The organism is Morganella psychrotolerans (assembly GCF_965118875.1).
Classification (GTDB): Bacteria; Pseudomonadota; Gammaproteobacteria; order Enterobacterales; family Enterobacteriaceae; genus Morganella; species Morganella psychrotolerans_C.
Map to the genome: position 1 here is coordinate 1 of NZ_CBCPJD010000021.1, position 57,671 is coordinate 57,671.

Annotated in this window: 53 protein-coding genes, 3 tRNA genes and 1 pseudogene; 36 read left to right on the top strand and 21 right to left on the bottom strand. The window is 48.3% G+C overall.

What is annotated here, in order from left to right:
• From ACMHKJ_RS17130 to ACMHKJ_RS17160, 7 genes and pseudogenes are all read left to right on the top strand, one after another.
• Positions 1–298: pseudogene (locus ACMHKJ_RS17130) on the top strand (phospholipase D-like domain-containing protein); the annotation flags it as partial.
• An 87-nt stretch (positions 299–385) separates the two neighbouring features.
• On the top strand, positions 386–1,264 hold the full coding sequence (locus ACMHKJ_RS17135) for an SEL1-like repeat protein (RefSeq protein ID WP_413495813.1): 879 nt from the start codon (positions 386–388) through the stop codon (positions 1,262–1,264).
• Between the two features lie 5 nt (positions 1,265–1,269).
• Positions 1,270–1,716 (top strand): SEL1-like repeat protein, encoded by a 447-nt coding sequence (locus ACMHKJ_RS17140; protein ID WP_413495815.1) that lies wholly within the window; start codon positions 1,270–1,272, stop codon positions 1,714–1,716.
• Entirely contained in the window at positions 1,717–2,271 is a 555-nt protein-coding gene (locus ACMHKJ_RS17145) for an SEL1-like repeat protein (protein WP_413495817.1), read from the top strand.
• 5 nt (positions 2,272–2,276) lie between these two features.
• Positions 2,277–3,275 carry an SEL1-like repeat protein gene (locus ACMHKJ_RS17150; protein ID WP_413495819.1) on the top strand — a complete coding sequence of 333 codons (999 nt, stop codon included), beginning with the start codon at positions 2,277–2,279 and terminating at the stop codon, positions 3,273–3,275.
• Positions 3,276–3,280: 5 nt separating this feature from the next.
• Positions 3,281–4,282, top strand: coding sequence for an SEL1-like repeat protein (locus ACMHKJ_RS17155; protein WP_413495821.1), 1,002 nt, complete (start codon positions 3,281–3,283; stop codon positions 4,280–4,282).
• A 5-nt stretch (positions 4,283–4,287) separates the two neighbouring features.
• Positions 4,288–5,286 carry an SEL1-like repeat protein gene (locus ACMHKJ_RS17160; RefSeq protein WP_413495823.1) on the top strand — a complete coding sequence of 333 codons (999 nt, stop codon included), beginning with the start codon at positions 4,288–4,290 and terminating at the stop codon, positions 5,284–5,286.
• Positions 5,287–5,396: 110 nt separating this feature from the next.
• Here ACMHKJ_RS17160 and ACMHKJ_RS17165 read toward each other — a convergent pair whose 3' ends face one another.
• A complete protein-coding gene (locus tag ACMHKJ_RS17165; RefSeq protein ID WP_413495824.1) occupies positions 5,397–5,783 on the bottom strand; it encodes a YkgJ family cysteine cluster protein in 387 nt (128 codons plus the stop codon).
• Between the two features lie 389 nt (positions 5,784–6,172).
• On the opposite strand from ACMHKJ_RS17165, the gene ACMHKJ_RS17170 reads away from it, so the two are divergent.
• The 22 genes from ACMHKJ_RS17170 (at position 6,173) to ACMHKJ_RS17275 (ending at position 29,894) form a co-directional block, all read left to right on the top strand.
• Complete coding sequence (locus ACMHKJ_RS17170; protein ID WP_413495826.1) at positions 6,173–7,381, top strand: hypothetical protein; 1,209 nt, start codon at positions 6,173–6,175, stop codon at positions 7,379–7,381.
• Positions 7,382–7,405: 24 nt separating this feature from the next.
• Complete coding sequence (locus tag ACMHKJ_RS17175; protein WP_413495828.1) at positions 7,406–7,924, top strand: Hcp family type VI secretion system effector; 519 nt, start codon at positions 7,406–7,408, stop codon at positions 7,922–7,924.
• Between the two features lie 57 nt (positions 7,925–7,981).
• Complete coding sequence (gene tssB, locus ACMHKJ_RS17180) at positions 7,982–8,491, top strand: type VI secretion system contractile sheath small subunit (protein ID WP_413495830.1); 510 nt, start codon at positions 7,982–7,984, stop codon at positions 8,489–8,491.
• The gene (gene tssC / locus ACMHKJ_RS17185) at positions 8,484–9,965 is read left to right on the top strand and encodes a type VI secretion system contractile sheath large subunit (protein WP_413495832.1); all 1,482 of its coding nucleotides are present in this window, start codon (positions 8,484–8,486) and stop codon (positions 9,963–9,965) included. Before tssB ends, tssC begins: the two co-directional genes overlap by 8 nt.
• 50 nt (positions 9,966–10,015) lie before the next feature.
• Complete coding sequence (locus ACMHKJ_RS17190) at positions 10,016–11,344, top strand: type VI secretion system contractile sheath domain-containing protein (RefSeq protein WP_413495834.1); 1,329 nt, start codon at positions 10,016–10,018, stop codon at positions 11,342–11,344.
• A complete protein-coding gene (locus tag ACMHKJ_RS17195; protein WP_413495835.1) occupies positions 11,341–11,766 on the top strand; it encodes a hypothetical protein in 426 nt (141 codons plus the stop codon). The genes ACMHKJ_RS17190 and ACMHKJ_RS17195 overlap by 4 nt, the downstream gene beginning before the upstream one ends.
• Positions 11,759–13,507: a type VI secretion system baseplate subunit TssF gene (locus ACMHKJ_RS17200; RefSeq protein ID WP_413495836.1), complete on the top strand. Its 1,749-nt coding sequence runs from the start codon at positions 11,759–11,761 to the stop codon at positions 13,505–13,507. The genes ACMHKJ_RS17195 and ACMHKJ_RS17200 overlap by 8 nt, the downstream gene beginning before the upstream one ends.
• Positions 13,504–14,169, top strand: a complete 666-nt coding sequence (locus tag ACMHKJ_RS17205) for a type VI secretion system baseplate subunit TssG (RefSeq protein WP_413495839.1) — start codon at positions 13,504–13,506, stop codon at positions 14,167–14,169. Before ACMHKJ_RS17200 ends, ACMHKJ_RS17205 begins: the two co-directional genes overlap by 4 nt.
• Before the next feature lie 12 nt (positions 14,170–14,181).
• Positions 14,182–16,443, top strand: coding sequence for an AAA family ATPase (locus ACMHKJ_RS17210; protein WP_413495841.1), 2,262 nt, complete (start codon positions 14,182–14,184; stop codon positions 16,441–16,443).
• Positions 16,444–16,459: 16 nt separating this feature from the next.
• Complete coding sequence (locus ACMHKJ_RS17215; protein ID WP_413495843.1) at positions 16,460–17,374, top strand: FHA domain-containing protein; 915 nt, start codon at positions 16,460–16,462, stop codon at positions 17,372–17,374.
• A complete protein-coding gene (gene tssJ / locus ACMHKJ_RS17220; protein ID WP_413495845.1) occupies positions 17,371–17,853 on the top strand; it encodes a type VI secretion system lipoprotein TssJ in 483 nt (160 codons plus the stop codon). Before ACMHKJ_RS17215 ends, tssJ begins: the two co-directional genes overlap by 4 nt.
• Positions 17,846–19,147: a type VI secretion system baseplate subunit TssK gene (gene tssK / locus ACMHKJ_RS17225; protein WP_413495847.1), complete on the top strand. Its 1,302-nt coding sequence runs from the start codon at positions 17,846–17,848 to the stop codon at positions 19,145–19,147. Before tssJ ends, tssK begins: the two co-directional genes overlap by 8 nt.
• A gap of 6 nt (positions 19,148–19,153) precedes the next feature.
• On the top strand, positions 19,154–19,867 hold the full coding sequence (icmH, locus tag ACMHKJ_RS17230) for a type IVB secretion system protein IcmH/DotU (RefSeq protein WP_413495849.1): 714 nt from the start codon (positions 19,154–19,156) through the stop codon (positions 19,865–19,867).
• A 14-nt stretch (positions 19,868–19,881) separates the two neighbouring features.
• Entirely contained in the window at positions 19,882–23,088 is a 3,207-nt protein-coding gene (locus tag ACMHKJ_RS17235; protein WP_413495851.1) for an ImcF-related family protein, read from the top strand.
• Between the two features lie 68 nt (positions 23,089–23,156).
• Positions 23,157–25,085 carry a type VI secretion system Vgr family protein gene (locus ACMHKJ_RS17240; protein WP_413495853.1) on the top strand — a complete coding sequence of 643 codons (1,929 nt, stop codon included), beginning with the start codon at positions 23,157–23,159 and terminating at the stop codon, positions 25,083–25,085.
• A 9-nt stretch (positions 25,086–25,094) separates the two neighbouring features.
• The gene (locus tag ACMHKJ_RS17245; RefSeq protein WP_413495855.1) at positions 25,095–25,649 is read left to right on the top strand and encodes a DUF6931 family protein; all 555 of its coding nucleotides are present in this window, start codon (positions 25,095–25,097) and stop codon (positions 25,647–25,649) included.
• Positions 25,646–25,939, top strand: coding sequence for a PAAR domain-containing protein (locus ACMHKJ_RS17250; protein ID WP_413495857.1), 294 nt, complete (start codon positions 25,646–25,648; stop codon positions 25,937–25,939). The genes ACMHKJ_RS17245 and ACMHKJ_RS17250 overlap by 4 nt, the downstream gene beginning before the upstream one ends.
• 30 nt (positions 25,940–25,969) lie before the next feature.
• Complete coding sequence (locus ACMHKJ_RS17255; RefSeq protein WP_413495859.1) at positions 25,970–26,899, top strand: hypothetical protein; 930 nt, start codon at positions 25,970–25,972, stop codon at positions 26,897–26,899.
• Positions 26,900–27,105: 206 nt separating this feature from the next.
• Complete coding sequence (locus ACMHKJ_RS17260; RefSeq protein WP_413495861.1) at positions 27,106–27,543, top strand: DUF5675 family protein; 438 nt, start codon at positions 27,106–27,108, stop codon at positions 27,541–27,543.
• A gap of 2 nt (positions 27,544–27,545) precedes the next feature.
• Entirely contained in the window at positions 27,546–28,208 is a 663-nt protein-coding gene (locus ACMHKJ_RS17265; protein ID WP_413495863.1) for a hypothetical protein, read from the top strand.
• Positions 28,209–28,292: 84 nt separating this feature from the next.
• Positions 28,293–29,192 (top strand): AraC family transcriptional regulator, encoded by a 900-nt coding sequence (locus tag ACMHKJ_RS17270; protein WP_413495865.1) that lies wholly within the window; start codon positions 28,293–28,295, stop codon positions 29,190–29,192.
• 117 nt (positions 29,193–29,309) lie between these two features.
• Positions 29,310–29,894 carry an NAD(P)H-dependent oxidoreductase gene (locus ACMHKJ_RS17275; RefSeq protein WP_413495867.1) on the top strand — a complete coding sequence of 195 codons (585 nt, stop codon included), beginning with the start codon at positions 29,310–29,312 and terminating at the stop codon, positions 29,892–29,894.
• A 4-nt stretch (positions 29,895–29,898) separates the two neighbouring features.
• Here the strand turns inward: ACMHKJ_RS17275 and ACMHKJ_RS17280 are convergent, their stop codons facing one another.
• A complete protein-coding gene (locus tag ACMHKJ_RS17280; protein WP_413495868.1) occupies positions 29,899–30,543 on the bottom strand; it encodes a LysE family translocator in 645 nt (214 codons plus the stop codon).
• A gap of 742 nt (positions 30,544–31,285) precedes the next feature.
• Here ACMHKJ_RS17280 and ACMHKJ_RS17285 point away from each other — a divergent pair.
• From ACMHKJ_RS17285 to ACMHKJ_RS17295, 3 genes are all read left to right on the top strand, one after another.
• Entirely contained in the window at positions 31,286–32,023 is a 738-nt protein-coding gene (locus ACMHKJ_RS17285) for a FecR domain-containing protein (protein WP_413495870.1), read from the top strand.
• 116 nt (positions 32,024–32,139) lie between these two features.
• Complete coding sequence (locus ACMHKJ_RS17290; RefSeq protein ID WP_413495872.1) at positions 32,140–32,481, top strand: tRNA-binding protein; 342 nt, start codon at positions 32,140–32,142, stop codon at positions 32,479–32,481.
• A 70-nt stretch (positions 32,482–32,551) separates the two neighbouring features.
• Complete coding sequence (locus ACMHKJ_RS17295; protein WP_413495874.1) at positions 32,552–32,707, top strand: hypothetical protein; 156 nt, start codon at positions 32,552–32,554, stop codon at positions 32,705–32,707.
• A 136-nt stretch (positions 32,708–32,843) separates the two neighbouring features.
• Here ACMHKJ_RS17295 and ACMHKJ_RS17300 read toward each other — a convergent pair whose 3' ends face one another.
• From ACMHKJ_RS17300 to ttrS, 5 genes are all read right to left on the bottom strand, one after another.
• Complete coding sequence (locus ACMHKJ_RS17300; RefSeq protein ID WP_413495876.1) at positions 32,844–34,367, bottom strand: peptide MFS transporter; 1,524 nt, start codon at positions 34,365–34,367, stop codon at positions 32,844–32,846.
• 412 nt (positions 34,368–34,779) lie between these two features.
• A complete protein-coding gene (gene mdtG / locus ACMHKJ_RS17305) occupies positions 34,780–35,994 on the bottom strand; it encodes a multidrug efflux MFS transporter MdtG (RefSeq protein ID WP_413495878.1) in 1,215 nt (404 codons plus the stop codon).
• Positions 35,995–36,252: 258 nt separating this feature from the next.
• The gene (locus ACMHKJ_RS17310) at positions 36,253–37,194 is read right to left on the bottom strand and encodes a Kdo(2)-lipid IV(A) acyltransferase (RefSeq protein ID WP_413495879.1); all 942 of its coding nucleotides are present in this window, start codon (positions 37,192–37,194) and stop codon (positions 36,253–36,255) included.
• 83 nt (positions 37,195–37,277) lie between these two features.
• Positions 37,278–37,889, bottom strand: coding sequence for a tetrathionate respiration response regulator TtrR (gene ttrR / locus ACMHKJ_RS17315; protein WP_413495881.1), 612 nt, complete (start codon positions 37,887–37,889; stop codon positions 37,278–37,280).
• Complete coding sequence (gene ttrS / locus ACMHKJ_RS17320; protein ID WP_413495882.1) at positions 37,880–39,628, bottom strand: tetrathionate respiration histidine kinase TtrS; 1,749 nt, start codon at positions 39,626–39,628, stop codon at positions 37,880–37,882. Before ttrS ends, ttrR begins: the two co-directional genes overlap by 10 nt.
• A gap of 212 nt (positions 39,629–39,840) precedes the next feature.
• On the opposite strand from ttrS, the gene ttrB reads away from it, so the two are divergent.
• The 3 genes from ttrB to ttrA are packed head-to-tail and all read left to right on the top strand — an operon-like array spanning position 39,841 to position 44,718.
• Entirely contained in the window at positions 39,841–40,581 is a 741-nt protein-coding gene (gene ttrB, locus ACMHKJ_RS17325) for a tetrathionate reductase subunit TtrB (RefSeq protein WP_413495884.1), read from the top strand.
• Complete coding sequence (gene ttrC, locus ACMHKJ_RS17330) at positions 40,581–41,645, top strand: tetrathionate reductase subunit TtrC (RefSeq protein WP_413495886.1); 1,065 nt, start codon at positions 40,581–40,583, stop codon at positions 41,643–41,645. The genes ttrB and ttrC overlap by 1 nt, the downstream gene beginning before the upstream one ends.
• On the top strand, positions 41,638–44,718 hold the full coding sequence (gene ttrA / locus ACMHKJ_RS17335) for a tetrathionate reductase subunit TtrA (protein WP_413495888.1): 3,081 nt from the start codon (positions 41,638–41,640) through the stop codon (positions 44,716–44,718). The genes ttrC and ttrA overlap by 8 nt, the downstream gene beginning before the upstream one ends.
• 149 nt (positions 44,719–44,867) lie before the next feature.
• Here the strand turns inward: ttrA and bssS are convergent, their stop codons facing one another.
• On the bottom strand, positions 44,868–45,125 hold the full coding sequence (gene bssS / locus ACMHKJ_RS17340; RefSeq protein WP_413495890.1) for a biofilm formation regulator BssS: 258 nt from the start codon (positions 45,123–45,125) through the stop codon (positions 44,868–44,870).
• 232 nt (positions 45,126–45,357) lie between these two features.
• Entirely contained in the window at positions 45,358–46,410 is a 1,053-nt protein-coding gene (pyrC, locus tag ACMHKJ_RS17345) for a dihydroorotase (protein WP_413495892.1), read from the bottom strand.
• A 394-nt stretch (positions 46,411–46,804) separates the two neighbouring features.
• On the opposite strand from pyrC, the gene ACMHKJ_RS17350 reads away from it, so the two are divergent.
• Positions 46,805–47,107, top strand: coding sequence for a helix-turn-helix domain-containing protein (locus tag ACMHKJ_RS17350; protein WP_413495894.1), 303 nt, complete (start codon positions 46,805–46,807; stop codon positions 47,105–47,107).
• A gap of 109 nt (positions 47,108–47,216) precedes the next feature.
• Here the strand turns inward: ACMHKJ_RS17350 and ACMHKJ_RS17355 are convergent.
• The 12 genes from ACMHKJ_RS17355 to ACMHKJ_RS17410 all read right to left on the bottom strand — a co-directional run bounded on the left by ACMHKJ_RS17355 (position 47,217) and on the right by ACMHKJ_RS17410 (position 57,668).
• Positions 47,217–47,292: transfer RNA gene (locus tag ACMHKJ_RS17355), tRNA-Asn, on the bottom strand.
• 245 nt (positions 47,293–47,537) lie between these two features.
• A tRNA-Asn gene (locus tag ACMHKJ_RS17360) sits at positions 47,538–47,613 on the bottom strand.
• A gap of 283 nt (positions 47,614–47,896) precedes the next feature.
• Positions 47,897–49,141: an O-antigen ligase family protein gene (locus ACMHKJ_RS17365; RefSeq protein ID WP_413495896.1), complete on the bottom strand. Its 1,245-nt coding sequence runs from the start codon at positions 49,139–49,141 to the stop codon at positions 47,897–47,899.
• 226 nt (positions 49,142–49,367) lie between these two features.
• Positions 49,368–50,435 carry an adhesin gene (locus tag ACMHKJ_RS17370; protein WP_413495898.1) on the bottom strand — a complete coding sequence of 356 codons (1,068 nt, stop codon included), beginning with the start codon at positions 50,433–50,435 and terminating at the stop codon, positions 49,368–49,370.
• Positions 50,436–50,448: 13 nt separating this feature from the next.
• On the bottom strand, positions 50,449–50,955 hold the full coding sequence (locus ACMHKJ_RS17375; RefSeq protein WP_413495900.1) for a fimbrial protein: 507 nt from the start codon (positions 50,953–50,955) through the stop codon (positions 50,449–50,451).
• 11 nt (positions 50,956–50,966) lie between these two features.
• On the bottom strand, positions 50,967–51,497 hold the full coding sequence (locus ACMHKJ_RS17380; protein ID WP_413495902.1) for a fimbrial protein: 531 nt from the start codon (positions 51,495–51,497) through the stop codon (positions 50,967–50,969).
• Positions 51,498–51,521: 24 nt separating this feature from the next.
• Positions 51,522–52,250, bottom strand: a complete 729-nt coding sequence (locus tag ACMHKJ_RS17385; protein WP_413495904.1) for a fimbria/pilus periplasmic chaperone — start codon at positions 52,248–52,250, stop codon at positions 51,522–51,524.
• A 14-nt stretch (positions 52,251–52,264) separates the two neighbouring features.
• The gene (locus tag ACMHKJ_RS17390) at positions 52,265–54,751 is read right to left on the bottom strand and encodes a fimbria/pilus outer membrane usher protein (protein WP_413495905.1); all 2,487 of its coding nucleotides are present in this window, start codon (positions 54,749–54,751) and stop codon (positions 52,265–52,267) included.
• Positions 54,752–54,923: 172 nt separating this feature from the next.
• Positions 54,924–55,481 carry a fimbrial protein gene (locus ACMHKJ_RS17395; RefSeq protein ID WP_413495907.1) on the bottom strand — a complete coding sequence of 186 codons (558 nt, stop codon included), beginning with the start codon at positions 55,479–55,481 and terminating at the stop codon, positions 54,924–54,926.
• Positions 55,482–55,921: 440 nt separating this feature from the next.
• Positions 55,922–56,281 carry a hypothetical protein gene (locus ACMHKJ_RS17400; protein WP_413495909.1) on the bottom strand — a complete coding sequence of 120 codons (360 nt, stop codon included), beginning with the start codon at positions 56,279–56,281 and terminating at the stop codon, positions 55,922–55,924.
• 112 nt (positions 56,282–56,393) lie between these two features.
• Positions 56,394–57,206 carry a winged helix-turn-helix domain-containing protein gene (locus ACMHKJ_RS17405; RefSeq protein WP_413495911.1) on the bottom strand — a complete coding sequence of 271 codons (813 nt, stop codon included), beginning with the start codon at positions 57,204–57,206 and terminating at the stop codon, positions 56,394–56,396.
• Between the two features lie 386 nt (positions 57,207–57,592).
• Positions 57,593–57,668: transfer RNA gene (locus tag ACMHKJ_RS17410), tRNA-Asn, on the bottom strand.
• Positions 57,669–57,671 lie beyond the last annotated feature (3 nt).

Sequence of the window (57,671 nt, forward strand, 5' to 3'; positions counted from 1 at the left end):
CGATACCTTTTTAATTCAGGGTTCTGCCAATATCAACTTACGCAGTATGGCATTTGATAGTGAGATTGCAGTGATATTACAGGATACGGATGATTTTCCGATAGTGAAGCCATTAAGAGAAAAGCTGTGGGGATTGCATAAACGGACGGGAAGTGTTTCTTCGAATTTAACAAAAGAGTTTGAAACATGGATTGATATCATCCGTCAGAATAAGGGTAAAAAGGATGATGACGAATTTCCGGTCAGCTCATTAATTCCTTTTGAAGATAAAACCATTAGTCTAAAAAATTCGGATTGACCCATGAAAATACGGATAAATATTGCATTATTATTGGGTATTATCTTGCTGATAAGTTGTAAGCCAACGGACAAAAAGGAAGTCACTGTGACTCAAAAAACAGAACCCGATTTAACCTTTACCTGTGTCTATGAAAAAGACACATTGCCCTCCATTGACCCTGAAGCTGATATTTGGTTTAAACAAGCCCGTGAGCTGGAAAAGGTGGATAAATATAAACGTGATTATGCCAAAATTGGTGAGCTATACCGTAAAGCGGCGGAGCGTAATCACCCGAAAGCCATGCTCAATCTCAGTAACTTAATCAGCTATGGAAAAGTACCGCCATTGCCGGAAATAGGTCCCGCGCAAGAGGCGTGGGATATTAACCGAAAAATGGCAAAATTGAATATCAGCTATGGTTATTACCAAATGGGGCACTACCTCGATACCGGCTATGGCGTAGCTGCTGACCGTACCAAAGCTCTGACATATTTTCGCCAGGCCGCGGATTTAGGGAGCCCTGAGGCTCAGTATATAATCGGTAATATTTTTATTTCTAAGCGTGTATCCGATAAGAAAAATCCTGTGTATCACCCTGAAATTGGTAAAGCCATGCTAAATTGTGCAACCCGACAAGGACATGCTGATGCAGCATATAGGCTAGCTACATATTCAATAAATGTTGATAATAATTTTGAGATTGCACTAGAGTATTATCAATTGTCAGCGCTGAATGGGTCACGAAGCGCTACATCAATTCTAAATCAAGCGTTTTTTCCAAATACCACCTCAAAAGACTACTATTATCTTGCAGTTAAGCCAGATATAGAGCGATCTACCCGTTATGAAGCTATAGTTTCTGAAATTAGAAATAACCCTGACGCCCGTTTCCCTGATATTGATAAAATTGTTCCCCTTCCTCCCGCTGAATTACCTGAGTGGGATGGCACCTTTGAATATAAAAAACAGGCTGAGGGGCAATAATCAATATGATGATGACCTTTTTATCCTGTACTAAATTAATCACACACCGCCTGTTTAAATACAGTGTGCTGGTTTGGGGGTTATTGCTGCTTATCAGCTGCAACCCGGTGGATAAAAAAGAAATAACAATAACTCAAAAAACAGAACCCGATTTAACCTTTACCTGTGTCTATGAAAAAGACACATTGCCGCCAATAGACCCTGAAGAGAATATTTGGTTCAAGCAAGCACGTGAGCTGGAAAAGGTGGATAAATATAAACGGGACTACGCAAAAATTGGTGAACTGTACCGCAAAGCTGCGGAGCGTAATCACCCGAAAGCCATGCTCAACCTCAGTAACTTAATCAGCTACGGTAAAGTGCTGCCATTGCCGGGAATAGGTCCTGCCCAAGAAGTGTGGGATATTATTCAAAAAATGGCAAAACTGAATATCAGTTATGGTTATTACTAAATGGGGCACTACCTCGATACCGGCTATGGCGTAGCTGCTGATCGCACAAAAGCGTTAGCGTATTTTCGCCAGGCAGCAGATTTAGGCAGCCCTGAAGCACAATACGTGATTGGAAAAATTTTCATTTCTCAGCGCTTATCCGATACGGATAATCCTGCTTATCGTCCTGAGATCGGTAAAAAAATGCTCGGTTGTGCGTCCCAACAAGGTAATGGGGAAGCGGCTCGTCGTTTAGCGACGTACTCTGTTAATGTTGACGATAATTTAGAGGTAGCTCTAAAACATTACCAATTAGCAACACAAAATGGAAATAAAATGTCAGCGTCAACATTAGCTGATACTTTTAAACTAAGTACAACACAAAAAGATTACTTCTACCTTGCAGTTAAGCCTGACATAGAACGTTCCGCCCGTTATGAAGCTATAGTTTCTGAAATTAGAAATAACCCTGACGCTCGTTTCCCTGATATTAATAAAATTGTTCCCCTTCCTCCCGCTGAATTACCTGAGTGGGATGGCAGCTTTGAATATAAAAAACAGGTTGAGGGGCAATAATAAATATGATGACCTTTTTATCCCGCACCAAGTCATTCACTCACAGTCTGTTTAAATACAGTGTGCTGGTTTGGGGGTTATTGCTGCTTATCAGCTGCAACCCCGAGGATAAAAAGGAAGTCACAATAACGCAAAAAACAGAACCCGATTTAACCTTTACCTGTATCTATGAAAAAGACACATTGCCGCCAATAGACCCTGAAGCGGATATTTGGTTCAAGCAAGCACGTGAGCTGGAAAAGGTGGATAAATATAAACGCGATTATAACAAAATTGGTGAACTTTACCGCAAAGCCGCAGAACGTAATCACCCGAAAGCCATGCTGAACTTAAGTAACTTAATCAGCTACGGTAAAGTGCCGCCATTGCCGGGAATAGGTCCCGCGCAAGAGGCGTGGGATATTAACCGGAAAATGGCAAAGCTGAATATTAGTTATGGTTATTACCAAATGGGGCACTACCTTGATACCGGCTACGGGGTAAATGCAGACCGCACGAAAGCCTTAGCCTACTTTCGCCAGGCGGCGGATTTAGGGAGCCCTGAAGCCCAATACGTGATTGGAAAAATTTTCATTTCTCAGCGCTTATCCGATACGGATAATCCTGCTTATCGTCCTGAGATCGGTAAAAAAATGCTCGGTTGTGCGTCCCAACAAGGTAATGGGAAAGCGGCTCGTCGTTTAGCGACGTACTCTGTTAATGTTGACGATAATTTAGAGGTAGCTCTAAAACATTACCAATTAGCAACACAAAATGGAAATAAAATGTCAGCGTCAACATTAGCTGATACTTTTAAACTAAGTACAACGCAAAAAGATTACTTCTACCTTGCAGTTAAGCCTGACATAGAACGTTCCGCCCGTTATGAAGCTATAGTTTCTGAAATTAGAAATAACCCTGACGCTTGTTTCCCTGATATTGATAAAATTGTTCCCCTTCCTCCCGCTGAATTACCTGAGTGGGATGGCACCTTTGAATATAAAAAACAGGCTGAGGGGCAATAATCAATATGATGACTTTTTTATCCCGCACCAAGTCATTCACTCACAGTCTGTTTAAATACAGTGTGCTGGTTTGGGGGTTATTGCTGCTTATCAGCTGCAACCCGGTGGATAAAAAGGAGGTCACAATAACGCAAAAAGCAGAACCAGATTTAACTTTTACCTGTGTCTATGAAAAAGATACATTGCCACCGGTTGATCCCGACGCTGATATTTGGTTTAAACAAGCGCGTGAGCTGGAAAGGGTGGATAAATATAAACGCGATTACGCTCAAATAGGTGAGCTGTACCGCAAAGCTGCGGAGCGTAATCACCCGAAAGCCATGCTGAACTTAAGTAATTTAATCAGTTACAGAAAAGTACCACCATTACCGGGAAAGGGTCCTGCCCAAGAAGTGTGGGATATTATTCAAAAAATGGCAAAACTGAATATCAGTTATGGTTATTACCAAATGGGGCATTATCTTGATACCGGCTACGGGGTAAATGCAGACCGCACAAAAGCCTTAGCTTACTTTCGCCAGGCAGCAGATTTAGGAAACCCCGAGGCACAATACGTAATTGGAAATATCTTCGTTTCTCAGCGTTTATCCGATGCCGACAATCCCGTTTATCATCCTGAGATCGGTAAAAAAATACTCGATTGTGCATCACTGCAAGGTAATGGAGAAGCGGCTCGTCGCTTAGCTACATACTCTTTTAACGTAGAAAATAATCTTGAAGCCACGTTAAAATACTATCAATTAGCAACAAAGAATGGGTTACGCAGCGCAGCATCCAGGCTAAATCAAGTATTTGATCCAAATACAACACCAAAAGATTACTATTATCTCGCCGTTAAACCCGATCCAGAACGCTCTGCCCGTTATAAAGCCATTGTCAAGGAAATGGATGCTTCTGATGAAACCGCCACGTTCCCTGATATTGATAAAATTGTTCCCCTTCCTCCCGCTGAATTACCTGAGTGGGATGGCACCTTTGAATATAAAAAACAGGCTGAGGGGCAATAATCAATATGATGATGATCTTTTTATCCTGTACTAAATTAACCACACACCGACTGTCTAAATACAGTGTTCTGGTTTGGGGGTTATTGCTGCTTATCAGCTGCAACCCCGAGGATAAAAAGGAAGTCACAATAACGCAAAAAACAGAACCCGATTTAACCTTTACCTGTGTCTATGAAAAAGACACATTGCCGCCAATAGACCCTGAAGCGGATATTTGGTTCAAGCAAGCCCGTGAGCTGGAAAAGGTGGATAAATATAAACGCGATTACGCCCAAATAGGTGAGCTATACCGTAAAGCGGTGGAGCGTAATCACCCGAAAGCCATGCTGAACTTAAGTAATTTAATCAGCTACGGTAAAGTGCCGCCATTGCCGGGAATAGGTCCCGCCCAAGAGGCGTGGGATATTAACCGGAAAATGGCAAAGCTGAATATCAGCTATGGTTATTACCAAATGGGGCACTACCTTGATACCGGCTACGGCGTAGCTGCTGACCGCACAAAAGCGTTAGCTTATTTTCGCCAGGCGGCTGATTTAGGGAGCCCTGAGGGGCAATATGTTATTGGTGATATTTTCCTGGCTCAACGTTTATCTGATAGCGATAACCCTGCTTATCGCCCTGAGATTGGTAAAAAAATGCTTGATTGTGCAGCTCAACAAGGCAATAAAGAAGCTGCATTTACATTAGCAATGTTTTATAAGAGTGTGGAAAAAAGATTTGACGCGGCATTGGAGTACTTTCATTTGGCTTCGAAAAATGGGCATAGAATCTCAGCTTCAATACTCATTGATACGTTTAAACAAAATACAACCCCAAAAGATTACTATTATCTCGCCGTTAAACCCGATCCAGAACGCTCTGCCCGTTATAAAGCCATTGTCAAAGAAATGGATGCTTCTGATGAAACAGCCACGTTCCCTGATATTGATAAAATCGTTCCTCTTCCTCCGGCTGAATTACCTGAATGGGATGGCAGCTTTGAATATAAAAAAGAGCCGCAATAATGTGGATTAGGTCACAGGAAATGGACATGAAACAACCCTTTCAATATTGGCGAATGTTTGGTGATCGCCAACAGAACGGCGGCGAAAACGTTAGTACAAAACCGGTGTCATCAGGCGGCATGATTATGATGATGAGAGGGTGTTATCAGCGGGGGCAGACCATACGCCGCTCTTGCGCGGTCACAGGCGTCATTATGCTCACCATCGGGCAGGAGCGGGTCAAATTCACGGCAGGTTGACGGACGCTGTGCATAAATACTGCACGCGACACTCTGCCCGATTTCGCCCTGAAGCTTGATGCAGCGTGGCTGTTTTTGGTTTGTTCCCTTCATGCAGGCAATGAAATCATTAACTTTTTCTGTCATTTCCACCGGCACCACACCGCCGGTGACATCTGTTTCACCCTGATAAAATGAGACGCGGAAACAGGCACAACAGGCTCCGCACAGCATACAGGGATTCGTATCTGTATTTGTGAACGCGATAACATTGCTCATGATAACCCGCCGTATTAATAATAAAACGGGTGATAATTACACCGCCGTCAGAGCGTTGTCCTGAATAAGCGATTAGCTCAATGCATTATTTTTATTCTGCCGCGTTTTTTTAATAAAAATAAATAGTATCTGATCACAAAATTACGATAAAAATACGAATAATTATCGGATATATAAATAATAATAGCGTTACACACTGATTAGTTATCTTTGTTTCTCTTTTAAAGAGATAAAATAAACACGCATCATAAGTAACTCTCCGCCACAATGTTCTGCTCTCTTCTTCGTCGTAAACCTAAAAAATCCCCCGTAAGACTGACAGTGATGCCCGTTTAAGTATGGTTTACTTTCTGCATCCGAAAACACAGGCGGAAGGCGAAGGGAAGCGAATGAAATTGTCTCAGGATGAGCGCAAAGCACTGTTGCTGCCAATCAGTGAAACACAGTCACAGGGGCGCTATTTAAAGGCAGACAGTAGTCTGTACCGCCCGCTGCGTAACCTGTTTAATATTGCACAATCCTCATTACGCAAGCTGTTACAGCAAACAGAGGCGGAAGACCGGGCGCTGCATCAGCAGATGATGCTCAGTGATCAGGCTGCGCTCGCCGATGCCCTTTTCCCTGTACTACGCTGTACCGCCCGTGATTTAAGTCTCACCGGCTGGTTTATCAACAGTCAGATCTTGCTGGACCCGACCCTTGAGGCGCTTGAACTGTGCCTGTCCTGGTTTTCGCAGCAGATAACCGCGCACTGGGAATTGCTTCCTCCTGAGCATTGTGATGATGCCGGTGCCGGAGAGATTAAATTGCAGGAGCTGGCACTGTTTCTGGGATCAGGGACGGAAAGCTGTCTGTTTTACAGTGCGGTTTTACTGCTGCCGGTCACAGATGACATAGCGTATTACCACTATCTGCAACAGCAGCGCCGTGCCCAAAAAACGGATTTCCCGACACTGACATCTGATGCCCGCGCGGCGGCACGTCAGCGCATTGATTTGCTTTCTGCCTGTCTGGCACATTTGCAGCCACTGGTGCCGTTCTTTGCGGCGCAAAACAGTATGACTGATGTTTTCCCCGGCTTTTTTATTCATTTACTTACTGACTACCGGCAGGCGGTGATGACCGCCTGTGGGCTGCCTTTATCCGTGAAAGCGGCGGAAGAAAGCCTGCTGCCGTGTGATAAAGAGCCGGAGACTGTCGCAAAAAAATCCCGTCCGGCGCAGGCTGCACCGCATCCGGATATTCCGGATTTACAATCGCTAAGTCAGCGTAATCACTATAACCGGGATGTGGCGTTGCATCAGTTACGTGACATCTCGCTCTATTTCAGGCGGAGCGAGCCGCACAGCCCGCTCTCCTATCTGCTGGAAAAATCTATCCGCTGGGGTCAGATGTCGTTATCTGAACTCTGGCAGGAAATTTTACTGGAAGATAACAGTTCATTGCTGGACAGGATTTTTTCGCTGACCGGACTAAATGAAATACAAATGGCCACACTGCCTGAGCTTGGTAATGAGCCGGGTTCAGCAGGGGATAAGGCTGTGGATGAAAACCCGGACTCATCGGCGGATGCCCGTAATACGGCGCTTCGCTGGTAATTACAACACATAATAAGGATAGTTATGGCCAGTATTTATATGCGGATTGATGGTGTAGATGTTAAAGGTGGCGCTACGGTTATCGGGCTGGACGGAGCCGGCTGGTTTGCAGTGGACTCCTACAACTGGGGCGGCTCACGCAATGTGGCAATGGATATCGGTAACGGCAATAACGCCGATTCCGGAATGGTTGCCATTCAGCCGGTGAGTGTGGCGAAGCAGATTGATGGCGCATCAGAAGATCTGCTTTCATTCCTGTTTAACCCGGGTAAAGAGGGCAAAACAGTGGAAATCGCGTTCACTAAACCGGAAGCAGATGGTTCAGGTGCGAAAGTGTATTTCCAGATAAAACTCTCTCATGCGCGGCTGATCGGTTACAACGTCAGTGGTTATGACGGTGCGCAGCCTCATGAAATGATCACCTTTTCTTATGTGGAAATTTCTCAGAAACATGCCTACGAACTGGAAGGCGGTGAGCTGAAAGAGGGCGGTATCGTGACCTACAACCTGCCTCAGGGCAAATTATTGTCCGGCGCGAAGTAAACCTGAGCGGGAAGCCTGCGGGTTTCCCGTTTTATCCACCGCGTAAGGGAGAGTGATATGGCACTTAACGCGCAGCATAAACGGGTCAACAAAAACCGCGTCAGTATTACCTATGACGTTGAAACAAATGGTGAATCAGAAAACCGGGAATTGCCTTTTGTGGTGGGGGTCGTGGGGGATTTCTCCGGTCATAAATCCGCAGATAAAAAATGCGCACCGGAAGACCGCGAGTTTACCGGTATTGATAAAGACAATTTTAATGATGTGATGGCACAGATTAGCCCGGAGCTGACATTCAATGTCGATAACACCTTGTGTGACGATGGTAGTGAATTTCCGGTAGAACTGCGTTTTCAGTCAATGGCGGATTTTCATCCGGAAAATCTGGTAGGTCAGATAGCACCGCTTAAATCCCTGGTTGATACCCGTAACCAACTGAAAACATTACTCAGCAAAGCTGACCGCTCCCGTGATCTGGAGCAATTGCTCAAAGAGATATTACAAAATACGCAGGCACTTGAATTGCTCTCGTCAGAACTGGCAGTGACGGAGAGTGGCAATGAGTGAGTTACTACAGGCGCAGACAGCCGGGGAGGAAACTGTTTCTGAGCTGAGTTTTCTGGATCGCGCGTTGCAGGCTACCGTCCAGACCCCGCCGGATACCGCACGGGAACTGATGACGGCACTGATACGCCAGGCGATGGAAGGCACGGTGAGTTGGGATAAAAACCTGACACTCACGCTGCGCAATGCGATTGCCGCGATCGACAATAAAATTTCGGCGCAGCTATCAAAGGTGATGATGTCACCGGACTTCAGACGGCTGGAAGGCAGTTGGCTGGGTTTGCAGAAATTAGTGAAAAACAGCGATCTCGGCGCAGATTTAAAAATCCGTCTCGCTGATTTTACCAAGACAGAGCTGCTGCAACAGTTTGAAAATGCCCCGGCGATTGATCGCAGCCCATTTTTTAATCAGGTGTATCAGGCAGAATTCGGCACTGCCGGAGGACAGCCTTACGGCACACTGCTCGGGGATTTTGAATTTGGCTACGGTGAAGAAGATGTCGCTTTGCTGCGCTATATGGGCGAAGTGGCCTGTGCGTCTCATGCGCCGTTTGTTGCCGCCGCCGGTCACACTATGTTTGATTTTCCGGCATTTACACAGTTTGCGGACGGCAAACCGGTTGCCGCCGGTTTTGATGCACCGGCGTATGCGGCCTGGAATGCATTCCGCGCATCTGATGAATCCCGCTATGTGGCACTGACACTACCGAAAACCCTGGCGCGCACACCTTATGGTGCGAACGGTACGCCAGTCAGCGGTTTCAGTTTTGAAGAGCTTCCTGTGCGTGAAGATGGCTCGGTACGGGTGTCATCACAGGATCAGTTTGTCTGGAGTAACGCGGCGTATGCTTACGGGCTGTTGCTGACCGATTCGTATCGCCGTTTCGGCTGGTGTACGGCTGTCCGTGGTGCGGAAAATGGCGGTAAAGTGGAAAATCTGCCGAATTTTATTTATCGCAATGATGCACGCGACACGGTGCAGATGTGCCCGTCACAGGTCAATCTGACGGATGAGCGGGAAAAAGAGCTGAGTGACCTGGGTTTTCTGCCGCTGGTTCATTATAAAAATGCTAATTACGGTGTTTTTATGGGTGCGCAGACGGTTCATAAACCTAAAAGTTATACCGACCCCGCCGCCACTGCTAACGCGGCAATTTCTGCCCGCCTGCCTTATGTGATGGCGAGCAGCCGTATCGCGCAGTATCTCAAAGTGATAGGACGTGACCGCATCGGCTCAAATCTCTCGGCGGCGGATGTGGAAAAAGCCCTGAACCGCTGGATACATCAATATGTGAATCCGAATGCTATCGGCAATGAAGCCAAAGCAACCCATCCGCTGGCGGAAGCCAAAGTCACCGTGAGTGATTTACCCGGACGCCCGGGCATGTATGCCGCCGTTGCGTGGGTCCGCCCGTGGTTACAGATGGAAGCACTGAGTGCGTCTTTACGGATGGTGGCAGATATTCCGGGCGGCTGATTTAGTAAAAAAAATATTCAGGAAAGGAATATTCAGTAAAAGGAATATGGATGATGGCGGAGTATCAGACGGGTACAGAGCAACAGGAGCACAACCGGCTTTGCGCCCTTATCGGGCAGTGGATCCATCTGATTGACCGGCGGTGCAGCACGCAGTTACAGCAGGTACTGAATCATCCGCAATTTTGTGCACTGGAAGCCCGCTGGCGCAGCCTTCAGCATCTGACTGCCCTGATCAGCCGATCCGGACGGGTGATTATCCGCCTGCTTGATTTAGCATGGGCACCGCTGGCCCGGGATTTGAATACCGCCTTTGAGATCCGTCATACCCTTTTGTACCGCCTGTTGTATCAGCGGGAGCTGAACACGGCGGGTGGCACGCCTTTTGGCCTTTTGCTGGTGGATCACCCGCTGGTTTTTACCGGCTGCGATGAGTATGACGAACTGTATACCGCCACCCGTCTTGCGGAGCTGGGGGAAGTCTCACTCTGTCCGGTTATCATGGGAACCGATCCGGAATTTACCGGCGATGACCTGCATTGGTTCACCGCTGACCGGGAACGGATTGCCAGGATACTCAGCAGCGATGACTACCGCTTGTGGGAGAAGTTACGTTGTCACGAAAGTGCGCGGTTTTTATATCTGACATTACCCCGCTTTTTAGTGCGCTATCCGCATACCGCACCGCGCTGCGGATTTGTTTATCAGCCGGATAACCCGGCAGGCGGAGAACTATGGGGCAACGCAGCCTGGCTGCTGGTCATGAATGTTATCCGTGAATTTGAGCGGATAAGCTGGTTTGGTTTTTTGCGCAGCTATGACGACAATGCCACTCAGGGCGCGATTATTGCCCCGCTGACCGGCGGGGACAGTTGTACTCCGCCGGTTATCATCACCGAAACCGATCTCGCCTGTGAGCAGGATAGCTTCTGGGGAGAGCAGGGGCTGACCGCCTGTACTTCCCTTTATCTCAGCGGGCAGTACGGTTTTTTCAGTCATCACAGTGTCTGGCAGCCGCCCGCACCTCACTGGCGGCAACTGACTATGTTACAGACCAACCTGATGGCCTGCCGGTTTGCGCATGCGATCAAAGCGCAAATCCGTGACAAAGTCGGCAGTTTTGAAACCCTGGCGGCGTGTCAGCAGTCAGTCGAACGCTGGCTGAAACAGTATGTCAGTGATGTGGATTACGGGGAGGAAGCCATTATGGCAGATTATCCGCTGCGTCAGGCCGGTGTTGAAATGAGTGCTGATGCCGCAGATCCGACCCGCTACCGGTGCCGTATCTGTCTGCAACCGCAGTATCAGTATGATATCAGCGAAGCAAAAGTGGATATCGCGCTCTGGTTTACGCGTCCGCAAAATGAGGTGCTGTCGTGAGTCTGCTTGAGCGCCTGTGTCATGACGCAGATGATTTGCCGTACCTCAGTGATCCTTACCGCTCCGTTGTGGCGCACCTGTATCAGATTATCAATGCCCGCGCGCCGGTCTGGCCGGGTGATAAGCCGGTGGCGCGGGCAGGAGGAATAACCACGTTCGGGCTGAGTCACCTGCTGCGTTCGCAGGGAAAGTTTCATCTCACTGCGATTACTCAGGAAATTGAAGCGCTTATCCGGCTTTATGAACCCCGTTTGCAACAGGTAACGGTTTGTGCCGGATTGCAGGCGTATCAGCAGCATCAGGTCAGTTTTGAGATAGTGGCACGGCTGATTGACGCGCTTGGTGGCGGAGAACTGAGTCTGCAGGCGTGCCTGGACTTTAATACAGGACAGATGATAAGCAGCGGGAACAGTCATGCGTAACACGACACTGCACTATTTTGAACAACAACGGCGTTTGTTACAGGAAGGGCTGGCTGAATTTACCCGGCAGCACCCGCATCAGGCGCAATTACTGGGGATCGGATACCGGGAAATCACAGATCCGCAATTGCGCGCGCTGATTGACGGCGTGGCATTTCTCAACGGGCGAACCGCGCAACGGCTGGATCGTATTGCGCCGGCGCTGACGGAAACGCTGATCCGCATGGAATTTCCTGATTATTTACGCCCGGTTCCGGCACTGATGCCGGTGATATTCACGCCGCAGCCGGAAGCGATGCAGGCAACAGAACTCCCGGCGGATACACCGTTCAGTACACAGAGCCACACAGGGGAAACGCTGTACTGGCGGACACAGGCTCCGCTGACACTTCTGCCGCTGGCACTGACGGCACAGCAATTTATTGCGCGGGACACGGCGTACAGGGAAAACGGGCACATGTACAGTGCGTCCTGTTCGCTTCTCCTGACACTGTCAGTGACCGCACCCGGCGTGACACCGGCGGAGCTGCCGCTCTCTTCACTGACACTGAATTTTACCGGAGAAGGTGAAACACCGTGGCAGGCAGATGACACTGTTCACCGCCTGTGTGCGGGGATACGCCTGGTCGCCGGGGAAACCGTCCTTTTTTTACCGGGGCATATTTGTCAGCGTCTGCCCCTGAGCCACAGCGCAGAGACCGGTGATACGGTCAGTGCGCTGCTGTATCATGCGTTATGGCGCCCTGAGCGCCACACCGGGGTGATGCTGCAACTTGGTGATGCCCTTACTCACTGCCGCGAACGGACATTCAGTCTGGAATTTCTGTTCCGTGAGCTGCCGCCGGACCCGGAAGTATTTGGTCAGGACAGCGCGGTCACACTGTTCAGTACGGTACTGACAAACTGCTTTCCCCATCAGACTGAGCCGCTGCGCATTACCCGGGAGAGCAATCCGCACCGGATTTGTACAGACACACACGCGGATTTCATTCTGCATTCTGTGGAAGAGGTGACGGATATCAGCACGCTGCCGGCTGTTACGGTCGCGCAGTTGTATCATGAAACCGCCGGAATTTCCTCCCGCTGGTACTGGCAGGCGGTGTGTGCAGATGATGGTGCGGTAACCCATCTTAACGCTATCCGGTCTGAGCCACAGACCGGTGGTGAAACAGAGGCATCCGGACTTTGGGTACTCAACACAAGGGTGACTCAGGGCGTGGCAGCCACCCGTTGCGCAGTAACGCCGGCGGTAAATTCCCTGCGGGCAGAGCCGCTGGTGTATCGCGCGACGGTAATGCAGCGACCATTACTTACCCCGCTGACATCGCAGCCGGACCCGGACAGGCTCTTTTTACATCACCGGCATACGCGGCTGTCTGATCTTATCCGCAGCCCGCATGGCGCGGCACCACTAAAAGCGTTACTCACTCTGTATGACAGACAATCTGCGCCGGTGCTTTCCCGCCTGATAGCGGCAATTGACGATGTCACCTCCTCGACCGGGGTTACTGTCCGTTTTTATCAGAACACCCCGCTGACCCTCACCGGACAGCATATTACCGTCACTCTTTCACAAAGCGCCCCGGTTGCGGGAACGGCATTTTTTGCCGCACTGCTGGAAGCGGTTTTTATTGTGCTGAGTGATGATGATGAATTTATACAGCTGACACTGCGCTGGCAGGAAAATGTGCGTGAGGCACATCACTGTCCGCTGAGACTATCCGCTGAGATGCACGAATGAAACGGCGTAATAACCCGGGGCTGCTCGGCTCTGATGGTGTATTGCCCCGCTGTATTACCGGGAAGGTGGCGGAATACGCGCAGGTGCATCAGCAAAGTGCGCCACAGGATTTTTTCCGTATTTTTGATAAATGCTGCGACACATTACAAAATAACATTGATAAAAAACAGTTGGTTACGTCTGTTTCTACCCCGGGGACATTACCCCTGACCCTGCTGTTACAGGGACTGATGCCCAAAGACAGCGTTTGTTACCCGGGAATTGGGATGGCCCTGAGCGGCAATGTCCGGCTGCGCGCGCTCAGCAAGCTGGCATCGGCTTATTTTGCACAGCGGACAGACTTTCACTATGCGCCGCCTGTCCGCGTGCCGTACACCCCGCGCGCAGGAACAGAACGGCTTCTCGGCGGCGGAGCAATGCTGGGCCGCCATTGTTTGCTTCGCGCGGCACACCTGGTTGTGACGGTATATGCAGATAATCTGCGGGTGTATGACGGATGGCAGCCCGACGGGAGCCGGCACCGGTTATGCGGGCAATTTATCCGCACCTTTCTCCGCCGTCCGGTTCAGTGGCGGGTGACTATCCGCCCGGCAGCGGTACTGATCATCCGTACGCAACTGGCGGTTACATCATCATTATTGGGACGGAATATCTGTCTCTGACAAGGAATAGTTATGCTGGCTATCGATTTAAACCATTTAATCAAACGGTTATCCCCTGAACTCATTACCACGCTGGAAGAGGCGGCACAGGAATGTGTGCGCCGTCATCACAGTGCCATCACGCCGCTTCACTGGTTTTTAGTGATAGCGAAACGGCGTGATCTGCACTGGTGTGCGGCACAGTCCGGGTCACCGGTGCTACAAAATGGTCTGAATGATGCGCTGGCGGCATTGATGCAGGAGGCAAATACTTCGCCGGTTTTTGCTCCGGCACTGATTGAGCTGATGAAAACCCTTTGGCTGCATACCTCGCTGAATCAATGTGGGCAATGTATCAGCGATTTGCATATTTTACAGGTGTTGCGCCAGCCCGCCGCGTGCCCGGGAATACCGGCGGCGGTAACGGTGTGGGCGCAGGCGGTTGATCCGGCCTGGCTGGCGGCGCAGCTGAAAACGCTGCCGGAGGCGGATGTTGCCCCCGCGATCAGTATGTCAGCCCCGGGAACACTGCTGGAAACCTATGCCCGCGATCTGACCGCACTGGCGCGGGCAGGAAAATTGGACCCGGTTATCGGGCGTGACAGTGAGATACGGCAGATGTTGGATATTCTCTGCCGCCGCCGCCAGAACAGCCCGATCCTGGTCGGGGAGGCCGGTGTCGGAAAAACAGCTATTGCAGAAGGTCTGGCGCAGAAAATATGTGACGGACAGGTTCCGGCGCGTTTACGCGGCTGCGAAGTATGGGAGCTGGATTTGACTGCATTGCAGGCAGGTGCGGCGATAAAAGGGGAGTTTGAGCAACGCCTGAAAAACGTACTGGCAGAGATCCGTGCCGGGAGCACACCAAAAATTATTTTTATCGATGAAGCGCATACCCTGGTCGGCGCAGGCGGCAGTGCCGGGCAGGGAGATGCCGCTAATATCCTGAAACCGGCACTGGCGCGCGGTGAATTCAGGGCAATTGCTGCGACAACCTGGTCGGAATATAAACAATTTATTGAACCTGATCCCGCACTGACCCGCCGTTTTCAGCCGGTAAAAGTCGCTGAACCGGATGAGTCCGTAACACTGAGTATTCTCAGTGCGCTACGCCCCGTGCTGGAACAACATCATGGTTTGCCGGTAACCGACGCGGCACTGGCGGCGGCGGTGCGGTTATCTGTCCGTTATCTGCCGGAGCGGCAATTGCCGGACAAAGCGATCAGCCTGCTGGATACTGCCTGCGCGGGTCTTGCGGTATCGCACTCAGTCACACCGGCGGATGCTGCTGATGCCGTGGATGAAACCCATATTGCGGCGGTTATTGAAATGTGGACGGGGATACCCGCCGGACATCTGGCGGGGGATGAAATCACCATGCTGACAGAGCTGGAAAGCCGCGTGGCAGAAAGGGTGATTGGTCAGACGGCACCTGTTGCCGCTATTGCGCAGGCTATCCGCATTGCGCGTACCGGGCTGAATAACCCGGCGCGTCCGCAGGGCGTTTTTCTGATGTGCGGGCCGAGTGGCGTCGGGAAAACCGAAACGGCGCTGGCAATGAGTGAAGTGCTCTGCGGCGATGAGCGCCGGGTGGTGACACTCAATATGACCGAATTTAAAGAGCCGCATAAAGTCTCAATGCTGCTCGGCGCACCGGCGGGCTATACAGGCTACGGCAAAGGCGGGGTACTGACGGAGGCCGTGCGGCGCAATCCGTACAGTATTTTGCTGCTCGATGAAATGGAAAAAGCACATCCTGCTATTCATGATGTGTTTTATCAGATTTTTGATAAAGGCCGGATCGCAGACAGTGAAGGTCGCGAAATCGATTTCCGTAACACGGTCATCATTATGACCACCAATGCCGCCGACAGTGACATTGTCGCACACTGTCGTGACGGGCGTCCGGGAGTGAATGAACTGGTGCCGGCGATTTTCCCGGTCCTGCTGCACCATTTCAGACCGGCGTTTCTCGGGCGTACCACCATCATTCCGTATTATCCCCTGAATGACGATGAAATGATTGCCATTGCCCGGCTGTCTCTGGACAAAATCGGCAAACGTATTCGTGAAACGTATCAATGTGAATTCAGTTATACGGATGAATTAATAACCTATCTGTTATCGCTGCCTTATTCAGAAGAAACCGGCGCAAGAGCCATTGAACAGGGGCTGGCAGGTAAACTTCTGCCTCTGATTGCCGAAGCCTGTATTAACAAACACCGGCAGGAGACTGCCATTACCCGGGTTTCATTATCTGTTATTGATAATGAGCCTGATGTCTTTATTGATTAAGTGCAGGATCACAACCATGTCATTAACGATTCGGATAATCAGCTCACCGGATGATCAGGGAAACCGTCCGTCACAATACTATTTTGATGGTAAAGACGGCACCATCGGCCGGGATGCGCAAGCCGATATTGTTCTGGATGATCCACATGCACATATTGATGATACTCATGCCACGCTGCGCTGTACGGAAACGGGCTATGTCCTGACAGACAACAGCCGTGACGGCATTTTCATTAATAATCATCCTCAGGCGCTGGGCTGCGGGCTGCATTATGCATTACAGGACGGGGATATGCTGGCGATCGGTTCTTTCCGGTTGCTGGTGTCCTGTTTCATGGCGCTGAACACGCCACAAGTCTTGCCGGCGGAGAATGCCGATGATGAAGCGGCTCTGCGCGGATTATTTTCCGGGGAAGATAACGCGGCACATTTTGCAGACGATCCGTTTCTCAGTACGGAACCACCTAAAAAACCGGAGCCTCATGAGATCCGCTACCGTTTTTCCGCCGTCGCCAGACCCTATTCCCGTCCGGCGCCTGAACCGGAACCTGAGTCTGAACCGGATGTGATACCCGTTTCTTTTGTCAGTGAACCGGCACCGGCGTTTTTTCCTGATAATGTGCCCGTTGAGCTGCCGGATACAGAGACACTTTCGCCGGAGCAGCTCAGCCGTGAAAAACTGGCACTTATCAGGATACTGCTGCCGGAAATCAGCCGGGCACTGAGCTGTGCCGCAGATAAAGTGATCCACGATATATCGCCCTTGCACATGACGGCACTGTACCGTGATCAGAAACTGGCGAAAAAAATAGATTACTGGCAGGCCTACCAGCAATTTTTCAGCCGGCAGACAGCCAATAATCAATTGCAAAATAAGCTTATTGATTATTTTCGCAGCGAATTTTGTACACAGATTATTGAGTCAGTATGAGCCGGGTTATCAGTATTATCCTGTTTTTCTCTGTACTGACGGGGCTTACTGCCTGCCGGAGTCTGACATTACCGGAAAGTGGTGTGCTGAGGGTGGTTGTCCGCACACAGGAAAATAGTAATCCGAATGCGGATAACCAACCTGCGCCGGTAGTTCTGCGGATTTATCAGCTTAACAGTGATGAGATTTTTAACCGCGAATCCTTTATGGCGCTCTGGCAGCACGACCAGTCACTGCTGAAAGAGCAGTTGCTGGCAAAACGCACCACCGGACCGGTTTATCCTGCCAGTGAAGAAACGCTGTTGTTGCCGTTACAGGCGGGAACGACGCACATCGGGGTACTGGCAGGCTTTGCAAAAGCCGGTGAGGCAAAGAACAAAATAGTGGCAGCGGTGCTGCCGCTGCCGGTCATGCTGATGTCGCTGTATCTGGACGGACTGACGATGAGTATGACAGCCGGAGCTGATGCTGATGAATGATGATGCCGGCGTCTGGTGGCAGGAAGGACTGTTTTTACAGCCTGCCCATTTTCAGCAGGAGAGCCGCTGGCACAGCCGCTGTCAGCGGGACAGCCTGATGCTGATAAGCGGCGGGGCACACGGTTTCTCCCGGATGGAAACGGACGAGTCGTTGCTGAGTGCGGGTAAACTGACGCTGTTACAGGCGCGGGGTATTATGCCGGACGGCACACCGTTTATGCTGAATGCGCCGCTGACGGCCGATCTTAACGGGCTGAACGGCGATATTACCTTCCGGCTGACATTGCCGCTGACATCTGCGGCCGATCGCTTTGTTGCCCGTCCTCTCAGTGTGACGGATTGCTGCACCCCGCAAACACAGCCGCCGGTGATGATGAGTGTCGCAGCTCTTAATCTGCAACTGAAAAGTGACTCACAGCGGCGTGATGATGAAACCGCGCTGGCGGTTGCACGTCTGCATTGCACTGACGGCAGCGCACGCGTATCACCGGAGCCGGATTTCTGTGCTGCTACTCTGTTTGTGCAGGATAACCCCTGGTTACACCGTCAGATGGATGATATACGCGTGTTGTTACAGCAAAAACTGCAAAGCCTGCATTATACCCTGGCACATCTGCGTAAACAGGCCGGATACCAGACAGACGGCACCCGGGAAATAACCTTCCGCCAGCTGATGCCGCTGTATTCGCAACTACAGGCAGGAACTCAGGGCGACAGTATGACGCCCCGGGAATTCTACCGTTTTTGTCTTCAGTTACAATCGGTGCTGTGCGCGCTGACATTCAGCTGGCCTCCGCAGGCGCAACCATGGCGTAACGATGACCATTTCCCGCTTTTTTCACCCTGCATCGGGGCACTGAAACAACAGCTCTCTCCGCAGGGCGGCACGCAGGTGCAGACACTGACATGGGATACGCAACTGCTGGCATCCCGCAGGTTATTACGTGTTTCGCTTCCCGCAGATGCGCTGTCAGATCATAGCCGCATCATTCTTGAATATGAAGATGATACCCGCACGCAGGCCGATACAGCACTGATCGCCCGTTTGTTAAAACTGGCGGGAAACAGTCAGATAGCCGCCTGTGTGAATAACGGGCTGACCGGGATACCTCTGCTTGCGCTGGCGGTACCGCCGGACGGGATACACAGACGACCGCAGGCAGTCTGCTTTGAGCCGGATAAACGCAGCCCTCTGTGGGCGCGGTTGGTACAGCAGGACACCGTGCTGGCGCTGCATATTGATGGTCAGCTGCGTAATTTTACGCTGAATGCTTATCTGATTACCGGGAGGTAACAGGAAATGGACACATTTTCCGCAATACCGGCAGACGCTGCCGTGAAGAGTGATAAACAGCAGCCTGCCGGACACAATATCCTGTTAACCGCCGGGGCGCCGTTATTTCAGGCGCTGATCAGGCTGGCGCAGGGACAAATTCCTCCTGATATTTCCATTTTCCGCCGGCAGATGTTGCAGGCACTGAGCCGGTTTTACCGGATTTGCGCGGCGCATCAGGTGCATCCCTCGTTAACCGGAAAAAGTGCGTTTGTCTGGTGCGCGGCGCTGGATGAAGCGGTGCTGGTCACGCCGTGGGGGGCGGAATCCGCCTGGCATGAACACACACTGACCGGGACGGTATTTCAGAATCGCCGGGGCGGGGAAGTTTTTTTCCGTTATCTGCAACTTGCAGTGCATAACCCCGGTCCGCTCCATGATTTTCTTGAGCTTCAGTTCTGTGTGTTATCCCTTGGTTTCAAAGGTAAATACCGCACGCAGCCTGATGCGCTGGCCGCCTGTTATGTCCGGTTGCGACATTGCCTGGTGACGGAAAATAAGGTACCGGGAAAGGTGCGGGAAACTGTACAGGTGCGCCGGAACCGACCTGCGCGTCTGTTCCCGCTCACTCTGATTATATCCGGTGCGTTGCTGGTCTGTATTGCCCTGCGGATAGCCGCAGATGTGTATTACCAGCATACATTGCAGCAACTCAGCGCTGCGCTGACCACATTGCTCTGATAAGGAATAGACTGATGAAAATCCGGGCTGTGGCAGGTTTTATCACCGTAATACTGATACTGGGCGGGCTGAATATAATGGCCTGGTATTACCGCTTGACACAGGGCGGCAGCATATTATTGCCTGTGCTGATTACGCTGCTGAGTGTGAGTTTTGCAGCTTATATCCTGATAAAAACCGCCTTTCGCCGCGTAACAGACGAGCAACAGCTACAACGTCTGCAACAGCATCGTGAATACAAAATGCACTGGCGCAGGCTTATCCGGCAGTTACGCCGCAGCGGAGGCGCGCCGCACCGTGATCCCTACCGGGTGCGGGCTTACTGGCTGGTGTGTGAGGATTTACACCGGGCGCAGGCATGCCTGAAGCAGCATGGTTTTACACGGGTGGCGGATAACGACGAACTTCTCTGCTGGCAGGCGGGAAAAACCGTGATCTGGGTCAGCACATTTACCCGGCTTGCCGGTGACTACGGGCAGGAAAGCGTCCGGCAGTTACTGCGCCTGCGTCCGCGTCAGCCACTGAACGGGTTTATCGTACTGCATGACGCAATGTCTGTTGCCGCACTCAGTGCAGAGCAGGCGGTGCAACAGGGGCTGGCGCATCACCGGTCGTTAATGATCTTTGCCTCACACTTACAGTGCCGCCCGCCTCTGCATCTTGTCATCTGCGGATTAAGCAGTGTACCGGCGCTGCGCCGCCGGTTTGCCAACCCGCTACAGGCACAATTTTGCCATAGTACAGATTTTTGCCGTGAACGACAGGTGCTGCCGGATGCCCCGTTTACGCAATTTGTTATTGATATTATCAGTGAATTACAGCAAAAACAGACCGGGGAACTGGTGGTGGGTCAGACACAGGAAAATGCCGTGATCCTGAATTTTCCCGCACAATTACAGGAACATCTGTATTTGTGGGAGCACTATGCAGGTGCGCTACGTCATCATCGCCCGGCGGGAACCCGGCTGGTTCTGTCGTCGGCAATGCTGTGTGCGGGGGAGTCTTCACATCAGCAGATTGCCACGCCACTGTTTGAACGGATTATTCACGGCAGGGATGAGGTTATCCGCACCGGACAGGAGCGGCGTTATCTGCTGGCGTATAGCCTGGTGGTCAGTCTTTGTCTGTCCGGGCTGGCGGCGGCGGGTTTTATGCAGTGGACTCAGTGGCAGCAGCAGCGTGATACAACAATACTTCGCCGGGATCTTCTCTCCGGTCTGATGGCGCAGCAGGACAGTGACCGGGTTCACCGCCTGCACAGTCTGCAACCGCTGATGGCCGGCCTTCGTCAGGAATACCCCGCCCGCTGGTGGTTTCCGTCGCAGGAACTGCCGGTATACCGCCGCTGGCAGCAGCAGATCCGCAACATCGTATTTCCGCGTCTTGCCGCACAGTGGGAGCGGCGTCTGAAAACGGCACAGGCAGAGTTTTCCCCGCAGTTATTGTCGGTTATCCGTGATTATCAGCAACTTTTTACCGACGATCATATCGGTTCAGCCGTCAGTGATATCAGCGGCAGTGATGATATCACCGCACTGCTGAGTGATTATCCGGTTCAGCCGCTCAGCCTCAGTGAGAAGCAGTTATATAATGGCGCTCTTGTGGCGGACGCAATGCAGCAACTGATGGCGGCGGACCAGGCACAGGTGCTGTATCACGCATTGCGTGACCGGTTTAATCAGCAGCAGACTCCCCCGTCAGTCTCTCTCACTACGGTATTTTCTGCAGATTTATTCCCTCTGTTTCAGCCGGGAAACCGCTTTGCACAGATCCCGTTCAGTATGACAAAAGCCGGTTATCAAAAATGGCAGGCACAATGGGATAATGAGGATTTTCAGGCGGATTTTTCTGCACTCTCTGAGCCATGGTCAGGTAATTCAGATATTAAACCGGAAATGGTGATCGCTCAGATTAACCGGTTATATGATGAGGAATACATTCATTTCTGGCAGCAATTTTTATCTGAACTGTCACTGAAAAAAGCCGCCACGCCGGAGACACTGCTGGCGCAGTTGCTGCTTCCCGGTCAGAACTATCGCGACCCTGTTCTTGCCGTGATCCGCGGTATAACCCGCAATACTCTGTTTATGATACAGAAGAAGGAAGCCGCCCTGCCGGATTTAAAAGCCGGACAGCAGACTGCCGCACAACTGGGACTGAGTAAAATCAGCCGCAAGCTGAGAAAAGTGGGGCGCTGGCAGGCGGTTTTTGCAAAACGTAAAACTACGGATGAACCTGAAGGAGCTGCTATCACACAGGCATTCGCCGGATATCATTCATTACTCACCCCGGCAGGCGATCCCTCACCTGTTCTGGTGGCGTGGCAGCAGGCCGCCGGTGTATTACGGATGCAGTGGCAGCAGGGACTGAGCGCGCCGGATCCGCAATACGGATTTTATCAGCAACTGATGACCGGAACCACTGAACCGGCAGCAGCACCGCTGACAGGTGTGCCCGGCGAATTATCCGGCTGGCTTGAGCAGTGGCGGCAGCAATCATCACACTTACAGGCGGTAATGGCTGAGCGCTGGCTTGACAGTCAGTGGCAGCAGCGGGTGTATCCGTTCTGGCGCGACCGTCTCGCGCCATATTATCCGTTTACATCAGGTAATGCACAGTCAGTTGAACTGACAGATTTACATGCCTTTTTAGCCTCTGATGGTGTAATGGCGACATTTCTGCAATCCCTGCCGTCCGGCACACGTATCCCGGTACTTGCCCGGCTCTCAACACAAACAGAGCAGTTGCGTCAGCTTTTTTATGCGGACGGGCAATCAGCACTGAATATGCGGGTAGACATCAGCCCGGTTTCGTTGACACCCTCGCTTTCAGGGTTCCGGCTTACTCAGGGAAATGACGCCCTGTTTTATCAGCAGGGACCGCTTGTCCGGCAGGTTTTTCACTGGCCATCTGCACCGGATGCCGCACAACTGACGACAGATTATGTCCGCCGGGGAAACACGGTATTTTCGGCTTCTGTACCCGGTGAATGGGGATTGTTGCGCTGGCTGATGTCAGCACAGGCCCGCGGTCCGGCAATGGTGCCGGAAATGTCGGTATCAGATAACGGATATGAATTTCGTTTCAGTTACCGGATAAACGGCAAACCGTTTTCGTTACTGTCTGCATTATTCAGTGAATACCGGTTGCCGGTATCATTATTAAACGTCGGGGATACAGAAGGCAATTTCGCTGAAAATCTACAAATTATCGATAACTGATGCAGGAATTGCGCTGTGGTTCCGTGACACACTGACCTCTCTGTCAGGCTGAAATAATGAGTAATGTTATGGAAAACTACGCTGAACAGCCCCGTCCGCTGACGGTTGCAATTGATAACAGCACACCCTGTGTGGTGAGCCGTCTGCATGCACATGAATCATTATCAGACGGCTCCCGGCTGGAGGTCAGCCTGCTGAGCGCGACGCCGCTCACACCTTCACTACTGGGAAAGCTGGTGGTTGTCAGCTACCGGGACAATGGCATTGTCCGTACCTTTGCCGGTTTGGCAGAACAGCTTGAATGTGAGGGGTTTCATCCTGACAAACAACACTATTTTTACCGTATCACAGCGACAGACCCAATCACATTTCTCCGACATGGTCAGCAAAGGCGGCTGTTTCAGAATCAGAACAGCAAAGCGCAGATAACCACGCTGCTCACTGCGCATCAATTATCTGCATTTGTTCGTTTTGCCTTGCGCCATGAGGGGGAAACCACGCCCTGCATGTGTCAGATGGATGAAAGTGACAGCGCGATGATCCGCCGGATTATGGCGGCACAAGGCTGGTTTTGCTTTCGCAACCCGGACAATATCACGCAATGGACAATAACCGATTCGCTGCAACATGCAGCATTGGCGACGTGCGGGGATATTCCCTGGCGGGTGGCACAAACAGATGATGGTGCACGAATAACACAATTCCGTGCCTGCTGGCAGGCAACGGGGCAATATTTTTCGGCGCAAACCTACTCTCAGGAGCAGCATCACAGCCGCACGGAGACACAATCGCTGTCTGCGGCAGGCACCACTCAGCAGGTGCATTATTATGACAGTCCTGCGGACAGCGCGCAGATTGCCTGTGATGCAGCGGCGGTTTCTGCACACTATTATGAAGCGGGATCCGCGATTTCATCCCTTTGTGCAGGAATGCGTTTCCGGTTTTGTCATCATCCTGTTGATGATTATAACGATGAGTATTATCTCAGTGAGATAACGCACACTGCCGAGAGCAGCGAAACCGGCGGAAACCCGTTGTATCACAACACATTCCGCTGTCATCAGACACACACACCATTCAGAGTGCCGCTGGTCACCAAACCACGGGATCATGCACTACAGACGGCGACCGTTGTCGGACCGGAGAACAGTGAAACCTGGTATGACGCGCAGGGGCGGGTGAAAGTTCGTTTTCACTGGGAAGATAACAGCGGCGACGGCAGTTTATCTCAGGCGTGGCTGCCGGTCATTGCCCCGGGCGCCGGAGCCGGTGCGGGCGTTCAGTTTTTACCCCGGGTCGGGGACGCCGTGGTTATCCAGTTTCTTAATGGAGACCCGGACAAGCCGGTGGTGGCAGGTGCGCTCTGGTATCGTGACCATCCGCGCCCTTTCAGTGATGCTGCCACAAGCGGGATCTACAGCCGATCTACGCCGGATGGTGCGCGCGGTGCCGGAAATCAGCTGCGTTTTGAGGATAAACGTGATGAAGAGTGTCTTGCACTGGCAGCGCAGCGTGATTTACAACTGACGGCGAATAATGACTGGCTGACACAGATAAAAGGGGCTATCCGCTGTGAAACAGACAAAAGCCTGACGGTAGCCAGCAAAGAAAACATGCAGTATCAGAGTGAAAAACAGTGGCAACTGAATGCACGGGAAGGGATCACCCAACAGACAGAAAAAAACCTGAAAATGCAGGCGGATAACACACTGACAGCTGATGCAAAAACCATCACTTTAACCGCTGAACAAACGCTTACCCTTGTCGTCGGCGGCAGCAAAGTTGAACTCTCCGCAAGCGGGATAGCACTCAGTGCGCCGCAGATTACTGTAAAAGGTGACGGGAAAGTGACACTGGAAAGTGCTGTGCTGACCATGAGCGCACAGGCAAAAGCACAGTTGACAGGCGCACTGGTGCAGATAGACGCCTCGGCGATGGCAGAAGTGAAGGGCGGGGCAGTCGTTAAAATTAACGGCGCACTGACAACGATTAATTAAGGGGCGGTAATGCTGAGAAAAATACCCTACAGCAGCGTGATGCAGGTGATGAAGAATTACACACCGTCAGATGCCGCAATTGCACTGGCAAAAGCCCATCCTGCTCCGGCGGATTTTTTGTCCGCCGCACAGCAACAGAAATGTTATGCAGATGCCGTACTTTTTCTTGCTCACGGATTGCCGCTGAAAGAGGCGCTCTGGTGGGGCTATTGTTGCGCGCAGAGCCTGACGGAATGGACAACAGCGGACAGAATTGTACTGGAAACAGTCAAAGCCTGGCTTTCCCGTTCAGGGGAAGTGCAGCGGCGCAGTGCCGGTGATGCGGCACAATTACAGGGGCAGGGCTCTGCCGCCGGCTGGCTGGCACAGGCTGTATTCTGGAGTACCGGCAGTATGCTGGATGCTGCACAGCAGCCATTAGCCGCACCCCCGTTTTTATATGCTCAGGCACTGAGCGGAGCGGTGAATCTGATGGCTGTATTGCCTGACGGCGCGCAGGCAGCGGTGCGTTACCCGCATTTTATCTCTCTGGGAGTGAAGATTGCCCGCGGGGAAAGTGTATGAAACCGGCGGCACGAACCGGCGATATGCATTTGTGTCCCGGACAAACGCCCCCGGTTCCGATCCCGCATGTGGGCGGGCCGGTTCTGCCCGCGCCATCCACCATTCTGATTGGCGGATCACCAGCGGCAACTCTCGGGCAGATGTGCGTGTGTACCGGGCTGCCGGATGTTATCGCCACCGGCAGTATGACGGTGCTTTTGAATAACAAACCCGCCGCCCGTCTGGGAGACAGCACGGCGCACGGCGGCACAATTATTTCCGGTATGCCCTCAGTGCTTATCGGGGGATAGTGTAATTATTATCAATAAAAAGGGAATTTTATGGCAGGAATTACAATGGCAGAGGCACGTCAGGGCGTTACAGGCTTTAATACATTAGTTGGCTTTGGTGCATTGGATACACCACTTGGTGCGCTGGATGAAAAAGTGATGGCTGCAGAGCGGACAAAAATAGCGCTCTCTGTCAAAAAACTCTATTCCACCTATATATCGCAGGCACTGAGTGCAAAAGTGCATACCACGGTCATGATCGGGACAGACAGTGCACAGCGAATGCATCTGGATCAGGATGTGGTCGGCGGGAAAGGTTTACTGGACGAAACCGCGGATATTTATCAGAAAGGGCGGGAGAGTAAAACGTACCGGGTGATGCGGAAAATGGCCGATAAGGCCAGGGTTCAGGTGACAAAAAATCTGGCGACTCACCTGACCACGCCACTCGGGTTTATCCCTGACGGGGGGATAAGTAAAATGGTTGCTTCTGCGGCGCTTGCTGTGATGAATCAGGGTAAAACTATCCGCCGCAGCCGTAAACGCAAACACTATATTAATGATAAAAAAGCCGTTGCTGAGCAGATTGGTGATGTTGAAGCGCAGCGCAAGTCAGCTAAGTGGAGCAGTAAAACACTTGGCGGGGTCGGCGGTGATTTACAGCGTAATTTATGTAAGCTGAAACAGTCGGTTCAGGTGCTGCAAAGCCGTGAACAAAGCACCCGCCAGCGTATTGATATGATGAATGCACACAGTCATAACCATCTTGGCAGCCATGAATTATCACAAATCCGCTCATCGCTGACAGATCTCTCCATGAGTTTTCATGAGAGTCTGCATTATGTCGAAAAAGTCACCAATATGTGTACTCTGCTGGATGCGGCAAGTTGTGAAATTAAAGCGCACATGGATAATATGCTGACACTGCTTGAGGCAACAGAGTCCACTCTGATGTCTCAGGGAGATGAATTTTTCCGCTGATTAAGCCGGTTGTCAGGAATTACCCCGTATTGCAGATAACAATACGGGGTAAAAATCATTATACACAGAACATATTATGTCAGAATATTATTCTGATATTTTTAAGTATTCATCCGTTATTTTCAATCGTGGCATAATCGGACATTCTATATAAAAATTTATTACCGGCGGAGCCGGTATGTGTGTTTTTATAGGGATATAGAGTAATGTCAAAACATGTTTTATCCATTGTCAGAGAAACGCAGTCAAATAATGCCACAATCAGCTCTTTCGCTATTTCCGGCAGTTCCGTCAGAGGGTATATTTTAGAGCGTCCGGGACCGGATACATCTGAGTCTATGCGCCGTAAACGGATCCCTGAAGGCCGTTATTTTCTGAAGTGGCATAACAGTACGCTGCCTGGCGTGAAAAAATACAATCCGGTTCCGTTGTTATTCAGTTCATCTGTTTCACCAAACAGAGGCATATTAATTCATAACGGTAATTATCCGGCAAACACTGATGGTTGTTTATTAGTCGGCGCATCAAGAGGGATTGATTTTGTCGGAAACAGTGTGGTGAAATTAAAAGAAATAAAGACATTTCTGGATAAAGCCGGGATTCAAAATGTCACGGTAAATATTCGTTCATTTTACACGGAGTAATTATGATTAAAGGGGTTTTTCTTTCACTTCTGCTGCTGGTTACCTCAGTCTCTGTTCAGGCAAAAGAGCAGATATTCAACGGGATACTGCAAGCATACTGGTTACCGGTATGGAGTGACGACGGGAAACAAAACAGGCCGGAATTGTCGTACCGTTTCTTTGTTATTAATGACAAAAATATGGATAAACGGGTGATTAATTTATCGACTGAAAAACAATTTCAGGGATTGTTTGAAAAGCAGAACACGGTATTTATATCTGATGAATTCGGTCATGCGGAAATAAGTGGTGCATTAACACTGCGTGATTTACATGTGGTATCAGAGTGTAATTCCCCGGTGTATAACGCCGAAGGGATTTCATTTATCAGCAAAAAATACAAAGTGACTGATGTGCGGACAATGGAAAAAATCCAAACCTGTAATGCTTATCCGTATCTGCTGAGTTATACCGTAAAACCGGAAGTCGGAGCGGTATTTCTGAAAACAAAACCGCAAAAAGCAGCGGCAGATATCCGGCAGATTAAACCGGACTCTCCCCTTATTCTGATTAAAAAAACGGATCAGCAGTGGGTATATGTGGCGGAGTATGACCCGCAGGGCGATATGCTCAGCGGAAAAATCAGAGGCTATATTGAGTTGAAAAACCTGCAACCGGTAAATTAAAACCGCATTGCCGGTGATTTACAGCCGGAACAGTTTCATGCAGGATAACTGTCAGATATTTTCTGACGGTAACGGCTGGGAAAAATGAATACAGAGGAACGCCTGCGCTGCCTGACGCAATTGCTTGTCAGGCATACTGCACAGCGCGAAGACGGATGGGATACTGAGGTTCCCGGACTGTCACTGTGCCGGTGGACGGCACCCGCAGAGCCGGAAGGTTGGTTATATGAGCCCGGTATTGCGCTGGCGGTGCAGGGTGCAAAGCGGATCACTATCGGCAATAACAGTTATTGTTATCGTGCCGGAGAGGTGCTGATGACCTCTGTTGATATCCCGACGATTGCACAGGTGTGTGAAGCCACACCGGATGCGCCTTTTCTGGCGGTGATGATCCGGCTGAACCTGAACGATATTCCGGCGCTGATTCAGGAAAGCCGGTTTCAGTTGCTGACTCCGGGTGTAGCTGCACCTCAGGCAGTTATGCCGGCAACAGATGCGTTGGTAAGCTCTGTGTGCCGTCTTCTGGCATTACTCGATGCCCCGGACGATATTCCGGTAATGTCCCCCCTCATTAATAAAGAAATTCTGTATTACCTTCTGAAAAGTGATCAGGGTGCGTGCTTGCAGCTGATGGCGTCACAAAACAGTCAGTACAGCAAAATTACCCGGGCATTGTGTTATCTCAAAGAGCATTATCATGAAGCGCTTTCGGTGGAGTCACTGAGTCACCATGTACAGATGAGCACATCCTCTTTTCACCGCCATTTCAGACAGATAACACACATGAGCCCGTTGCAATATCAAAAATGGCTGCGGCTGAATGAAGCCCGGCGTTTGCTGTTGGTGGAATCAACGGATGCCGCAGAGGCCGCTTTCCGTGTTGGTTATGAAAGTGCATCTCAGTTTAGCCGCGAATACAGCCGGCTATTTGGTCTGCCGCCCGGACAGGATAAGAAACGGTTACAGCTTGTACCATCAGCATAAATATCAGATCGAATGATAGGATCAGGCAAGGATCAGGGAGGATAGGTTAAGAGATTTACGGGATACATCGCTTAAGATAAAGCTATCAGCAAAATGACTATCTGAGGGTGTAATCACATGAAAAATATATTTATTATCAACGGCTCCAAAGCATTTGGCGGGTCGGAAGGAAAACTGAATGATCATCTGACCATGATCGCCCGTGAGCATTTAATCAGTAAAGGAATGAATGTTCGTGTCACTCGTATTGATGACGGATATGACAATGAGCAGGAAGTCCTGAATTATCTGTGGGCAGATTTGATTATTTATCAGATGCCCGCCTGGTGGATGGAAGGTCCCTGGATTGTGAAAAAATATATTGATGATGTCTTTACGCAGTCTGATGATCGTTTCCACATCAATGATGGGCGCACCCGCCATGACATCAGTAAAAAATATGGGTCAGGTGGTGTATTAACAGATAAAAAATATATGTTATCCGTGACCTGGAATGCACCGCAGGAAGCCTTTGAGGATGATGCTCAGTTTTTTGAAGGGCGCGGTGTGGACAGCGTATATTTCCCGTTCCACAAAGCCAACCAGTTTACCGGGATGTCACCGTTACCGACATTTGCCTGTTTTGATGTCATTAAAAATCCACAGATTGAAACGGATATCAGCCGGTATCTTGCACACCTTGACACGGTCGTTTCCGGCTGAGTTTTCAGCGTGCCACTGATGCCAGACGCAATCCCAGCGCAATAAAGGTGGTACCGACCACTCTGTCTATCCAGTAATGTGCTTTCGGGCTGCCTGAAATACGGGCAGCCAGTGTACCGGCAATCAGCGCCAGTGCGAGGTCAGTGCAGAACCCGAGCAGCGCATAGGTTGCACCCAGCAACAGAAACGACTCTGCATAATGACCGCCGTCTGCGGCAATAAACTGCGGGAAAAAGGCAATAAAAAACAGCAGGACTTTCGGATTGGTCAGTGTGGTAATAAAGCCACGGATCAGAATCGTTTTTGCTGCCGCTTTCTGAATGACCACCTCTTCATTTTCCCCGGTTTGTCCCCGCTTTTTCAGTGTTCCCCAAATCATTTTTGCCCCGAGAAAAGCCAGATACATGGCCCCCAGGTATTTAATCACGGTGAATAAGGTCGGCGAGGCGGCAATAATCGCCCCCAGCCCGATGGCCCCGGCGATGGCGTGTACACTGCTGCCTAGCATCACACCCAGCGCGGAGAGTATCCCGGCTTTGCGCCCGTTCGCCAGACTCTGTCCCAGCACATAGGCAATATCCGGCCCCGGGGTGACGGCAAAAATAAAAACAGACACCAAAAACAGGGGGTAATGGATAATATCCAGCATGTGACAGCTCCTCGTGACTGACATCAATGTTAAATAGTGCCTGACATAATGCCACTAAGTGTAATTGACTGGCAAATGACATTTTTGATGGCCATTTATACCCAACGTTATTAGGGCTGCCGGCAGGCGGCAAGGGAAGACTGACAGGGAGCATACATCAGTATGTGACCCGGCGGGATGAGTGCAGCCAACGAACCTGCAGTTTGAATGAATACGGGTATATACAATGGCATTACGTAGATAAATTGTATGGACTCATTCAATATTTGTAATGAATTCGTACATCAGGTATCCGCCGGGTTAAAAAAAGGAACAAAATAGTATTACGCACAGAAAGAGTGTATCCGGATGGCAGATAGTGTAACAAAACGTAAGGGCGCGGCTCGGCGCCGGAGAAAGTGTATTATACTCAACAAAAGATGAAATCCCCGTATCATTTATTAACCACATGAATTAACAGGCTATTTTTTTATCACATTCCTTATGACTGTATTGCGGCCGACCAGGTGTCAGTCATGTCGTTTTTATTGTGAAGACCTGCTGCCGGATTTTAATCTCAGGGTTGTGACGGGCTGATGTCAGAGACGAATTATGCATTATGTATGTGAGCGAATGACAGTAACGTACGTGATTCATCGGAATACCTTATCTACGGCGTACGGCTCCTGATTGTTACCGGACAAATCAGGTGACGCCGAAAATGCGGATTTTAAGCGGCCAACTATCCGCAAGGAGAAAATTGTTGAAACATTTATTTTTAAGACCACGGCGCCGCCGTTTTTTAATCACTTTATTGGTTTTTCTGGTGATCCTCGGGGGATATGCAATGTACAACGCAACCCGGCTACAGGAAAAAGGTGTGGAGGAGCATTACACGCACCGGGGTGAGATTAAACAGTATTCCCTGAAAGACGGCAGCCAGCTGAAGCTGGATACAGAGTCCCGCGCGGTGGTGGCGTATGATCATGACAGTCGTGCGGTAAAACTGCTCTCCGGTCGTGCCCGGTTCGCGGTCAGTGAGAGCCGTGAAGAGCAGCGTCCGTTTCAGGTGACGGCCAACGGGGTAACGGTTGAGTCTGATACCGGGAATTTCGTGGTGGATATCGTCGGGAATAAAGTCTCTGTCTGTCCGCTTGATCAGGTTGTGACCACGCATTTCGGCGGAAAAACAGAAACGGTCGGGCCGGGTCAGCGCCTTGAAATCCTGCCGGAAGGGCGGGCAAAAGTCTTTCAGCGCCAGTATACCGATATTGACTGGCTCTCCGGTGCTTTAGTGCTGGATAAAGTGCCGTTATCGGAAGCGATTGAAATGATTAACAGCTACCGTGCTGTTCCTGTGGTTCTGATGAACAATGATAAACAAAATGTGGTGATAGACAGTGTGCTTTATCTCAACCAGATGGATGATGATGTGGAGCGCCTGATGCACTCGCTGGGGCTGACCCGCGAATCACTGCCGGGCTCCGAAGCTTACCGCTGATTGCCTGTCTGCGGATAAAGAATGACTGTCCGTCAACAGCAGTTACTGCTGTGCGCAGGTATAATGCAACGGATAATATATACACAACGTCATTCAGGATGCAGGCAGGAAATACAATGACATCAGCAGAGATAGAATGGGCAGATTTTGAAAAAGTGGAAATGCGGGCCGCAACGGTACTGAGTGCGGAACTGAATCCGAAAGCCAGAAAACCAGCCTATATTTTCACCCTCGATTTCGGGGAATTCGGTATAAAAACCTCAAGTGCGCAGGTGACTGTGCTGTATAACGCAGGCGAACTGATAGGCCGTCAGGTCTTGTGTGTCTGTAATTTTGCACCTAAGCGGGTGGCAGGTGTGAAATCTGAAGTCTTAATCACAGGGGTGGCAAATGCGGACGGTGATATTGTTCTTGCCGGATTCTCCCTGCCCGTACCCAATGGTCACCGCCTGATATAATCGCGGTTATGGCTTGTGTTTTTCTGTAAAATCGGGTCGAATGGGGTGTTCTGATGAAACGGACACCGCCATGCAACGACCGGTTATCTCTCTGCGTACCTATCAGCACGAAATTCCTGAACACAGTCATGATGATATGTGGCAACTGGCGGCGGGCGGCATTGGTGCAATGGAGCTGAAGGTCGGTAATGACAGCGGTGCAGTTACAGCCTCCGGGTCAGGATAACCGCTGGCTGCGGATACAGCACTCAATCTTCCCTGACCTGTGCTTTCCGACGTCATTACGGTGATACTCCAGCCCGCATGCGCATAAAAAAAGGGTGAGCCGAAGCTCACCCTTTTCTGTACAGCATTATGTCTAATCAGGCAGCCTGATTATCCGCACTTCGCAACATTTTGCGGACCGGGATTATCAGTACACACAGAACTGCGGCACAGATAACCAGTGCGACAGAAACGTGTGAGAAGAACGCAGGCATGTTTAACAGCTGATCCGGACGTACGTTACCGCCCATGATACCCGCCGCCAGGTTACCCAGCGCACTGGCACAGAACCATAATCCCATCACCTGACCGCGCATTTTCATCGGCGCTAATAAGGTCATGGTCGCCAGACCAATCGGGCTTAAACACAGCTCACCCAGGGTTAGCAGCAGGATACTGAATGTCAGCCACAGCGGGGAAACCCCGGCGCTGGTTTCAATCACACGCTCAGATGCCATCATCATGACCACAAAGCCACCCGCGGCAAACAGCACCCCGAACATAAACTTGGTGATACTGCTCAGGTTCATATTACGGCGCGCAAGTGCCGGCCATAACCAGCTGAACAGTGGTGCCAGCAGAATAATAAACAGGGCATTAATAGACTGGAACCAGACTGTCGGGATCTCAAAGCCCATCACGTTACGGTCAGTGTAGTCTTTCGCAAACAGGTTAAAAGAAGTTGGTTTCTGTTCGAAAGCAGACCAGAACAGCGCGGCTGTCACTAACAGAATAAAGCAGACAAATAAGCGGATACGTTCACTGCGCCCCAGGCCTGCAAAGAGAAACAGGTAAATGAAGTACAGAATAACCATCGCGGAGATGAGGTAGACCATATTGGTGGCAACCAGCAACGGGTTGAACGGGATAGCACCTGTTGCTACCAGTCCTGCAACAACGGCAATGACGGCAGCAGCCAGACTCACCCACATACCCACATTTTTACGGACAACCGTCGGGCGATCCCAGCTGGAATCCAGACCGACTTCACTGTCATATTTGCGCATCAGCGGCACGGCATAGAAACGGAAAACCAGCAGTGCGACTAACATACCAAGGCCACCGATACCAAAGCCCCAGTGCCAGCCGTAGTTAGGAACTAACCAGCCGGATGCCAGCGGGGCGATGAATGACCCCATGTTAATGCCCATATAAAACAGGGAGAAACCGCCGTCACGACGTGTATCTTCTTTTTTGTACAGTGTACCGACCATCACCGTCACGCAGGTTTTGAACAACCCGGTACCGATGACGATAAACAGCAGACCGATAAAGAACAGCTTAGGTGACGAGATAGCGGACAAGGCGATAGCGAGATGCCCGAGTGCGATGATGATTGAACCGTACCAGACCGCCTTTCGCTGACCTAACCAGTTATCAGCCAGCCAGCCGCCCGGTAATGAGGTCAGGTAGATTGCCCCGGCAAAAATACCGACAATGGCAGAGGCCTGTTCCCGGGGAATATCCATCCCGCCTTCATAGACGGTGGCGGCCATGAACAGGATCAGTAACGGACGGATCCCGTAGAAAGAGAATCGTTCCCACATTTCAGTGAAGAACAGTGAACTCAGCGGATAAGGGTGCCCGAAGAAGGTACGATTATTGTTAGTTTTTGATTGCATCTGTAATTTCCCGAGGGTTTATGACGGAGGATAAACCCAAAAATGAAAAGGATAAACAGTTCCTGTTAACAAAATGATACATTTACGTATCAATAAACATCCTGTCTTATTAAAGTATTTTTAACACACTTGTTGTGAATTTTATTCATCTGAAGCACGTTTTCTATTTTATAAACCATTTTTTAGATTAAATGTCGATGAAAATATCATTTCACGATACTTATTTTAACAGGATGTGACGGATGCCATTGACAAAAAGTTAGATTTATGAGGCTTTCATTTTTATAAAATAATATTTAAAATCAATTAATTACGGATAATCGATTGTGTAAATATGAAATTCCGGCAACAAATAGCAGGCACGTAAAAATAACAGGATGAAAACAGGGAGGATACGGGTAATATCGTGCGGTTAATTTTTTTGTTGGCTGTGAGATTTTATGCACCACCACGAATAAAACAGATTAAACAGTACAACGACAGCGGTGAAATAAAATACAGAAGAGAAGCCAAACTGAGCAGCGACCCAGGCGCCCATTAACGGACCCGTAACATTCCCCACATCCCGGAGCGCCTGGTTATAGCTGAAAATACGACCGGCAACCTGGTGAGTGATATGATAAATAATCAGTGTCTGTACCGCCGGTAACATGGCGGAGTTGACAGCACCAAGCAGAAAACGCAGTGCGCCGAGCTGCCAGTAATGTGTTACCCAGGCCATGGGAAGGATGACAAATACAGAAAGACCGAGCATCGCTATCAGGACTTTTTCCGGCCCTATCCGGTCACTGAGTTTACCGAGTCGCGGCGCGGTGATCAGTGCGGCAAGTCCCGGAACCGAGGCGATTAATCCGCTGATAAATGCCAGATTTTCTTTTTGTCCGCCCAATTCACGGATATATAGTGTGATCACCGGATTGACAGAACCAGCGGCAATCTGAATGCACATGGTGGTGAAGAACAGGCAGATAATCAGACGGGGATTTTTTATCGAGGCAAAGACCTGTTTTGTGTTCAGTGCGTCTTTGCGCGATACCGGAGTAAAATTCTCTCTGACATAAAACAAGGTGACAAAAAAGCAGATAATCAGCACTGTCGCTGTGATAAAAAAGACCGGGCGCAGACCCACACTATCTGCCAGAAAACCACCGATCAGCGGACCTATCAATGCACCGCTGACCGCGCCTGTAGATAAGGTTCCCAACGCCCATCCGCTGCGTTTTACCGGCACCTGAGTGGCTATCAGCGCATTCGCATTCGGGATAAAGCCGCCGAGCAACCCGAGCAGCGCACGCAGAAATAATAACTGCCAGATATTCTGAGCAAAGCCTATCAGCAGCATGACAATTCCCATACCGAGTGCGGAGCGCAGCAGCATCAGCTTACGTCCTTTGCGATCGGATAATTTCCCCCAGAAAGGGGCAGCAATCGCCGAAAAGAGAAACGTAATACTGAATACCGCCCCGGTCCATAAACTCAGCTCACGATGGTCTGTAATGCCCATTTGCTCTATATAAAGAGGCAAAAAAGGCATAATCAGACTAAATGCAGCACCGGTTAAGAAGCAACCAAACCAGACGACATACAGGTTTTGTTTCCAGCTGCGGTTGGGGGCTTTGTTCAGCATCGTTCTCCTTTACTCTTCATTTACTCTTCATCCTTCAGATTGCAGGGGTGTGACCTGCCCGTCTTCACTTGCCGCCTACCTGCAATCCGAATGATTTTGAGTAAATTGTTATTTGAGTAAACCCTTAAAAACCATCATCCTTCGGGTTGCAGGGGTGTTGGCCGCGCTCGTTCAGCCGGGTCATATATCAACATATGCTTAAAACAATGCACGCTTAAAAACACACACGGCTGTTTCAAAGAAGCAGCCGTGTGTGGATTAATGTACATTGTCCCGGTTATCGTAAAGGGACGGTTCGCCCTCCGGCCGGGTTTTAAAACGCCGGTGTAACCACATATATTGTTCCGGTGCGCGCAGGATCTCTTTTTCCACAATATGATTAATAAAGGTTGCGGCAGCGATTTCATCATTTTCCGGAAAACCGTCCACAGGCGGTTGAACCAGTAACTCATAACCTTTACCACCCGGTAAACGGCGGGGCGTAAACGGTACTAATTCGGCACGTCCGGCTTTGACCAGAACGGATGTTCCGGTAATTGTGGCCGCTTTTTCAACAGCAAAGAACGGGGCAAAAACACTGTTATGCGGACCATAGTCATGATCAGGGGCGTACCAGAGAATATCTCCCTGACGCAGGGCGCGAACCATTCCTTTGACGTCTTTGCGGTCGATCATTGATTTATTTGATCGCATGCGCCCGGTAGTCTGTATCAGGTCTATCACCGGGTTATCATTCGGACGGTAAACGCCTGCCCCGGGGCTCATAATGCCGATCATCCGCGCGCCGAGTTCCAGGGTGAGAAAATGAATACCGATAACAATGACGCCTCTGCCCGAATCCTGCACCTTATTAATGTGCTCAAAGCCATCGACCCGGAACCAGCGCTTTATCCGCCAGTCCGGCCAGAACCATGCCATTCCGGTTTCGAACAGTGCCATGCCGACAGATTCAAAATTAGCAATAACCATGGCTTTGCGTTTTGCCTCCGGCATATCCGGGAAGCACAGTTGCAGATTGCGATCCGCAATCGCGGTACGGCTTTTCAGAAAGCACATTGACAGGCGGCCCAGCGACGTACCCAACCGGTAAATGACAGGATAGGGCAGCAGAACCAGAACATACAATATTCCTGCACCAATCCAGGTCAGCCAGTAACGGGGATGTAACAATGTGCGCTTAAATTCAGGTGCTGTAATCATAGTCAGAAATCGTTGTCAGATGCATCACAGAGATGCAGGTAAATGATATAACAATACATTATACGTCGTATTTTCCGGTAATATCAGTTTTCTGTCACGCAACTATCACCGGCATTGATAGTATTCAGTTGTGTCACGAGTTCTGCGAGGCTGCCTGCCGTCATTTTTTCCATCACTTTTGCGCGGTGAACTTCTACCGTCCGTACCGCGACATGTGCGACATCAGCGATTTCGCGGTTCATCAGCCCCTGAGCTACAAATCCGGCAATCTGACGCTCTTTCGGGGTCAGGGTCAGAAAGCGTCCGTGGATTGCTCTGTCAGCCACGGCTTTTTCCGTGACGGCTGCAGCGCGCGTCAGCGCGGTCTGTAGCGGCTGTGTGGCAACCGGTTTTTGCAGAAAATCCACTGCACCCAGTTTCATTTGTTCTACCGCCATCGGCAGGTCGCCGTGTCCGGTCAGAAAGATAACCGCCAGCGTGCTGTGCTGCTCACGGAGTAGCTGATGAACCCGGCAACCATCCGGGTCCGGCATCCGCATGTCCAGTAATACAATACCGTAAGTATGCAGGGGGGCCTGTGCAATAAATGTCCGGCTGTCATTCCAGATACTGACATCATAGCCGAGGCTTTCCAGTAAAAACTGACACGCCTGTGTCACGGCGATGTCATCATCAACCAGGTGAATTACGGGCATGGTGGCTCCTCTGTCAGTCGGGTAAAGATAAGGGTAACACATAAGCCGGGTCGTTCGTCTGCACCGATATAATTTTCCATATGAATATCTCCGCCCTGGCTGCGCATCAGCCGCTGGCAGATAACCAATCCCAGCCCCAGACCGGCTGAACGGGTTGACCGGAACGGTGAGAAGGGCTGCGCCAGCCGGTTTTTATCCATACCGCCACCGTTATCCTGAACCACCAGTAACTGCCCGTTGGGTGTAAGGTGATGCGTGACACGGATGCTGTCCGCACCTGCCTGCAAACTGTTACTCAGCAGGTTTGACAACAACTGGTCGAGCAGCGTGGGCGGCAGATACAACAGTACATCCGCCGCAACTGTATTGTGTAACAGGGCAGACGGATAATGTTCATTCACTCTTAACAGTGCCCATAACTGATCCAGCGTTTCTGCCACATATTGTGCGGCGGGGGCACTTTCCGGCGTAACAGGACTGTTACCTGCCCATTGCCGCAGATTACGGATAATATTTGCGCCGCGCTCGGCCTGATTTTCAATTTGCGACATCACCGGAAGTAACGGATGTTCCGGATCCTGGCGTTGCAGGCGGATTTGCGATCCCTGTGCATAATGGCGGATAGCTGACAGCGGTTGATTCAGTTCATGCGCGAAGCCGGATGCCATTTCCCCCAGCACACTAAGTTGCTGCGCCTTTTCCAGATCCTGTGCCTGCTGTTGTAACTGTGAATGTGCGGTTTCCAGTTGCCGGGTGCGGCGGCGGATCTGAAACGCAATCCAGATATGATTAATACCCAGCAGCAGAAAAGCGAGCATCACTGTGCCGATAAGCCAGCTGTTTTTTTTGCCCCAGCTGATAATGTCCTGCCAGAACCGGCGCTGCTGCGGATGCTGATTAACTTCTCTGAGCAGATTTTCCACCTGACGCGTGGAGGATGGCGCACCCCAGCGCATTTCATTTTCTCCGTGGCTGTTGATCAGTACACGGGTAACGTCATCGGCCAGTTCGTCCGGCACATCACTGCCTGCGGCAAACGACCAGTTCGGATATAACTCGCTGCTGCTCCAGCAGGGAACCGCGCTTTTCCGTTGGAGCAGCGGGCGGAAATCATCCTGATGAATAAGACCTTCGCTATTCATTGATTCAATCAGACACACCGGCACAATCACGCCCTGAACGGCATTGTCGCGCAGCAGATAGAGCAGGGCATCAGCCGGAAACCCGGAGAATTGCAGGTGGTAATCACGCGGTGGATCAAGACCAATATCCCGTAATGCTTTGTAGCCTAATAAATAGCCACCAAAAGCATCAGGAGCAATAGCGCCGACTTTTTTACCGGTCAGATCAGACGGCGTGTGATACGGGCTGTCTTTGCGCACCAGCAGCACACTGCCGACAACATTACGGGTGGCATTATCCGGCTCAAAGGCTGAACGCAGGGAAACCAGCCAGCGCAGAGGAAAATTGCTGTCCAGCTGGATAAACTGCGCCGGATTGGTGAGAACGAACTGGACGTCATTATTATGCAGCGCTTCGCGCATCTGATCGAGTGTCAGCGGCAGCAGGGTAAAGTGCTCGCCGGGCAGGGCGCGGTTGAGTTGTTCGGTCAGCGGCGCCCAGAAATGGCGCGTCGGCGCATCGCCCCGCAGTGCCAGCACGCCAATTGTCCATTGTGCGGCAAAAGAGAATGAGGAAAAAAATAAGAGTCCGGTTAACAGCCCGATGCGTAAAGCCATCTCACATTGCGTCCTGAGTCATTATCTTAAGATAAATCTGTTGTTTCAGATCAAGGTATCACCGGTTATGTGGTTAACCACAATAGGGTGTTTCCCCGGCAATTTTTACAATCAACATAATGACATATCCCTTTACTCAGCACACGTTTATTCCTTTTTGGCTGAGTTTGAACATTAAGCGCAATGAAGTTTGAAAGACACTGGAGAGCAGTATGGATCTTGGCAAACGAAAATTTCTGCAAAATCTGGGAGTCCTGACCGCCGGGGCTTCACTGGTTCCGCTGGCGGAAGCCGGTATGCATTTTTCACCGACCCGTCGTGAAGGTGACCCGTCAAAACGTTACGCAATGCTGATTGATTTACGTCGCTGTGTCGGCTGTCAGTCATGTACCGTCAGTTGTTCCGTAGAAAATCAGAGCCCGCAGGGGCAATTCCGCACATCCGTCAGTCAGTATCAGATCCAGATCCGCAATGAGGATGCCACAACAACTAACGTCCTGCTGCCGCGCCTGTGCAATCACTGTGATAATCCGCCATGTGTGCCGGTGTGTCCGGTACAGGCGACGTTCCAGCGTGAAGACGGAATTGTGGTGGTGGATAATACCCGCTGCGTGGGCTGCGCATACTGTGTGCAAGCCTGTCCGTACGATGCCCGCTTTATTAACCACAGCACACAAACGGCTGATAAGTGTACGTTCTGCACCCACCGTCTGGAAGCCGGGCTGTTACCGGCCTGTGTGGAATCTTGTGTCGGCGGTGCGCGTATCATCGGCGATTTAAAAGATCCGTCCAGCACAATAAGCAAAATGCTGCATGAACACGAAGCCGCAATCAAAGTTCTGAAACCGGAAAGCGGCACATTACCGCAGGTGTTTTATCTTGGGCTGGATGATGCATTTGTCCAACCGCTGGAAAATCGCGGTCAGCCCGCATTATGGCAGGAGATCCACTGATGATTGAACAGACAATGTTAATTCAGGAAGTGCTGGCCCGCCCGCAGGAAATCACCTGGCTGCCGTGGGCAGTGCAATACTTCTTTATGATAGGGATTGCCGCCTGTGCCGCGCTTTATGCCTGCTGGCAGCGCTGGCGTGGTGATAAACGAGATGCCCGCCTTGAGATGCTGGCCGTTTTTATCAGTATCACATTAGGTATTGCCGCCCCGTTGGCACTGACGGCTGATCTGCATCAGACCGCCCGCGTCTGGCATTTTTATGCCTATCCGACGCCGTGGTCGTGGATGCCTTGGGGTGCTGTATTCCTGCCTGCATTCACCGGTTGTATTGGTTTGTATTTTCTGGCGCTGGTGGCGGATAAAATATGGGGTAAACAATTTAAACTGACCCGCTGGGTGGCACTCGGCAGTGCGGCATTTGCTATCGGGCTGTTGTTGTATACCGGACGTGAGGTTTCTGTTGTCCGCGCTCATCCGATCTGGTTCAGTTACTGGATTCCGGTACTGTTATTTTTCAGTGCATTACAGGCACTACCGGCGCTTATGATGCTGGGTGCGCGCCGCGAGCCGCAGTATCAGTCGCAGCTTGCCCGCTTACAGATAGTGTCATTGCTGCTGCTGGCAGTGAGTATGGGCTTTTGGATCGCAGGAAATACCCTTTCCGGAGCTGCTATCCGTGCACAACTGAGTTTCGGCAGTACAGGATGGACACTGGCAATGGGTGAAGTCGTACTGTGGATTGTGCTGATGGTGCTGGCGGTGAATCTTCTGACCGGTCGCCGTTCAGTCGCCTATATCACTATTCACGCGGTACTGACCCTGTTACTCACCTGGTCGCTGCGCTGGATGTTACTGATGAGTGTGCAGACCTTACCGAAATACAATGTTATGCATAACCCGTACAGCCTGCCGATGGGCACTGACGGTATCCAGGCGATTATCGGCACTGTCGGCTTGTGGATAGCCCTGGTGATTATATTCCGTGAAGGTATTCGCTGGGTAAATAATAAAGTACAGAATAAACAAAATATTACGCAGGACGGGGGTGTACAGCATGGCTAAGTCAACAAGACGTCAGTGGTTAAAAGCAGGTTTGGCGGTCGGCGGGCTGGTGGCTTTCGGAATCAGCTACCGTGATGTGGCAAAACGCGCCATCGACGGGCTGATGAACGGTACATCCGGCAAAGTGACACTCCACCGTATCAATGGTAATTCACTGATCCCTGAAGGGAATGCCTTAAAGGGCTGGCAGGCGGATAATAATCAGGCTGTATCCATGACACAGTGTTTCGGTTGCTGGACTCAGTGCGGGATCCGCGCCCGTGTTGACCGCGAAACTAACCAGGTTATCCGCATTGCCGGAAACCCGTATCACCCGCTGTCGCATGACCATCATATTGCGTATAACACCCCGCTGGCAGATGCCCTGAAAAATATGGGCGGCGAAAGCGGGCTGGAAGGACGCTCTACTGCCTGTGCGCGTGGTGCAACCCTGATGGAAGGGCTGGACAGCCCGCTGCGTATCCTGGAGCCGATGAAGCGCGTTGGTAAGCGGGGTGAAGGAAAATGGCAGCGCATCAGCTATGAACAACTGATGCAGGAAGTCATTGAAGGCGGTGATCTGTTTGGTGAAGGGCATGTTGATGGTTTACGGGCGATCCGCGACCTGGATACTCTGATTGACCCTGCGCAGCCTGCGCTTGGTCCGGTGGCAAATCAGCTGCTGGTGACCAACGCCGGGGATGACGGGCGTGATACCTTTATCCGCCGGTTTGCCCAGAATGCGTTCGGCAGTAAAAACTTCGGGGCGCACGGCGCTTACTGCGGGCTGGCATATCGTGCCGGCTCCGGCGCACTGATGAACGATCTTGATAAAAATGCCCACGTCAAACCGGACTGGGATTATGTCAAATTTGCCCTTTTCCTAGGCACATCACCGGCGCAATCCGGTAACCCGTTTAAGCGCCAGGGTCGTCAACTGGCGAATGCCCGTATCCGTGACAGCTTTAATTATGCCGTTGTTTCACCGGCGCTGCCGCTGACCACAACACTGGCAAACGATCACGGGCACTGGATCCCGATTGAACCGGGAACTGATTCTGCGCTGGTTATGGGAATGATCCGCGTGATGATTGAAAATAATCTTCACAATGCAGACTATTTATCTGTACCGGGCGAAGCGGCGATGACGCGGGTTGGCGAAAGCAGCTGGACCAATGCCACGCATCTGGTTATTACGGATGATAAACACCCGCTTGTAGGGCAGCATCTGACAGCAGAAGCCCTGAACGGTGTGGCGTCAGAAGAGCTCGTATATCTGGTTCTCAATGAACAGAATGTCCTGGTTCCGGCAGCAGAGTGCGACCGCGCCGTACTTGACGTCAATCAGCCGGTAACACTGGCAGACGGCACAACAGTTACTGTAAAAAGCAGTTTCCTGCTGTTGAAAGAAGCAGCTCAGCGTTTCACGCTAACAGAATATACTGCCCGTTGCGGCGTGCCGGAAGAGACCATTGCGGGGTTGGCAAAAGCGCTGACATCCTACGGGCGTAAAGCTGCGGTGATTTCACACGGCGGTATGATGTCCGGTAACGGCTTCTATAATGCCTGGGCGGTGATCATGCTCAATGCGTTGATCGGCAATATGAACCTGAAAGGCGGCGTGTCTGTCGGTGGCGGCAAATTTAATGGTGCCAATGACGGTCCGTGCTACAAAATGGACAGCTTCCCGGGCAAAGTGAAGCCGAAAGGCATGAACCTGGCGCGCAGTAAATCAGTCTACGAAAAATCAGACGAATACAAAAACAAAGTGGCAGCAGGTCAGAGCCCGTATCCGGCAAAAGCGCCGTGGTATCCGCTGGCAGCAGGTCAGTTAACCGAGCAGCTTGGCTCAGCGCTGGAAGGGTATCCGCATAAACTGAAAGCCTGGATAACCAATATGACCAATCCGCTTTATGGGATCGCGGGTATTCGTCAGGTTATGGAAGATAAACTGAAAGACCCGGCACATCTGCCGCTGATTATCGGCATTGATGCCTTTATGAATGAAACCACCGCGCTGGCGGATTACATTGTACCGGATACGCATAACTTTGAGAGCTGGGGATTCAGTGCGCCGTGGTCCGGAGTGCAGACTAAAGCCACTACTGCCCGCTGGCCGATTGTTGAGCCTCGTGTGGCAAAAACCGCAGACGGGCAGCCGGTCTCAATGGAATCTTTCTGTATCTCAGTCGCGAAAGCCCTGAATTTACCGGGATTTGGTGATAATGCGATCGCAGACAATGACGGCAATACCTGGCCGCTTAATACCGCTGAAGATTATTACCTGCGCGTGGCGGCTAATACCGCGTTTATGGGCGAGAAACCGGGACCGGAAGCCAAAGCGGCTGATATTAAACTCTCGGGTGTCGATCGCATTGTGCCCGCCATGCAGCGCACACTGAAAGCGGATGAAATCAGCCGTGTCGCGTATCTCTACAGTCGCGGCGGACGTTTTGCGCCGTATGAAAAAAGCTGGGATGGTGAGAAAACCGGGCCGCAGTGGAAGCAACCGCTGCAAATCTGGAATGCGGAGGTCGCACAAAACCGTCACGCGATCACCGGTGAACGGTTCAGCGGCTGCCCGACTTACTATCCACCGCGCTTATCTGACGGCAGCGATATTAATAAAGTGTATCCGGTTGATGCCTGGCCGCTGAAGCTGATGTCGTTTAAATCCCATGTGATGAGCAGTTCGACCACGATGATCGAACGGCTGCACCATGTAAAACCGTGCAATATGGTGGCACTGAACCCGGCAGACGGAGAGAAATTCGGTGTACAGCACGGTGACTGGGTGCGGATCACCACTCCGGGCGGCAGTGCGCAGGCGCAGGTCAGTTTACTGACCGGGGTGATGCCGGGCGTAGTCGCGATTGAACATGGTTACGGGCATCATGAGATGGGCGCACGTCAGCATTATCTGGATGGTGAAGCGATGGCGATGGACAAACGCATTGCTTCGGGGATCAACATCAACGACCTGGGCTTTGCGGATCCGACAAGACAAGTCAGCAATACCTGGCTTGACTGGGTAACGGGTGCTTCCGTCCGTCAGGGATTACCGGCAAAAGTGGAACGGATTTCTGCTGCCTGATCAATATTATCTGCCTCAACCCAACACATAATAAATACGTCGTGAATACCTCTGACCACCTTCGGGTGGTCTTTTTTTTTGCCGCAAAAAAGACAGCAGAAAAAACAAAGGACACCCTGTTGGTGTCCCCCTTAGATCATTTTGCTGTGTCAGTGCTTAATATTATCAGAACGGTTGCAATATTCGCCGGATTCTATTTTATCAATTCCGGCCTGAAGGATAGAAATCAACTGGCGGGCAACATCTGTTGTCAGCCACATCGTTTTATCGGTTTCCGCATGTTCAGGGGGTTGGGATTGATCCCTGAGATAATGCAGGCGCAACATCATTGCATCATAACTATCGACTGTACTGATATCCCATCCGATCACGGGGTGGGTCTGAATGACCGCTTTCTTATCGTCCATTGGTACCTCCTAATCATAATGCAAGATGATAATATCTGTGACTAAGAGCTAACGTCCCGTTAACAACGGGTTTTACCAGTATAGGGCTTTTTAACAAAGTAAACAGAGGGGGAGGGACTATAATTGTGCGGAAAACAGCAAATTCGTCTTCTTTTGATATAAGAGTAGTGCAATAACGCATTTTTCACCTTATTGCACTGAAAGGACAGGTACTTATACTAAGTAAATCAGCTTACTTACAAACATTAACACGCCAAAGGGCATCGGTGCCGGCCAGGAAAGGGACCAGCGCATCTTCTGCTTCACCGATAGTTTCAGGAACGATTGTTTCTTCCCGCGTTAATTCAATAAACCCGTCATTTACCGGCAAGCCGTAAAATGCAGGGCCGTTGAGTGAACAAAAGGCTTCAAAATGTGCCAGCGCACCGAGTTCTTCAAAGACGGTTGCATAAGCAGCGAGAGCGTTTGGTGCATTAAAAACACCGGCACAGCCGCAGGATGACTCTTTACGGTGGCGTACGTGCGGTGCGCTGTCTGTTCCGAAGAAGAAACGCGGAGAGCCGCCTGCCACAGCCTGACGCAGCGCTTCCTGATGAATATTACGTTTGAGCACCGGCAGACAATACAGGTGCGGATGAATACCGCCAACCAGCATATGGTTGCGGTTAAACATCAGATGCTGCGGGGTCAGTGTTGCGGCAATATTATCATCACCGTCAAGGACATATTGCGCGGCTTCTTTGGTGGTGATGTGCTCAAACACCACTTTCAGTGCCGGAAAATCACGACGCAGCGGGATCATTACCTGCTCAATAAAGCGCGCTTCCCGGTCAAAAATATCAATATCTGCCTGTGTGACTTCCCCATGAACCAACAACGGCATACCGGTGCGCGACATCATCTCCAGCACCGGATAAATGTTTCTGGCATCAGAGACACCGTGCGCGGAGTTGGTGGTTGCATTTGCCGGATAAAGCTTGCAGGCGGTAAATACGCCTTCACAAAAACCACGTTCAATTTCGGCAGCATCTGCTCCATCGGTCAGATAGCAGGTCATCAGCGGAGTAAAATGGTGTCCTTCCGGGACAGCGGCCAGAATGCGTTCACGGTACGCTATGGCGGCATCCACGGTTGTTACCGGCGGAGCGAGGTTTGGCATCACAATGGCGCGGCCGAAAAACTCACTGGTATAAGGCACAACAGTATCGAGCATCGCACCATCACGGAAATGAATATGCCAGTCGTCAGGGCGGCTGATTTTCAGGGAAGATATTGGATGAGTCATTGAACCGGCTCCGAAATAAGTATAGGGATAACCTGATGGCGGATGCCATAAGCCGGAGAAGGATAATAGAACGAAATGCAGGTAAATACTATCCTCTTATTCATTCAAACTGCAGGTTCGTTGGCGCAGGGAAGCCTGCCTGCATCCTGAATGACGTTGGGTATACTCCGTATAACCTGGTTGCGACTATTATAAAATCCTCATTATTGCTTTACACCTATATTGCTTTGCAGCGATATAGCTTACAATCTATATTGGTGAGGGTGCACTGTGTGGCTTGGTCTGGCTACATAAATCAGATCGCGCTGTTGTACTGGCTGCGATGCTTGTATTACAGGTTCAGGGGCCGGGAGTTTACAGACTGGCTGAATGCACTAAAGAACAGGAGGTAAAGATGGGGAAATCACTGGAGCAACTGCTTGCAGATGAAACACCTGAAGTGGTCGCTGATGCAAAAGCGATGGCAACAGATATATTGCTTAATATCCACCTTGCCCGGTTGCGGGAGCGGGTACAAAAAACTCAGGTGGAAATGGCACAGGCGCTGGGAATCAAGCAACCGACGGTTGCCGGAATGGAAAAACCGGGGCGTGACCTGAAATTATCGACGCTCAGACGCTATGTTGATGCGATAGGCGGTAAGCTGAATATTGATATTGAACTGCCGGATGGTTCACATCATACATTTATAGTGTGAAAAATAAGTAACTTACTAATCGGGATGGTAATAAAAAATTATTATTCAGAGTTAATATCTGTCAGGCAGAAAAGCAAAAAGCCCGCTCATTGAGCGGGCTTTTTAAATGTGGCTCCTCCAGCTGGACTTGAACCAGCGACATACGGATTAACAGTCCGCCGTTCTACCGACTGAACTATGGAGGAAGCGAGTTCTCTGTGAGAACGGGGTGGATAGTAATGCGGGCAGGGAGGATTGTCAAAGCGAAAATCACAGAAGATGTTCTGTTTGCCGGACTTCTGAGCATTGCGGTGGAATAATCATCAAAATCACGGTGTTAACAGTGATGGTGGAGAGATATCTGTATTTTTCAGGGGGTGATTTTATGGTGGCAGAAGGAGGAATATAACAGACGAAAAAAAACCTGCTCATTGAGCAGGCTTCTTAAATGTGGCTCCTCCAGCTGGACTTGAACCAGCGACATACGGATTAACAGTCCGCCGTTCTACCGACTGAACTATGGAGGAAGCGAGTTCTCTGTGAGAACGGGGTGAATCATAGCGGGCTGATGCCGGGTTGTAAAGGACAAAATGCAAAAAAATGTCTGAGTGGTCAAGGGGTGAGCGATTTAATGTAAGCGGGCATTTTATCAGGTAAAAAAGGGAGAGCGGGGGGGTAAATCAGGGTAATCTGAAGCGAAAGGATAAGGTGTCGGAGTCTGTAATTTATATTTTTGAACTGACCGATATACAAGTTAATCGTATCGACATTATATATACCGTCTCCCTGATTTTTTTCTTGAAATTTAGCCTATTGATTTGCAGTCACATTCATTGTTTTTCTGACGTTAAATAAATTTATCGGGGTTAATTGTTTACTTGAATCAGAGTTAGATTTATGAGTATAAAAAGAATTTTCGCCATTAAAAAATAGCAAACCAAAACAAAAAACACTAACACCGATAATTAAGATAAATAGACTTATTATGATGGAAATAGATGTATTGATATTAAATGCCATCTGTTCATTTAATAAGTAAGCAATATCTGAAAAAGATAAAAATAAAATAACGATACCCCAGTGAGTGACGGATAACAGAAAAGGATACTGAATATGGTTGTGAATAATCATAGGCAACATCGAGATAATGACAGCCAATGAAAATCCATAACTATTATGTTTATATTTCACAATGGCTTGAAATAGGATGTAAAACCCGCCAGTTAACATTAATGACATAAAAATAAGATTAATAAGGTTACTTTTCATCACCCAAAGAAGCAATTCGTTGTATGGATGAGGAACAATATAATAATCTGTATTTAAAAATGGAATACGTGTAAGCTCATAATTATCACCAATGCTAATATTGCTACCCCAGGATACATAGGGTGATTCTAAAAATAATTGAATAGAAAATCGTAACATTTGATTAAGATGAAATTGACTAATGCCATTATGGTTTATAGTTGGTGGTGGCAGGTCAATAATATAAATACCGGGAACAATGGCCAGTAAGATAATAATATAAACCAGAGTCACTCTGGGTTTATTTTTCTTATAAAACAGACATAAAAAAACAAAAGCACAAACAGTAAAACTTAGCCAGGCAATAGCGGATTGAAGAACAATAATCGTTAAGGCTGTAATAAAAATAAACAGGCTAATCACACTAACTCTAATATTCTCTAAATTTTTAGATCTCAATGAGAACTGTGAAAGTGTTACAGTGGTGATAGCCAATAAGCAAGCTGTTGCCATGCTGATGGAAATAATATTAACTTGTTGAAATAGCCCGTTTGATTCCATGTTGGTGGCAAGATAAAATATTTCAGGCTCAAAAATATACTGGTAACCTGTCATTAATGCCTGCACAAATACAATTGATAAATAGGTGTAAATACAAAATGGGTGAAATGAATTTGTTTCCTTTATTTGCAATCCGGAAAAGTAAAATAATCCACCTATCATGGTGCCGAATAAATACCAGAAATTCACTCTTTGCTGTAAATCTGCCGATAATAAAATTGCAATAAAATAAATAAATACTGCCATAAAAAAACACATAGCCGGGACGGTAATGATAAATCTATCCCTGCGATAAAATACTGCCAATGAAATAGTGGATATTAATATAGTAATAAAGATCCAGCTCAATATGTTTTGTGGCAGAGCTTGGCGTAAATTGCCTAAACTATCGATATAAATTAAACTGGTTAAGTTCCAAATAATAAATGTCGACATAAATAATGAACGTGATAGCATTATCATAATTTTTTATTTAAATAAATGTCGCAATTAACCAGGCACTACCTGAATATTGACCGGGATTTTTATTTTCCCCGGATAGATGACTTTCAATCTGAATGTTTTTAACTTTATTGATCGTAGTTTCAATTTGCTTCCCACGCTTATTTATATCAGCATCAAATAAATTAAGTTCAGCATAAATGGTATCATTTCCTGATTTCAGGGGAACACGTTTTTGTGGGTCACTATCCGTGACATAATCTAATGATAATTTAACTTTAGTTAGCTGCGAGCGGTCGCATTGATAGTTAACAGTATGTGTTAATTTACTGTCAAAATTAACTGAATCAAGAGTTTTGAAATTAATATTGAGATTATTGATATTTGATTTACAGCTTGATGGATAGTTAATTACAGACGGTTCAAGATCTAATTTGACTGTAGATAATTCAGGTGGAACATAGCTGATGTTAGGGGCACCATCATCCTGAAATAAGCGGGTATAGCCCGCAAGTAGCATGCCGGGTATAATAATTTTACCATCAATAGGAATGTCTTTAACATACACCCTGATTTCAAAAGGAAATTGAGCAGTAAAATTAGTTGCAGGTTGAGGGGACGAAAAATACAGTGTTGAACAGGTAGTTCCGGAAAATTTTTTCCAGTCACTGGTAATGCCGTTATTTGAATACAAGGTATACACGGTATTCGCATTAATTCGATAAGCTGTTAGCCCGTTAATTTTGAATCCAGTGTTGGGTGCATAACCAAAAACACGGTGGTATGCCTGACTTTCATCTAAACCATAGTAATAATAACCTAGCAAATAATTACTTGGACAGTTAACGGTGCCATACGCATTAGCGCTTTGTTGGTTAACAATAATACCCGTTTGATTTACAGGTGCAATTAAATAATAGCTATTACTATCACTTCCTATAGTGGGTTGGGTTGCCAGCACGGAATTATCTGAATTTAATTGAATTCTAAATCCGGCGCTGTTGCCTCCGGGAGCATAACGAGTCAATGCATAGCTCATTGAATGATAAAAAATGACAAATATCAGCGAGCTAATAATAAAATGTAATTTTAGTTTCATGAAAAACCTGCGCTTAAATATAATCAACCATTACAGACAGGGCGGCTTTAAATGGTCCGTCCTCCAGTTCTTCTACGGGTTTTTGGGTTACTAACTGAGACTGCAATGTGAATTTCGCACTACTACCAATAATGGCTGGTGAGATAGCCTCCCATTGCTGTAAATTAACTGCACTTGTTTTATTTTTTTGTGAAAAACGAATACCCAATCCCTCGGTTGAGGTTGCCAGTACAGTTTCATTATTAATATTCAATGTACCACCATCTTTTGGTAATAAATAAATTTTGAAGTTCTTTTTTAAATCGCATTTTTTAATTAAAATATTAAAGTCTTTTTTTGCTTGTGAAAACTTATTTATCTCAACATCCTGAAAGTTAATGGCTAATGTATTCTTACCATCTTCCGCAGTCAGTGTGCAGGGCTGGCGTATTAGGGTGGCCTCTAAAGTAATATGTATATCGGCTGTCGCGGACAGAGGTAAATGCAATAGCATTCCGGCGATAAATGATTTTTTTATCATATTGCATTTCTCTATTGATAATCTAAGTTGAAGGTCAGCATGGCTGAAAAATCCCCGGCATATAGCGATGTATTAAAAGGCTTTTGTGCATAAACACCTAATGAGACGATATTAATCGAGCCTTTCCCCGTCTCGGTGATTTTTTGGGTATCAATCGCGCTATTTAATGCAATCTCTTTACCTTGATGATCAGTCAATGCTAATAACAAATTAGTGCTTCCGGCAGTTTTTAAATAATAAATCCCATTGTGTTTTTCGGTAGTATTGCTACTGAAGGTCATTTTAACTGTTTTATTTAAGATGTTTTTTGAACAGTCTAAAATTTCTAATTGGAAAAAATAGGGTTCGGAACGACCTTGATATTCCAATTCAGAAAACCGCTGTTCAGGAAGCACTACTTCTTTCCTGGTTGAATCATCAGATAAATGGCACCCCGGATTTACAAGGTTTCCTTCAAATGAAACCGTCATCTCAGCTGCACTGAATTGGCTGACAAGTAACATAAAACCGGCGCTCAATAATAAAGTCATATTCCTGGTCATTATTACGCTCCCACAGCCAATCCATTATTCAACAACGGTACATTTTGCTGCCCGGCAACGAAATGCGAGCGAGGGTTTACCACCAAAATCATTAATATAGGTTAGATATGGCGTTGCAAAATTATCTGATTTTATCTTTTGTGTTGTTTTCGGCGCTATCATGACTGAATCAAAGTCACTCTCTTCTGCCTGTTTTTTGGTATTACCAAGGCCAATGACGGTTAAATGGAATCCCGTTGGGTTATCAATTTGATAACCGCCCGCCACAGGGGTTAACGTGACTTGCTTTTCCCAGTTTTTTTTACTTTGTTCAACAAGTGCCGCGGGGCGATAAAATAGTTTTACACGACTTTGTAAGGCTATTTGTAAAACCCCTGCTTCTTCTGATTTAGGTGGAATTTCACGTAAGTTATAATAGAACAGTGATTCCCTGTCTTGTGGTAATTGACTTGCACCGGGTGTGGTACTGAGGCGCACAATACTCATTTTTTGCGGCTCCATACGTTGAATAGGCGGTGTGGCAATAATCGGGCCTGTGGTTAATTTTTGTTCCGATGCATCTTCTAACCAGGACTGCGCAAGATAAGGCATTTCCGGGTTATCGTTACGGATGGAGATGTTGATTGACGGTTGGTCACCCTCAAATACAATGCGGGTACGATCGAGAGTGACCGCGGCCTGAGCTAGACTGATTACGCTGAGTGCTGTCGCTAATGTGGCGCTGCGAACAAAAAAAGTTAAATTAAATCTCATGGTTATTCTCTGTATTAAAGACAAGTTAATGTTAAGTCATCGCTGCTCAGATCCATAGATGCGGGGATCTCAAGGCGGCATCGCTGTTGGTTATTCCAATAAAGGTCTAACGGATCTTGTGGATTGACACCCACAATCCATGTGATGCCTTGCTCTCCCACGATCCCCAATTCGATATTCTTCTGATTACGAACGCTGGTACCAAAAGGCGGGAAGCTTCCATCGCTGAGTTTTAAACGCGCAAAAATTTTTTGCCCGTGGATAACATTGAGACTGCGAAGACCAATCGCACCACGGGTTAATGTGGCATCAGTCACAGTATCAAGCGCTTCAATATCAGCCGGTAATTTACTGGTATTAATTGATGCAGTGGTTTTTTTATAGTTGCTGACATTAGGGATTACCGCTAATCCAAAACGGTTTGTTTTATAGACACCATTATTCAACGGAACATTGGCCGTGTCGGGTGTTTCGACTACCAGGCGTGTCCCCCCATAGGCGGCCTGATGGAAGGCGATACCTTTATCTATCAGCGTAATACCGCCATTAACGGAACCACCAAGGCTGGTGTATTGGCCGGGGACATAACTGGTGTTGGCCGACAGTGAAGCATTCGGAAAGTTTTCACTTAAATAGCCACTGAAGCTGGATTGATTACCGCCCCGGCCATTTTGATAACCAACATTGAGGCTATAATTACGGTTATCATCGTAGTTGCTGTAGCCTACATTATGGCTTGCGTAGCTTTGCCCGTTTTTATTTCGTGAATAGCCTTCTGAAAAACTTAAGCTACTGCCCATCGTGAGTGGTATCGAGACATATAAATTGATGGCATTATCTTTATAGTCGGCACGTACTGAACGTGTTGCTGATGTCGTCACACTGATATTTTTGAGGCCGGCTGACGGAAGATTGAATGATGTATTAAGGTATGCACTGTATTGCTCTTCAGTTTGGCTTCCCCAGTAGGTATTGTATTGATAGTTCCCTCCGAGAGAAAAATCATCAAAATATTTATTAATATTAATCTGATAACTCTCTTTCTGAGCTAAAACCCTGATCCCTGACCGACGTTCATCCAATGTTTGCTGTAAGGAGCGATAGGTCTCATCAGAAAACCGATAGCCCGCAAACGTAATATCGGTACGTGCATTATCAAATGATTTTGAATAACTCAGGCGATAGCTGCGGCCATCGAGTGTTTTTTCAGGTAACCGGGCATGTGATTGTGTAACATCAACTGACAGACTACCAAATTCAAATAAGTCACGACCAAAGCCTGCCGAAGCAGATTGATAGACTTTTGAAACGATAGCACCGCCATACAGAGACCAGAGATTATTCAAACCATAGGACATTTCGCCGGAAGCGGTTAAATTACCTTCAAGCTCCCGGCCATTATAACGTGGTTTACCCATCGCGAATTTATAGCGAATTTGCCCCGGGCGCGTTAAATAAGGCAGAGATGCGGTGGTGATACTGAATTTTTGCTCTTCACCATTCTCTTCGCGAACGGTGACATCAAGCTTTCCGCGGATAGAGCTGTCCAGCGATTGAATTTGAAATGGTCCCGCGGGTACGGTAGTTTCAAGCACAATACGGTCGTGATTTTTTACCGTAACCGTCGCATTCGTTTTAGCGATGCCGATAATTTCCGGGGCATAACCCGCGAGTTTGGGTGGCATCATATTTTCATCATTTTCTAATGACAGCCCGGTGTATTGCCAGGATTCAAAAATAGAGGAATAAAAATAGTTTTCCCCTAATGTCATGATCGCAGAAAGTGAATTCAGTGAACGATAAGCATATAAGCGGCTAAACAGAGCATCGGTTTGCTGACTTGAATTTTTTCCATTTGATTTACGATAGCTTGTTTGAAAATCAGCGCGAAAACGCCATACACCTAAGTTGACACCGGTTGTTCCGGTGCCTGAAACATAGGTTTCTGTCGAACCACTGTTTTGCCTGGTCACGGTGCCATTAAGGTTATAGTCAAGTAAAATACCGTTAACGCCCTCTTCCCAACGTGAAGGAGGGACCCAGTTTGGGTCAGTGTATTCCAGTAAAACCTGGGGTATAGAAATAACCAGTGTTAATGTTGAAAGATCAACATTTAACGATGCGCCATCAAGATCAGATAAATCCAAACACTGGTTATCATCATCAAATTTGACAAGTTGAGTATATTCTGCTTTTAAACCTAAATTTTCACTGAGTGATGCAGGAGCACAAATGGTCTGAAAGATATTATCATTAGCCGATGCGGGGGCTTTAACGGTAATATTCCGGGCATGACTAATACGGTCATTATTGAGCTTGATCGTTAAATTATAGCGACCCGGCATAATAAATCCTGCTTGAGAAAATTGGCTAAAATCAACATTTTTGGCATCATCTGTATCTAACATATCAGTGTTAAATTCCATAGCGTAAGCACTTATGGAAATCGCTGATAGAAATGATGTAAGAATTACACAGGTGGAAAAATTAATTTTAGCCATAAGTTTTTTATTATTTAAATAGAAGTCAGGTAACCTATTAATTTTAAATAACCAATTAAATCAGTATTAAAATAAAGATTAACAAGGTATTGTTGAAGTTGTCATTTAAATAATAACGTTATTTGTTGTTAGTCGTAAAAGGGAAGTGAGGTTAACTCCCCTTTTTATATTATTATTCGTAGGTGATTTTAAAGTCAGCGACAGAGGTAAAGTCACCTTCAACAACTTTATCTACTGAATTAACACGTTTAGCTAATGCAGTGAACTCAAGAACGTTTTCACCCTGTTGGTTACGGATTTGGTTCATGATTGATTTCGCTTCATCAAATTTGAAATCTTTAATTTGAATTCCGACGTTAGATGCTGTTCCATTAACACCTAAGAATTCTTTATTTGTACCGACATAGTTTTTACCACCAAACGTAATTTTCATATCTTTAACTGCAATCCATTTATCGTCTGCACCTTTAGTAAATTGTTCGAAGTTACAGTCTTTCAATTTTATCGTCAGGTTTTTTTCTGCCGCATTTCCCGCTTCTAATGACGATCTTGATAATTGACCGAAAGCAACTTCTTGTTTCAAACTGTCAGACTCAATATTACAAGGAGAGTTAACAACCTGACCACTAAATTGTAATTCACCTGTATTACCGCTAATAGCGGCTAAAGACGCAGTTGAAACGGTTGATGCTGCAAATAAAACCGCCATAGTAACTTTATTAAATTTCATACTACAATTCCTTTAACTATAAAAATGACATTGACTGAGGTGAATACCACCTTAAAAGTGGTAATTGGCTTATTGTCTTTAGTCAGACTTGTCTGTCAGGTTAAAAATATCGTCCTTATAGCATCCTGCTGGCATAGTCTGTAATCCTTAATACCAAGGCTTAGAGCCAATCATTCCGACGTAGGAAATTGTATACAACAATGAAGTGTAATTAAATAAAACTCTGCGTTTATAATTAAAAACGATATTTTAATCTTATTGTGGTGGGTTTTTTGATTATTTTAATGTTTTTATTCTTTTTTTAATTTGGTTCAAATATTTAACCGTTTTTATTTAAACGTTATTTTAATTCGTTTAATGATGGTTTAATTTGAAATAACAAAAAAAGCATCAGGAAAGCCTTATCTGATGCTTTTTAAAGGTGGAAAGAGGAGGAATGGTTAGATAGTACAGATAAAGAGTGGGGAAAAATTTTCTTCAAAAAGAGTGTTTTTATCATCAATATAGTTAACTTTGATAAAGAAAATTTGACCAACCCGAGGTAATCCTCGAAGTGGGATATTATCTTTTGCCTGATCATTGGGGTCAAAACTGACATTATCAATTCGGGAAAAAAAATGTTCACCCCGTTTTTCATAATGTACTAAAAATTTACGGGCAATAACGTATTTTTTATTATTGACACTAATTTCTCCATTTATCACAAGGGAGTAGTTATCGCTATTATTTTTATTTGGGATAATACTTAACAGATAGAATGCATCTAAATCGGAGAGACTATCATCCACATCAACTTTCATGATTGTACGGCATTCCGGAATAACTGTTAATTTTTGTGAATTATAGGTGTAAAAACAAAAAATGACGAGTAGGATAGAGATTAATAATAAAACAATCAGGTTGATGATTCTTTTATTTAACATGGAAGTTTTCACAGCTCACCATTGTATTGTCTTTAGGTGTTTTTGGACAGTATGAAATAAACAAAAATTTACCGTCATTATCGGTATCATCTGTAGTTAAACCCACATTATAATAAAATATTGTTGCTGGTTTTTTACAGTCAATGTTAAGCACCGATAATTTATCTTGTAATTTTGTGAGGTTCATTGATTGTGAATCCGGCTGATGATAGCTATTGATGTAGCGGATACTGCATTGATCAATCCGGCCAACCTCAGGATACTCTTTTTGGCTGGTAAAGAAGTAGCTTTTAAATAAGTAGAGTAAGCAAAATATGATGACGATAACTAAACTAATTTCAATATATCGATTATTCAGAATATGGGATTTTTTCTCAGATGCCGGCACAGAAGAAGGCTGTTGCTCCATGATAACGACATCATCAGTCAATTCTGAAGAGGGCATACTTTGATCTTGTGATGGCTCTTCATTATTGATGTCCGGATATTCTAATTGAGCAGTAAACTTTATACCTATTTTTGGAACCGTAATAATCATCTCATCATCAGAAAATGAAGATAAATGGCGACGTAAAACAGAAATGTTGCTATTTAAGTTGTTGTCAGAAACAACCTGATTATAGTCTTGCCAAACACGTTGGAGTAGCATTTCACGATCGAGTATTTCGCCGCAATTTTGCACCATCACCAATAATAAACGGTTAAGCGTTGTTGTTAACCGGGTGGGCTCATCAATATTATCTGTATAAAGCAGACCTTGATGACTATCGTAGACAATGTGATGATTGATTAAATATTTCATTGGTTTGATTCATCAGAGGTATTTTGGCTATTATTCTACGTTATACCTGTATTTCGTGTTATGTCAATGAGTTCAAAGAGGTGAACGATAGTAGTTATCAATATAACAATTTGATTACACTTGTATTTCTGTTTGACTGTGTGGAGATCAGGAGCGAGTGTGTGGTGAAAGAATCAACAGTCATGCATCTTGTTATATATTGTTGGCGAGCTGTAATCCCCCCGAAAAACCAGAGTGCCCATAAGTAGAATTTTCTCGTAATATAAATCGGGGGATTCATATGAAAAAATCACGTCTTACTGACAGCCGGATTATCGCGATCCTGAAACAGGCCGGAGCTATTGGCAAAATGCAAAAAGCCCGCTCATTGAGCGGGCTTTTAAATGTGGCTCCTCCAGCTGGACTTGAACCAGCGACATACGGATTAACAGTCCGCCGTTCTACCGACTGAACTATGGAGGAAGC

Bases quoted from the DNA above. Each gene is read 5' to 3' on its own strand.
- ACMHKJ_RS17140 (WP_413495815.1), top strand. From the start codon at position 1,270: ATGATGATGACCTTTTTATCCTGTACTAAATTAATCACACACCGCCTG.
- ACMHKJ_RS17145 (WP_413495817.1), top strand. From the start codon at position 1,717: ATGGGGCACTACCTCGATACCGGCTATGGCGTAGCTGCTGATCGCACA.
- ACMHKJ_RS17150 (WP_413495819.1), top strand. From the start codon at position 2,277: ATGATGACCTTTTTATCCCGCACCAAGTCATTCACTCACAGTCTGTTT.
- ACMHKJ_RS17155 (WP_413495821.1), top strand. From the start codon at position 3,281: ATGATGACTTTTTTATCCCGCACCAAGTCATTCACTCACAGTCTGTTT.
- ACMHKJ_RS17160 (WP_413495823.1), top strand. From the start codon at position 4,288: ATGATGATGATCTTTTTATCCTGTACTAAATTAACCACACACCGACTG.
- ACMHKJ_RS17165 (WP_413495824.1), bottom strand. From the start codon at position 5,783: ATGAGCAATGTTATCGCGTTCACAAATACAGATACGAATCCCTGTATG.
- ACMHKJ_RS17170 (WP_413495826.1), top strand. From the start codon at position 6,173: ATGAAATTGTCTCAGGATGAGCGCAAAGCACTGTTGCTGCCAATCAGT.
- ACMHKJ_RS17175 (WP_413495828.1), top strand. From the start codon at position 7,406: ATGGCCAGTATTTATATGCGGATTGATGGTGTAGATGTTAAAGGTGGC.
- tssB (WP_413495830.1), top strand. From the start codon at position 7,982: ATGGCACTTAACGCGCAGCATAAACGGGTCAACAAAAACCGCGTCAGT.
- tssC (WP_413495832.1), top strand. From the start codon at position 8,484: ATGAGTGAGTTACTACAGGCGCAGACAGCCGGGGAGGAAACTGTTTCT.
- ACMHKJ_RS17190 (WP_413495834.1), top strand. From the start codon at position 10,016: ATGATGGCGGAGTATCAGACGGGTACAGAGCAACAGGAGCACAACCGG.
- ACMHKJ_RS17200 (WP_413495836.1), top strand. From the start codon at position 11,759: ATGCGTAACACGACACTGCACTATTTTGAACAACAACGGCGTTTGTTA.
- ACMHKJ_RS17205 (WP_413495839.1), top strand. From the start codon at position 13,504: ATGAAACGGCGTAATAACCCGGGGCTGCTCGGCTCTGATGGTGTATTG.
- ACMHKJ_RS17210 (WP_413495841.1), top strand. From the start codon at position 14,182: ATGCTGGCTATCGATTTAAACCATTTAATCAAACGGTTATCCCCTGAA.
- ACMHKJ_RS17215 (WP_413495843.1), top strand. From the start codon at position 16,460: ATGTCATTAACGATTCGGATAATCAGCTCACCGGATGATCAGGGAAAC.
- tssJ (WP_413495845.1), top strand. From the start codon at position 17,371: ATGAGCCGGGTTATCAGTATTATCCTGTTTTTCTCTGTACTGACGGGG.
- tssK (WP_413495847.1), top strand. From the start codon at position 17,846: ATGAATGATGATGCCGGCGTCTGGTGGCAGGAAGGACTGTTTTTACAG.
- icmH (WP_413495849.1), top strand. From the start codon at position 19,154: ATGGACACATTTTCCGCAATACCGGCAGACGCTGCCGTGAAGAGTGAT.
- ACMHKJ_RS17235 (WP_413495851.1), top strand. From the start codon at position 19,882: ATGAAAATCCGGGCTGTGGCAGGTTTTATCACCGTAATACTGATACTG.
- ACMHKJ_RS17240 (WP_413495853.1), top strand. From the start codon at position 23,157: ATGGAAAACTACGCTGAACAGCCCCGTCCGCTGACGGTTGCAATTGAT.
- ACMHKJ_RS17245 (WP_413495855.1), top strand. From the start codon at position 25,095: ATGCTGAGAAAAATACCCTACAGCAGCGTGATGCAGGTGATGAAGAAT.
- ACMHKJ_RS17250 (WP_413495857.1), top strand. From the start codon at position 25,646: ATGAAACCGGCGGCACGAACCGGCGATATGCATTTGTGTCCCGGACAA.
- ACMHKJ_RS17255 (WP_413495859.1), top strand. From the start codon at position 25,970: ATGGCAGGAATTACAATGGCAGAGGCACGTCAGGGCGTTACAGGCTTT.
- ACMHKJ_RS17260 (WP_413495861.1), top strand. From the start codon at position 27,106: ATGTCAAAACATGTTTTATCCATTGTCAGAGAAACGCAGTCAAATAAT.
- ACMHKJ_RS17265 (WP_413495863.1), top strand. From the start codon at position 27,546: ATGATTAAAGGGGTTTTTCTTTCACTTCTGCTGCTGGTTACCTCAGTC.
- ACMHKJ_RS17270 (WP_413495865.1), top strand. From the start codon at position 28,293: ATGAATACAGAGGAACGCCTGCGCTGCCTGACGCAATTGCTTGTCAGG.
- ACMHKJ_RS17275 (WP_413495867.1), top strand. From the start codon at position 29,310: ATGAAAAATATATTTATTATCAACGGCTCCAAAGCATTTGGCGGGTCG.
- ACMHKJ_RS17280 (WP_413495868.1), bottom strand. From the start codon at position 30,543: ATGCTGGATATTATCCATTACCCCCTGTTTTTGGTGTCTGTTTTTATT.
- ACMHKJ_RS17290 (WP_413495872.1), top strand. From the start codon at position 32,140: ATGACATCAGCAGAGATAGAATGGGCAGATTTTGAAAAAGTGGAAATG.
- ACMHKJ_RS17295 (WP_413495874.1), top strand. From the start codon at position 32,552: ATGCAACGACCGGTTATCTCTCTGCGTACCTATCAGCACGAAATTCCT.
- ACMHKJ_RS17300 (WP_413495876.1), bottom strand. From the start codon at position 34,367: ATGCAATCAAAAACTAACAATAATCGTACCTTCTTCGGGCACCCTTAT.
- mdtG (WP_413495878.1), bottom strand. From the start codon at position 35,994: ATGCTGAACAAAGCCCCCAACCGCAGCTGGAAACAAAACCTGTATGTC.
- ACMHKJ_RS17310 (WP_413495879.1), bottom strand. From the start codon at position 37,194: ATGATTACAGCACCTGAATTTAAGCGCACATTGTTACATCCCCGTTAC.
- ttrR (WP_413495881.1), bottom strand. From the start codon at position 37,889: ATGCCCGTAATTCACCTGGTTGATGATGACATCGCCGTGACACAGGCG.
- ttrS (WP_413495882.1), bottom strand. From the start codon at position 39,628: ATGGCTTTACGCATCGGGCTGTTAACCGGACTCTTATTTTTTTCCTCA.
- ttrB (WP_413495884.1), top strand. From the start codon at position 39,841: ATGGATCTTGGCAAACGAAAATTTCTGCAAAATCTGGGAGTCCTGACC.
- ttrC (WP_413495886.1), top strand. From the start codon at position 40,581: ATGATTGAACAGACAATGTTAATTCAGGAAGTGCTGGCCCGCCCGCAG.
- ttrA (WP_413495888.1), top strand. From the start codon at position 41,638: ATGGCTAAGTCAACAAGACGTCAGTGGTTAAAAGCAGGTTTGGCGGTC.
- bssS (WP_413495890.1), bottom strand. From the start codon at position 45,125: ATGGACGATAAGAAAGCGGTCATTCAGACCCACCCCGTGATCGGATGG.
- pyrC (WP_413495892.1), bottom strand. From the start codon at position 46,410: ATGACTCATCCAATATCTTCCCTGAAAATCAGCCGCCCTGACGACTGG.
- ACMHKJ_RS17350 (WP_413495894.1), top strand. From the start codon at position 46,805: ATGGGGAAATCACTGGAGCAACTGCTTGCAGATGAAACACCTGAAGTG.
- ACMHKJ_RS17365 (WP_413495896.1), bottom strand. From the start codon at position 49,141: ATGGCAGTATTTATTTATTTTATTGCAATTTTATTATCGGCAGATTTA.
- ACMHKJ_RS17370 (WP_413495898.1), bottom strand. From the start codon at position 50,435: ATGAAACTAAAATTACATTTTATTATTAGCTCGCTGATATTTGTCATT.
- ACMHKJ_RS17375 (WP_413495900.1), bottom strand. From the start codon at position 50,955: ATGATAAAAAAATCATTTATCGCCGGAATGCTATTGCATTTACCTCTG.
- ACMHKJ_RS17380 (WP_413495902.1), bottom strand. From the start codon at position 51,497: ATGACCAGGAATATGACTTTATTATTGAGCGCCGGTTTTATGTTACTT.
- ACMHKJ_RS17385 (WP_413495904.1), bottom strand. From the start codon at position 52,250: ATGAGATTTAATTTAACTTTTTTTGTTCGCAGCGCCACATTAGCGACA.
- ACMHKJ_RS17390 (WP_413495905.1), bottom strand. From the start codon at position 54,751: ATGGCTAAAATTAATTTTTCCACCTGTGTAATTCTTACATCATTTCTA.
- ACMHKJ_RS17395 (WP_413495907.1), bottom strand. From the start codon at position 55,481: ATGAAATTTAATAAAGTTACTATGGCGGTTTTATTTGCAGCATCAACC.
- ACMHKJ_RS17400 (WP_413495909.1), bottom strand. From the start codon at position 56,281: ATGAAAGTTGATGTGGATGATAGTCTCTCCGATTTAGATGCATTCTAT.
- ACMHKJ_RS17405 (WP_413495911.1), bottom strand. From the start codon at position 57,206: ATGAAATATTTAATCAATCATCACATTGTCTACGATAGTCATCAAGGT.